General features: G+C 62.2%; 34 protein-coding genes and 1 pseudogene (1 of these 35 running past the window's edge). 5 read left to right on the plus strand and 30 right to left on the minus strand.

All coding sequences use genetic code 11. The features are described 5' to 3' along the window. Positions 1-343: 343 nt before the first annotated feature. From AAA138_RS04510 to AAA138_RS04560, 11 genes are all read right to left on the minus strand, one after another. Positions 344-2,011 carry a formate--tetrahydrofolate ligase gene (locus AAA138_RS04510; protein WP_349089706.1) on the minus strand — a complete coding sequence of 556 codons (1,668 nt, stop codon included), beginning with the start codon at positions 2,009-2,011 and terminating at the stop codon, positions 344-346. 146 nt (positions 2,012-2,157) lie between these two features. After that, a complete protein-coding gene (gene ruvB, locus AAA138_RS04515; protein ID WP_152073622.1) occupies positions 2,158-3,225 on the minus strand; it encodes a Holliday junction branch migration DNA helicase RuvB in 1,068 nt (355 codons plus the stop codon). Further along, positions 3,225-3,845 carry a Holliday junction branch migration protein RuvA gene (gene ruvA, locus AAA138_RS04520; protein WP_117735947.1) on the minus strand — a complete coding sequence of 207 codons (621 nt, stop codon included), beginning with the start codon at positions 3,843-3,845 and terminating at the stop codon, positions 3,225-3,227. The genes ruvB and ruvA overlap by 1 nt, the downstream gene beginning before the upstream one ends. Continuing rightward, positions 3,845-4,366, minus strand: coding sequence for a crossover junction endodeoxyribonuclease RuvC (ruvC, locus tag AAA138_RS04525; protein WP_035137351.1), 522 nt, complete (start codon positions 4,364-4,366; stop codon positions 3,845-3,847). Before ruvC ends, ruvA begins: the two co-directional genes overlap by 1 nt. A gap of 137 nt (positions 4,367-4,503) precedes the next feature. Then, positions 4,504-6,489 carry a hypothetical protein gene (locus tag AAA138_RS04530; RefSeq protein WP_349089707.1) on the minus strand — a complete coding sequence of 662 codons (1,986 nt, stop codon included), beginning with the start codon at positions 6,487-6,489 and terminating at the stop codon, positions 4,504-4,506. 117 nt (positions 6,490-6,606) lie between these two features. Next, positions 6,607-6,969: a desulfoferrodoxin family protein gene (locus AAA138_RS04535; protein ID WP_349089708.1), complete on the minus strand. Its 363-nt coding sequence runs from the start codon at positions 6,967-6,969 to the stop codon at positions 6,607-6,609. Between the two features lie 150 nt (positions 6,970-7,119). Continuing rightward, on the minus strand, positions 7,120-10,584 hold the full coding sequence (locus AAA138_RS04540) for a DEAD/DEAH box helicase (RefSeq protein ID WP_349089709.1): 3,465 nt from the start codon (positions 10,582-10,584) through the stop codon (positions 7,120-7,122). A gap of 135 nt (positions 10,585-10,719) precedes the next feature. Next, positions 10,720-14,523 carry a DNA polymerase III subunit alpha gene (dnaE, locus tag AAA138_RS04545; protein WP_349089710.1) on the minus strand — a complete coding sequence of 1,268 codons (3,804 nt, stop codon included), beginning with the start codon at positions 14,521-14,523 and terminating at the stop codon, positions 10,720-10,722. Positions 14,524-14,699: 176 nt separating this feature from the next. After that, the gene (locus tag AAA138_RS04550; protein WP_349089712.1) at positions 14,700-18,332 is read right to left on the minus strand and encodes a UvrD-helicase domain-containing protein; all 3,633 of its coding nucleotides are present in this window, start codon (positions 18,330-18,332) and stop codon (positions 14,700-14,702) included. A gap of 3 nt (positions 18,333-18,335) precedes the next feature. Continuing rightward, the gene (locus tag AAA138_RS04555; protein WP_349089714.1) at positions 18,336-21,434 is read right to left on the minus strand and encodes a PD-(D/E)XK nuclease family protein; all 3,099 of its coding nucleotides are present in this window, start codon (positions 21,432-21,434) and stop codon (positions 18,336-18,338) included. 184 nt (positions 21,435-21,618) lie between these two features. Further along, complete coding sequence (locus AAA138_RS04560) at positions 21,619-21,918, minus strand: YerC/YecD family TrpR-related protein (RefSeq protein ID WP_006235366.1); 300 nt, start codon at positions 21,916-21,918, stop codon at positions 21,619-21,621. A gap of 324 nt (positions 21,919-22,242) precedes the next feature. On the opposite strand from AAA138_RS04560, the gene AAA138_RS04565 reads away from it, so the two are divergent. Continuing rightward, positions 22,243-22,608, plus strand: a complete 366-nt coding sequence (locus tag AAA138_RS04565) for a phage holin family protein (RefSeq protein ID WP_022094856.1) — start codon at positions 22,243-22,245, stop codon at positions 22,606-22,608. Between the two features lie 137 nt (positions 22,609-22,745). Here AAA138_RS04565 and AAA138_RS04570 read toward each other — a convergent pair whose 3' ends face one another. Beyond that, positions 22,746-23,174: an Rrf2 family transcriptional regulator gene (locus AAA138_RS04570; protein WP_022094857.1), complete on the minus strand. Its 429-nt coding sequence runs from the start codon at positions 23,172-23,174 to the stop codon at positions 22,746-22,748. 253 nt (positions 23,175-23,427) lie between these two features. Between AAA138_RS04570 and cysK the strand changes: the two genes are divergently transcribed. Together cysK and mnmA are read left to right on the plus strand one after the other, a co-directional pair. After that, positions 23,428-24,366 (plus strand): cysteine synthase A, encoded by a 939-nt coding sequence (cysK, locus tag AAA138_RS04575; protein WP_138340435.1) that lies wholly within the window; start codon positions 23,428-23,430, stop codon positions 24,364-24,366. A 178-nt stretch (positions 24,367-24,544) separates the two neighbouring features. Further along, positions 24,545-25,648: pseudogene (gene mnmA / locus AAA138_RS04580) on the plus strand (tRNA 2-thiouridine(34) synthase MnmA); the annotation flags it as partial. Between the two features lie 8 nt (positions 25,649-25,656). Here mnmA and AAA138_RS04585 read toward each other — a convergent pair. From AAA138_RS04585 to AAA138_RS04600, 4 genes are all read right to left on the minus strand, one after another. Continuing rightward, entirely contained in the window at positions 25,657-27,030 is a 1,374-nt protein-coding gene (locus AAA138_RS04585; RefSeq protein ID WP_349089716.1) for a hypothetical protein, read from the minus strand. Positions 27,031-27,168: 138 nt separating this feature from the next. Then, positions 27,169-28,188: a M42 family metallopeptidase gene (locus tag AAA138_RS04590; RefSeq protein WP_349089771.1), complete on the minus strand. Its 1,020-nt coding sequence runs from the start codon at positions 28,186-28,188 to the stop codon at positions 27,169-27,171. 266 nt (positions 28,189-28,454) lie between these two features. Then, the gene (fucO, locus tag AAA138_RS04595; protein WP_195502787.1) at positions 28,455-29,621 is read right to left on the minus strand and encodes a lactaldehyde reductase; all 1,167 of its coding nucleotides are present in this window, start codon (positions 29,619-29,621) and stop codon (positions 28,455-28,457) included. A gap of 165 nt (positions 29,622-29,786) precedes the next feature. Beyond that, positions 29,787-30,503: a YoaK family protein gene (locus AAA138_RS04600; RefSeq protein WP_118377270.1), complete on the minus strand. Its 717-nt coding sequence runs from the start codon at positions 30,501-30,503 to the stop codon at positions 29,787-29,789. Positions 30,504-30,753: 250 nt separating this feature from the next. Between AAA138_RS04600 and AAA138_RS04605 the strand changes: the two genes are divergently transcribed. Continuing rightward, entirely contained in the window at positions 30,754-32,886 is a 2,133-nt protein-coding gene (locus AAA138_RS04605; protein ID WP_349089717.1) for a YgiQ family radical SAM protein, read from the plus strand. Here the strand turns inward: AAA138_RS04605 and AAA138_RS04610 are convergent. From AAA138_RS04610 to AAA138_RS04645, 8 genes are all read right to left on the minus strand, one after another. Continuing rightward, complete coding sequence (locus tag AAA138_RS04610; RefSeq protein WP_349089719.1) at positions 32,883-33,794, minus strand: type II CAAX endopeptidase family protein; 912 nt, start codon at positions 33,792-33,794, stop codon at positions 32,883-32,885. The genes AAA138_RS04605 and AAA138_RS04610 overlap by 4 nt on opposite strands. 83 nt (positions 33,795-33,877) lie before the next feature. Next, complete coding sequence (locus tag AAA138_RS04615; protein ID WP_117583961.1) at positions 33,878-34,078, minus strand: hypothetical protein; 201 nt, start codon at positions 34,076-34,078, stop codon at positions 33,878-33,880. Positions 34,079-34,293: 215 nt separating this feature from the next. Beyond that, on the minus strand, positions 34,294-35,664 hold the full coding sequence (locus tag AAA138_RS04620) for an ATP-binding cassette domain-containing protein (protein ID WP_349089721.1): 1,371 nt from the start codon (positions 35,662-35,664) through the stop codon (positions 34,294-34,296). A 9-nt stretch (positions 35,665-35,673) separates the two neighbouring features. After that, the gene (locus tag AAA138_RS04625; protein WP_349089723.1) at positions 35,674-36,732 is read right to left on the minus strand and encodes an ABC transporter substrate-binding protein; all 1,059 of its coding nucleotides are present in this window, start codon (positions 36,730-36,732) and stop codon (positions 35,674-35,676) included. Between the two features lie 2 nt (positions 36,733-36,734). Next, positions 36,735-38,489 carry an NADH-dependent [FeFe] hydrogenase, group A6 gene (locus AAA138_RS04630; protein ID WP_349089772.1) on the minus strand — a complete coding sequence of 585 codons (1,755 nt, stop codon included), beginning with the start codon at positions 38,487-38,489 and terminating at the stop codon, positions 36,735-36,737. Between the two features lie 50 nt (positions 38,490-38,539). After that, a complete protein-coding gene (locus AAA138_RS04635; RefSeq protein ID WP_349089724.1) occupies positions 38,540-40,372 on the minus strand; it encodes an NAD(P)-binding protein in 1,833 nt (610 codons plus the stop codon). Between the two features lie 505 nt (positions 40,373-40,877). Further along, positions 40,878-43,127 carry a DEAD/DEAH box helicase gene (locus tag AAA138_RS04640; RefSeq protein WP_349089725.1) on the minus strand — a complete coding sequence of 750 codons (2,250 nt, stop codon included), beginning with the start codon at positions 43,125-43,127 and terminating at the stop codon, positions 40,878-40,880. A gap of 391 nt (positions 43,128-43,518) precedes the next feature. Next, the gene (locus AAA138_RS04645; protein WP_349089726.1) at positions 43,519-44,877 is read right to left on the minus strand and encodes a zinc ribbon domain-containing protein; all 1,359 of its coding nucleotides are present in this window, start codon (positions 44,875-44,877) and stop codon (positions 43,519-43,521) included. Positions 44,878-45,542: 665 nt separating this feature from the next. Here AAA138_RS04645 and AAA138_RS04650 point away from each other — a divergent pair. After that, on the plus strand, positions 45,543-47,912 hold the full coding sequence (locus AAA138_RS04650) for a zinc-ribbon domain-containing protein (protein ID WP_349089727.1): 2,370 nt from the start codon (positions 45,543-45,545) through the stop codon (positions 47,910-47,912). Between the two features lie 91 nt (positions 47,913-48,003). On the opposite strand, the gene AAA138_RS04655 is transcribed toward AAA138_RS04650, so the two are convergent. From AAA138_RS04655 to AAA138_RS04680, 6 genes are all read right to left on the minus strand, one after another. Next, positions 48,004-49,218, minus strand: a complete 1,215-nt coding sequence (locus AAA138_RS04655) for a zinc ribbon domain-containing protein (protein WP_349089728.1) — start codon at positions 49,216-49,218, stop codon at positions 48,004-48,006. A 174-nt stretch (positions 49,219-49,392) separates the two neighbouring features. Beyond that, the gene (locus AAA138_RS04660; RefSeq protein WP_349089729.1) at positions 49,393-50,295 is read right to left on the minus strand and encodes a zinc ribbon domain-containing protein; all 903 of its coding nucleotides are present in this window, start codon (positions 50,293-50,295) and stop codon (positions 49,393-49,395) included. Between the two features lie 180 nt (positions 50,296-50,475). Further along, entirely contained in the window at positions 50,476-51,378 is a 903-nt protein-coding gene (locus AAA138_RS04665) for an FHA domain-containing protein (protein WP_349089731.1), read from the minus strand. A 27-nt stretch (positions 51,379-51,405) separates the two neighbouring features. Further along, positions 51,406-52,986 carry a zinc ribbon domain-containing protein gene (locus AAA138_RS04670; RefSeq protein WP_349089733.1) on the minus strand — a complete coding sequence of 527 codons (1,581 nt, stop codon included), beginning with the start codon at positions 52,984-52,986 and terminating at the stop codon, positions 51,406-51,408. 93 nt (positions 52,987-53,079) lie between these two features. Then, positions 53,080-57,093: a hypothetical protein gene (locus AAA138_RS04675; protein ID WP_349089734.1), complete on the minus strand. Its 4,014-nt coding sequence runs from the start codon at positions 57,091-57,093 to the stop codon at positions 53,080-53,082. 17 nt (positions 57,094-57,110) lie between these two features. Then, a protein-coding gene (locus AAA138_RS04680) for a hypothetical protein (protein WP_349089735.1) crosses the window boundary here: on the minus strand, positions 57,111-57,671 show its 3' portion. 345 nt of this gene lie beyond the right edge of the window; the window shows 561 of its 906 coding nt (coding positions 346-906); its start codon lies beyond the right edge, outside the window; its stop codon occupies positions 57,111-57,113.

A 57,671-nucleotide genomic window follows, 5' to 3' on the forward strand; every position in this document is an offset into this window, starting at 1 on the left:
CAGCAGGTCAGTGGGTCATCGTCCCGGCGTTCAGCATCAGGGTAGCGCTGCGACGCGGAAATCGCGCGCTGTTGACGCGCCCCCGCAGTGCCCGCTTCCCCCAAGGACAATTATCAGTGCAGGTAGACGAATCGGTCATGATCGGAAAATCCAGATATGGTCGAGGTATACCGATTCATCGTAGTAAACCGGCATAGTTTTGGACGAACGACCCCACACGGATAGCCTCATTGACCCAACAGCCGCAAAATGATCCGTAATCCTTCCGTCCCCTTGGGATCAAAAAGCCCCGCCGGGCCTTGGTAGGCGCGGCGGGGCGGGCAAGCGGCTATGGGCAGCAGGCTTAGAACAAACCGGTGATGTTGCCGTCGTTGTCGACGTCGATGTTCTCGGCCGCGGGAACCTTGGGCAGGCCCGGCATGGTCAGAACGCTGCCGGTCAGCGCGACCACAAAGTGGGCACCGGCGGAAACCTTGAGCTCGCGCACGGTGATGCGGAAGCCCTCGGGAGCGCCCAGCGCCTTGGCGTTGTCGCTAAAGCTGTACTGCGTCTTGGCGACACACACCGGCAGGTTGCCAAAGCCGTTCTCGCGCAGCTCGGCGAGCTGGCGCTTGGCAGCCGGCGTAAAGTCGACGCCGTCGGCGCGGTAAACCTTGGTGGCAACGGCCTCGAGGGCGTCGGCCACATCGGCACCGTCCTCGTAGGCAAACTTGAGCTCACTCGGCTGCTCGATCAGGCGCATGACCTCGTCGGCCAAGTCGAGCGCGCCCTCGCCGCCCTTAGCCCAAACCTCGGACAGTTTAACGTTGACACCGAGCTTCTGGCACTCGGACTCGATGAGCTCGAGCTCGGCCTCGGTGTCCGTCGGGAAGCGGTTGATGGCGACCACGCAGGGCAGACCGTAGACGTTCTGGATGTTGTCGACATGGCGCAGCAGGTTGGGCATGCCGGCCTTGAGGGCCTCGAGGTTCTCCTCGTTGAGGTCGGCCTTGACAACACCGCCGTTGTACTTAAGCGCGCGGGCAGTGGCGACGACCACGACAGCGCTGGGGCGAACGCCCGTCATGCGGCACTTGATGTCGAGGAACTTCTCGGCGCCCAGGTCGGCGCCGAAACCGGCCTCGGTAATCGCAACGTCACCAAAACGCATGGCCATGCGGGTGGCCATGATGGAGTTGCAGCCATGGGCAATATTAGCGAAGGGACCGCCGTGGACAAACGCAGGCGTGCCCTCGAGCGTCTGAACCAGGTTGGGTTTGAGCGCGTCCTTGAGCAGGGCCGCCATGGCACCCTGGGCCTTAAGGTCGCAGGCGCGGACGGGCTCGCCGGCAAAACTGTAGCCGACAACAATCTCGCCCAGGCGCTCCTTGAGGTCATTGATACTCGTGGACAGGCACAGGATTGCCATGACCTCGGAGGCAACAGTGATGTCGAAGCCATCCTCGCGCGGCACTCCCTGGGCCTTGCCGCCAATGCCGTCGATAACATGGCGCAGCTGACGGTCGTTCATGTCGACAACGCGCTTCCAGGTGATGCGCTTAACGTCGATGCCGAGCTGGTTGCCCTGCTGAATATGGTTGTCGAGCATGGCTGCCAGCAGGTTGTTGGCGGCACCGATGGCATGGAAGTCACCGGTAAAGTGCAGGTTGATGTCCTCCATGGGGATGACCTGGGCCCAACCGCCGCCGGCGGCACCGCCCTTCACGCCAAACACGGGGCCGAGCGAAGGCTCGCGCAGGGCCACGGCGCTCTTGACGCCGCGACGACGCAGGCCATCGGCCAGGCCGATGGTCGTGGTAGTCTTGCCCTCGCCTGCGGGCGTGGGATTGATAGCGGTCACGAGGACAAGCTTGGCCTGGTGGTCGGTCGGCTCGTTGAGCAGGGAATAGTCGACCTTTGCCTTGTCGAAGCCATACGGAATCAGATGCTTAACGTCGACGCCGGCGTTCTTGGCCACCTCGGTAATAGGCAGCGGCGTAACAGAACGTGCGATTTCGATGTCAGTAGGCATGGGCGGTCCTTTCGTTACCGGATGAGAAAAAGACCAATCCAGCATAGCACGCGCGCGCAATAGTAAAACGCCCGTAACCGACGAACGGCGATATGTTTACCCGATGCCCAGCGATAGCCTACAGATGCGCTAAAACAAGCCCATTCCTACAGGGTCGGTTCAATACCCAAATGCTCAAAGGTGCGAAGCGTTGCCTGGCGACCCTGCGGTGTGCGAATCATCAAGCCGCACTGCAGCAGATAGGGCTCATAGACATCCTCGAGCGTACCCGGGTCCTCGCCCACCGCACTGGCAAGCGTCGTCAGGCCCACGGCACGGCCGGAAAACGTCTTGGCAAGCGTCTCCAAGATGCGAATGTCCATCCAGTCCAAGCCAAGCTCGTCGATCTCGAAAAACTCGAGCGCCTGACGGCAGATATCGAGCTCGATGGGGCCGTTGCCGCGCACCTGCGCGTAGTCGCGCACGCGCTTAAGCAGACGGTTGGCAAGACGCGGCGTACCGCGCGAGCGCGAGCCGATCTCGAGCGCGCTGGGATGGTCGATCGTCACACCCAGAATGGTCGCCGAGCGTGTCACAATCTGGGCGAGTTCCTCAACGGTGTAGTAGTCCAGGCGATACGAGATGCCAAAACGGTCGCGTAGCGGGCCGGTCAACATGCCCGAGCGAGTCGTTGCCGCCACCAGTGTGAACTTGGGTATATCCAGGCGAATCGAGCGCGCAGCCGGACCCTTGCCGATCACGATATCGAGCGCAAAGTCCTCCATCGCGGGATACAGCACTTCCTCGACCGAGCGGTTGAGGCGGTGGATCTCGTCAATAAACAGCACGTCACCCGGTTGCAGGTTGGTAAGGATGGCCGCCAGGTCACCGGTGCGCGCAATGGCCGGACCGCTCGTCGTCTTGATCTGAGCGCCCAGCTCGTTGGCGATAACCGTAGCCAGCGTAGTCTTGCCCAGACCCGGAGGGCCCGAGAAAATCACGTGGTCGAGCGTCTCGCCGCGGCTCTGCGCCGCCTCGATGAGCACGCGCAGGCTCTGCTTGATGTGCTCCTGACCGCAGTAGTCGTCCAGGCGCTGGGGTCGCAGGGTACGGTCGACATCGAGGTCCTCGGGCGTCAGCTCCGAGCCCACCATGCGCTCACCGTGTGCCATGGATGCCGCCGGCGAGTTACCAGGCGTCGCCCACAGGTCCTGAGAGTCATCGGCTTCCCACATCACGCATCCATTCCGAGTCGCTTAAGCGCCGCGCCGAGCAGATCCTCGACACGCATATTCTGCCCATCATACCCGCTCAGGGCAACATCGGTCTCCTGCGGGCTAAAGCCCATGGAAAGGAGCGCCGCACGGGCGTCATCGATCGCCGAGGGAGCGGCGGCGGGGACCGGCATCGCAACCTGGCCGGGAATCACGTCAACCGGCACAAAGCCCTTGTCCTTGGCAAAGGTGCTCTTGAGCTCCAGAATCAGACGCTGCGCTGTCTTTTTGCCCACACCGGGAACCTTGGCCATACCCTTGTCGTCCTCGGCCATTACCAGGGAATACAGCTGTCCCACGGTATAGGTGGAGAGCACGGCGAGCGCCAGGCGCGGACCAACGCCCGACACGGACACGAGCCGATCGAACATCGTGCGCTCGTCCTTGGAGGCAAAACCGAAGAGCGTCATGGCGTCCTCGCGCACCTGCATACGGGTATACAGGCGAACCTCACCGCCGGGCGTCGGCAACGTGGCCGCAGTGCTACCCGAGATGCCGAGCTCAAAGCCCACGCCCGATACATCGACAACGGCCGAGCTCATCGTTGCCTCGACAAGCGTTCCATGGAGCTGGGAGATCATCAGTATCCGGTTCCTCTCTGTTGATAGAACTCGCCACCGGTAAGCGCCCGGGTGCGGCTGAGGTTTACGTGGCAGATGGCGCAAGCCAGGGCATCGGCGGCATGGTCGGGATGCGGGTCGTGATCGAGCTGCGTGAGCGTACGAACCATATACGCGACCTGCCGTTTGTCCGCGGCGCCGGTACCCACAACAGCCTGCTTAATCTGCATGGGCGTGTACTCGCCAATCTCGAGCGCGCATTCCGAAAGCGCCACGAGCGCGGCGCCGCGGGCATGCGCCGTGGGGATGGCCGAGCGGACGTTGGCGCCAAAGTAGATGCTCTCGATAGCAGCGGTATCGGGTCGATAACGCTCCACGACGCCCTTGAGGTCGCGGGCGATATGCGACAGGCGCACCGCGAGCGGGCTGCCCGCGCTGGTCTCAATACAGCCGTAGGCACGACAGCGAACCTCTCCGCGCCGTTCCTCGATAATCCCCCAACCCGTATGGGCCAAACCGGGGTCGATACCCAAAATGACCAAGCCAACCTCCCCTCGCCACAAGCACAACGCAAGGCAAAGCCCCGCACATCATTCACGAACGTCTGTTCTAGAATAACACAACGGGGCAAAGATGCTTAGTTGAAGTGTCAGGGTTGGGAGCGAATCCCACCCCATAGTTAGTTCTGCGAGAAGAACGGAAACTGTCGGGGATCCATCGGCGGTTGCGGCATCGGCGTGCCCTGGGACCCGCCTTGCGGTCCACCCTGGCCGCCCATCATCTTATCGATGGCGTCCTGGACCTCACCCTCAAACTTTTTCATGCCCTCATGCAAGCGACGCTGGCCGTCCTCGGAGCGCAGCTCCTCCATCTGCTCGGGCGAAATACCCAACAGGTCACCCAGTATGCCCATCATCTCGCCACGCATGCGCTCGCTTGTATCCTCGTCGGCAAAGCGGTTCACCTCGGCGCGCGCCAGCGCATCGACCGTCATGCGTTCCTTGCCGTCGAGCCCCAGGTCGGACCACGCGAGCATATACGGCCAGGCACGCTCGGCAAACGACCGGGCCGAGACGATCGGCGCCGTCGGCAGCTGGCGGCGAGCCGCCTCTCCCTGGCGCACGAGCATCAGCAGCAGCGAGCAAGCCTCGGGCTTGCCGGCAGCCATCGGAATGTCGTCGAAGGGACGGTTGCGGTCGACGTGCGACTCGAGCGTGCCATCGACCTCACCCGGCTCAAGCCCGCCGAGCAGCTGCGCCGCGCGGTCGAGCATGTCGACCGGACCGTCAAGCGTCGAGAGCGCCCGCGCCAGCACGCGCTCCATGCAATCTTCCACCGCGTTGAGCGTCACAAGCTCCTGCGGCACCACGGCAGACGTGCGGTTGCGCACGCGCGCCACAAACTCGAGGGTCGACAGATACACATCACCAAAGGGCGCGTAATCGCCCTGGTAGCCACCGCAAAGCGCGGGCGCCGCCAGCGCGTACTCAGTTTTGGACAGCGGGCTCAACGCCATCGCACCCAGCTCGAGCGCCGTATCCTCCAGCATGAGGCCCAGCGTGCGAGAGCGCAGACGCTCGGCGTCGCCCGCCGACACATCGCGGTCGAGCACACGCGCGGCATCCGGCGCATCGCGCTCAACCGTGCGAATATGCAGGCGCTCGGCAATGGCACGAACGGCGGCACAACGGGCGGCCTCGGCCTCTTCCTGCGCCGGCGTAAAGATGCGGTTGCGTCCCAGCACCAGGCCGACCACATTGCGCGGACCCAGGGCGTCGACGGCAAGCGCCGCAAGCAGGGACGACGGCAAGTCTCCCTCGAGCGCCACCACGGCGCGCGATGTACCGCGGGCGCGGGCGTTATCGCGCACGGCGAGCACCAGCGCCTGCCACAGCCATTCCTCGGAGCGAAACTCGGGCAGCTCGTGGTCCTCCAAGGCATCGAGCATCACACCGCGCTGGATCTCCTGAACCAGTAGGCTCTCCTCAAAACACGGCGCTTGGGCCACCACGCGGCCGCAGTCGTCGAGTACAAACGACCCGCCGGTATACACCGACTCGTCGTACGCACCGACCGGCGCCATGCAGGCAAACCACACGCTGCGCTTAGATGCAATCTTGCGGTAGGCTCCGCTGCGCACGGCTGCGATCGCAGCGGTCTCGCGGTCGGTCATATCAAACGCGTTGAACTGAAAATAGGCGATGAGGTCGACGCCGGTCGGCAGCATCTCGAGCTCGCGGTCCAAGTCGAAGATCACGGCGATACGCACGCCGTCCACATCGAAGACTGGCGGCGCCCAACGGGCATCGCCGTTCCCACCGCGCTGTAGGGCAATGCTCGAACGGGCCGGCACCACACGACCGTCCTTGAGCATCATATAGTCGAGCAGGGGCTGGCCCTCAAACGAAACCGCTGCGGGCACGATGCAGATCATATCGAGCTCTTGGATACGCTCGGCGACGCCGGTCAAGCCGGCAAGCATGTCGTGCTCAAAGTCGGCAGCGCCCACCAGGCCGCCGGGCAGGGCCCCCATAAAGAGCGGAGCCGGCACGCACAGCGCGCGCGCACCGCGCTCGTGGGCCAGGCGCGCCTGGTCCTCGATGCGGCCGCAGATACCCTCAATATCACCCAGGCGCATATCGATCTGTGCAAGTGCGAGCTTCATGGCTCAGCCCTTTCCGTCGTAAACCGTCGCTATCGCAGTAAAAGCGCCGGCCGCATGATGCAGTCGGCGCTCGCATGTGCATATGCTAGCTATGATACCCCGAGCGGGGGCGCGCTCCTAGAACGTCGCGGACCACAGCCCGTGCAGGTTGCAATAGGCATAGACGGTACCGGTCTTGGAGCCGCCGGCAAAAAACGTCGCGGGCTTCATGCCGGGCTGGAGGTAATGAACCTCCAGACGGCCCTCGGCCTCAAGGGCAATCCACTCGATGTAGTGCTCGGGCACCATAGGATGCTCGACCGAGCCCACACGTGCACGAATCACGTGACCGTCGCGCTCGCTCTCGACGACGGGCACGTGCTTCTCGTGCGCCGCGTCCTCGGTGTTCGCGGTCAGCTCCGTGCAGCCGGTAGGGGTTGCAACGTCGTTGCCAAGGGCGGCAATGAGCTTGCCGTCGGGGTCCTTAAAGAATTTCGCCATGATGCTCTCCTTTGCTGATGTGCCGATGTTCTCGATGTTTCTTATGCCCAAAGGCAAGCGAACCATCCACGGCATCGCAAATGAACACATAACGAGCGGGGACGACGGGGCAACGTGCGCTATCCGCCCTGGCGGCCCCACCCGAGCGGGTTAGCGCCCGTCGCCGCCGAGCAGCGCCAGAACATCCTCGCGGGTAAACAGCGCCGAGGAGATGCCGTCGCCGCCGAGCACACTGTTGACCAGGTCGCGTTTGGACTCCTGCATCCGCATGATGCGCTCCTCGATCGTGTCCTTGGCGATGAGCTTGTACACGGTCACGGTATGTTGCTGGCCAATACGGTGCGCGCGGTCGGTCGCCTGGTCCTGCGCGGCCACGTTCCACCACGGGTCGTAGTGAATGACCACGTCGGCCGCCGTCAGGTTAAGGCCCACGCCGCCCGCCTTGAGCGAGATCAGAAAGACCGGAACCTCGCCCGCCTGGAACTGCGCGACCATCTTGGCGCGGCTCTCCTTGGACGAAGCGCCCGTGAGCTTAAGAAAGCCGATGTCCTCCTTGGCCAGGCGCTTGCCAATGATATCGAGCATGCCCGTGAACTGGCTGAACAGCAGAATGTGGTGCCCGCCGTCGAGCGCACCGTGCACGAGCTCCATGCAAGCGTCGAGCTTGGCGCTCCCCGCCTTGTAGTCCTCGTAGTGTAGATGCGGGTCGCAGCAGATCTGGCGCAGCTTGGTGAGCTCGGCGAGCACCTTGAGCTTGTCTTTCTTAAACTCGGATGCCTCGCGATGCTGCACCTGCTGGGCGATGCGGTCCTGGTTGGCCAGGTAGAGCTTGCGCTGCTCGCCGGTGAGCTGTGCCATGACGGTGTCTTCGATCTTCTCGGGCAGGTCGGCCACCACGTCTTCCTTAACACGGCGCAGCACAAACGGCGACACGAGCGTCTGCAGGCGAGCGGCGCTATCGCCCTCGGCATGCTCGACCGGGTTTTCGAAGCGCTTGGCAAACGACTCGCGCGAGCCAAGAAGGCCCGGCATCAAAAAGTCGAAGATGCTCCAGAGCTCGGACAAGCGGTTTTCGATGGGCGTGCCCGTCAGGGCAAAGCGCACGCCGGCAGGCAGACGCTTGGCGGCGTGCGCCACCTGCGTGAGCGGGTTTTTAATGTACTGGGCCTCGTCGAGCACCACACGGGCAAAGTCCTGCTCGGCATACTCGTCGATATCGCGCCGCATGAGGTCATACGACGTTACAACCACGTTATGCTCGTCAGCGCCGGCTATCTGCACGCGGCGCTGCGCCTTGGCGCCCACGATAGCGCACACGTCGAGCGAAGGCGCAAAGCGCTCCAGCTCGGCGGTCCAGTTATACACGAGCGACGCAGGGCACACCACGAGCGTGGGCTTGGCATCCCCCGCCTCCACGCGCGCCAGGATATGCGCGATCATCTGCAGTGTTTTGCCCAAGCCCATATCGTCGGCCAAGATACCGCCGAGGCCCAGGTGCTCGAGCGAGCCGAGCCACTGGTAGCCGTCGACCTGATAGCCGCGCAGTGTGGCCTTGAGCGAGACCGGCACCGTAAAGTCCATCTTGCCGAGCGTATCCAAGCGCTCGACGGTGCGACGGAATGCGGCATCGCGATCGGCCTCGAGCGCCGGCGTGCGTGCAAGCATGCTATCGACAAACAGGGTGCTCGACGCGGGAAGCGACACGCCGTCGAGCAGGTCGACAGCATCGACCCCCAGGTCCTCGGCAAGGCCAAACGCAGCACGCGCTCCCTCGTCCAGGCGAATGATGTCGCCCGACGTGAGACGCGCAAACGTCTGGTGGCGCTTGTAGGAGTCCAGATAGATGGCAAGATCTGCCGCTGAAAGACCGCTCGCGCCCAGTTCGACATCGAGCAGGTTGCTCTTGACGGTCGCGCGCACCGAAAGCTTGGGCGCAGGGCGGACCGAGATCTGGCGTAGGCGGTCGCTGAGCATGACCTCGCCCAGCTCGGACAGGGCAGACAGGCCCTCGGTGAGCAGGCAGAACAGGCTCTCGTCGTCGCGCTCCTCAAACGCCAGGCCGCCCTCGTAAAAGTCGAAATACAGGGCCGCCGTGTCCATAACGCGAAACTCTGCTATCTCGTCGCGCGGCGGCACGCCCGGGCGCTGTTCTTCGAAGGGGCTGCCCGGGGCACCCAGGCTAAAGAGATCTGCCGACCAATCGCCGTAGCTAACCGTAATCTTGCAGGTCACAAGCCCATCGTCGACACCGATTGCCATGGCAAAGCTCGGCTCGGGCGCCACGGTGTCGAGCACGGCGGGAGCGGTGAGGTCAGTGTATTCGCGCAGCACGGGCAGCGCCATGCGGCAGAATTCGCCCACCTGTTCGGCGGCGATATGGACCGGCGTGCGACAGGGCAGCAGACGCGACAGAAACGGTGCGGCATGCTGGGCAAACGCCGCATCGGCGCGGCGCGCGCGGTGCGTGTCGACCAGATAGGCAACGTCGCCCGAGACAAAGCAGTACATATCGGCGGGCAGACGCAGGTCGTAGCTGCCACCGGCCGCCGGCGCGATCTTGGCGGCAAGGAGCGGCGGCTGTTTTGCCGAGGCCTCGTCCTCCCCCACCGGCGACAACTCAACCGCTACCTCGTAGGAACGATGCGTCGTCGTTCCCCGCGACCAGGCGGGCTCAAAGGAAATGGTCCGGCCACGCAGCAAGTCCAGCATGTATACGATGTCATGCTCGGACAGCGGCAGTTGACGCTCGGCGACAAAGCCGCTGCGTGCAAAATCGTACGACGCCGAACGCGAACTCGTGATGTCGCTCAGATACACAACCGTTGCCACAACAAGGTCGAGCAGACGCACCGAAACCTCGTCAAAGGCCTCGGGCGTATGGAGGAATGTGAGCTTCTTGCCGTACGAGAACGTGCCGCCGCGCACGTAGGCGGCGGCCATGCCGTCGATGTCCTTGACCACGTAGGACACCGAGCCGCATCGGATGCGAAGCTCGAGCGCCCAGCTAAAGCGGTCGGCGAACAGCGGATTGTAGTACGGCACCAGCGAGGGCTCCAACACCGCCTTGGGGGCATCGGGGTCGACAGTGCCGGCGAGCTTGCGGCGCATGCCCGCCAACTCATCCATGCGCGCGTCCGAAAGATCGGAGAGCGCCTTCATGAGGCTCGGGCTCGTGGGGACGGGCGCCGGGAAGGGAAAGTTAGGGTTGACCGCCGGTGCGGCAGACGCAGGACGCGCGGCTTGCTTGGGCGCCGCCGTAAACGTGCAGACCGGCGTGCGCAGCCCCTCAACAGGCTCAATGCCGCTGGCGTCCAGGTACGCTAGCGCCGTGGCGATGGCGTGCTTGCACATGCCGGGGTAGCGATAGGCAGCGGGGCAATCGCAGTCGTAGTCGATCACCTCGTGCTCGTCCATGTCGAGCGCCACGTGCGTCTTGTACAGGTCACCGCGCGAGCCGCGCACTGAGCCCTCAACCGTCACGTTTTTGGAGAAGCGCGAGCCGCTGTCCTCGATCGACAGCACGGCGCCGTTGAGCATGAGCGAGCGGCCCTTCATAAAGGTGCCGCTCAGCGCCGCCTCTTTCCGGAGCGCCTGCACAAACGTCCCCTGCGCCATCACTTCCTCCAATCTCGCACGCTAAATGATTTTTCTGGGACGGGGATGAAAAAATCATTCCCGTCCCAGAAAAACCGGTCTACCGCCACACGTCACCCAAAATGATTTTTTAATCCCCGTCCCAGAAAAATCATCTTAGATCACCGTCACCCGGCCTTGGTTACCCACGATGGCCTTTGCCTCTGCCAACAGCGGAATCGAGCGCGCGTTGACCTTGGCAGGCACCTCGGCGCGCAGCACGCGTCCGTCCACCTGCTCGATAAAGATCTCCACACGGTCGCCGCCCGGGTTAGCGGTGAGCACCGTGGCAAGACGCGCCATGTTGCCCTGGCTAAAGCGGCTGTTGGGCACCATGACCTCAAACACCTTGGGCTTGTTGTTCTCCTCGTTGAGCTCCAGCGGCACGATCTCCTGCGCGATGATCTGGTCGCCGCGGTCCGAGCGCTCGAGTTTGCCCTTAATACGAACAAACGCATCGGACAGCTGTGCGCCGGTCTCGGGATCGACCTCGCCGTACAGGTACCCCTCGGCCTCCTTGTAGGTCTTGGGGAACACCACGACGGTGGCCTCGCCTTCCATGTCCTCGAGCTGAACGATGCCCATGGGGTCGCCGTTTTTGGTCACGCGCTTGGACACGCTCGAGACCATGCCGGCCCACCACAGTGCCTTGCCCTCGGGGATCTCCTGGTTGATGGTGCCGCCCGTGGGGTTTTGCACTTCGTAGCCGGTATCGATCTGCGAGAACGAGAAGTCGCGCGCTTTGCTGAGCGCGTACTCAAACGGGCGCAGCGGGTGGTCCGAAACATAGATGCCCAGGACCTCCTTCTCCTGGCTCAGCTTGAGGTGGCGGTCCCATTCCTGGCCGTCCGGATCGGGCACGCTGACCTCGAAGCCCGAGCCCTCAACGTCGCCAAACATATCGAAGAACGAGGTCTGGCCGCTCGCGCGGTCCTTCTGGCGCTTTATCGCGGCGTCAATGATGTTCTCGGGGTTGTTCTTGTCCACAAAGTGCATCATCTGGCGACGCGGATACCCCGTGGAGTCAAAGGCGCCTGCCTTGATGAGCGATTCGATCACGCGACGGTTGGCCTGGCTCGAGTCCACGCGCTCGACAAAGTCGTGCAGCGTCTTAAACGGACCGCCCGCCTCGCGCTCGGCGATAATCGCCTGCGCCACGCCGGTACCCACGCCGCGGATGCCGGCCAGACCAAAGCGCACGCCTTCCTTGGTAGCCGTGAACTCGGTGCCGGACTCGTTGACATCTGGCGACAGCACGGGGATGCCGTCGTGACGGCATGCCGAGACATAGTGCACGATCTTGTCGGTCTTGCCCGTATAGGACGTCAGAACGGCCGCCATGTACTCGTGCGGATAATGCGCCTTGAGCCACGCCGTCTGCATAACCAGGATGGCGTAGCCGGCGGAGTGCGACTTGTTAAAGGCGTAGGATGCGAACTCGAGAACATCGTCCCAAATCTTCTGGGCAACCTCGCGCGTGTAGTTGTTCTTGATAGCGCCGTTCATCCAGTGGTCGTAGGTGGTCTCGTCCGAGCCATCCTCCCAGTGGAGCACCGTCGACGTGAGCAGCTTGATCTTCTTCTTAGCCACGGGCTTACGGATACGCGAGTCCGATTCGCCCTTGGAGAAGCCGCACATCTCGACGGAGATGAGCATAACCTGCTCCTGGTAGACCATGGTGCCGTAGGTTTCGCCCAGGATGTCGTCCAGACGGTCGTCGTAGGATACGGCCGGCTCCTTGCCGTTCATACGGTTGATGTAGGACGAGACCATGCCGGCGCCCAGCGGGCCCGGGCGGTACAGAGCGATCAATGCCACGACGTGCTTGTACTCGGTGGGCTTCATGTTCTTGATCGTGGCCGTCATGCCGGCGGACTCGACCTGGAAGACGCCGGCGGTGTGGCCGGAACCCATGAGCTTAAAGATCTCGGGATCGTCAAAGGGAATCTCTTCCTCTTTGATGTCGATACCGAAGTTCTTCTTGATGTTTGCCTTGGCCTTGGAGATAACCGTCAGCGTACGCAGGCCCAAGAAGTCCATCTTGAGCAAGCCCATGTCGGCAACGGTATGGCCCTCGTACTGGGTAATCTCGACGCCGCCCTTGGTGTCGAGCTTGGTGGGCACGTGCTCGTTGACGGGGTCGCGGCAAATCAGAACGGCGCACGCGTGCACGCCCTCGCCACGGGTGAGGCCCTCAATCGAGAGCGCCGTGTCGATGATGCGGCGGGCGTCGTCGTCCTTTTTATAGGCCTCGGCAAAGTCGGGGTTAAACAGATCCTCTTTGCCGGGTTGTTTTTCGAGTACCTGCTTGAGCTTGACCTTGGGGTCGCTCGAGACCATCTTGGACAGGCGCTGGCCCATGTAGACCGGGTAGTCCAGAACGCGCGCGGCATCGTTGATGGCCTGCTTGGCCTTGATGGTCGAGTAGGTGATAACGTGGGTGACCTTCTCGGGGCCGTAGAGCTGCCGAACGTGCTCCACAACCTCGAGGCGACGCTCATCGTCGAAGTCCATATCGATATCGGGCATCTCGGTACGCTGCGGGGACAGGAACCTCTCGAACATCAGGCCGTTCTCGAGCGGGTCGAACGCGGTGATGTTCATGGCGTAGGCGACGATAGCGCCTGCAGCGGAACCGCGGCCGGGGCCGACACCGATGCCGTTGTCCTTTGCCCATTGGACGTACTCCGCGACGATCAGGAAGTACGCGGCAAAGCCCTTGTCGCAGATTACCTTGTATTCGTATTCGAAACGGTCCTTGATGTTGACGCCGTTGATCTCGCGCGTCGCCCAATCCTCGCCGTAGTGCTGGCGCAGGCCCTTCTCGCACTCGCGACGGAACTGGCTCTCGTGCGTCTCGCCGGGGTCGAGCAGCGGGAAGCGCGGCAGGATGATGGAGTCCCAGTCCAGCTCAACGTAGCACTTGTCGGCGATCTCGAGCGTGTTGTCGCAGGCCTCGGGGCAATACGGGAACATTGCCCGCATCTCCTCCTCGGTCTTCATGTAGAACTCCGAGCCGGTCATGCGCATGCGGTTGGGGTCGTCGACCTTGGCGTTCATGCCGATGCACATGATGACGTCCTGCACCGGCGCGTCCTCGCGGCGCAGATAGTGGAAGTCGTTAGTGGCGATGACCTTGACGCCCACCTGTTTGGCGATGTCGATGAGCGTGCGATCCATCTGCTCGTCGGTCAGGCCGTTATCGGTGGTAATGCCGTGTTCCTGGATCTCGATATAGAAGTCGCCGGGGTCGAAGGTGTCGCGGAAGGTCTCGGCCCATTTGATGGCGCCTTCCATGTCGCCGCGGTCGATGTATTTGGGGATGATGCCCGCAATGCAGGCGCTCGTGCAGATCATACCCTTGGCATGGCGGCGCAGGTTGTCGAGCGTCACGCGCGGCTTGTAGTAAAAGCCCTGCACGGCGGCCTCGGAGACCGTCTGCATCAGGTTGACGTAGCCCTCCTGGTCCTTGGCCAGAAGGATCATGTGGTAGAGCTCGGGCTTATGGTCGCGGGCGAGCGTCTCGTCCGGCGTAAAGTAAACCTCGCAGCCAAAGATGGGCTTGATGACCAGAGGCGGCTTGAGCTCGTCGATGTTGCCCTTCTCATCCCACATGGCCATGTCCTTCACATACTGGGCATGCTCGCGCGGGTTTGCCTCGGGATCGGGCTCCACCAGCTCGTCGCGGCGATCCTTTTCCAAGAAGGCCTTGTCGTGGCTCCAGGTTTTGTACTCGGGCGTGTTGTGGTTGACGGCGTCGCAGGCCAGCGCCAAGTCGGGCACGCCGTACATGTAGCCGTGGTCGGTAATGGCCACGGCGGGCATGCCCAGCTCAACGGCACGGTTGACCATATCCTGGATACGGGTTGCGCCGTCGAGCATGGAAAAGACAGTGTGGTTGTGCAGATGGACGAATGCCATGTGATGAGCTCCGATGCGGGTTCGTGTTCTGACTGAACGATTTTACCGCACGGCGCGGACGGCACCCGAACCTAGCCAAACCCACACGGCTCCTCTTGCAGTTGCGGTGGAATAGTTCCCGCTTGGGCCACCTGGGCCGCAATACAGGAACTATTCCACCGCAAGTTATCTGAGGGCTAGAGATTGTAGGTGACTACTTGAGGTTCGGCGGGTTCGACGAAGATGGTTGGATTCGCCTGCTCCACGCGGACGAACTTGACCGTCACCGTCTCAACGCCCGCTTTGTGCAACACGTCGGCGTAGACGCGCGCCTGCAGGGCGTGCTTCTCGAGCAGCTGGTCCGGCGTCTCATCCGGCGTGCCACCCGTCTTGTAGTCGATGACCAGTGCGCGCGACGGATCGGCCGGGTCGGTGGCCAGTGCATCGATGGCGCCCTCGGCATATGCACCGTAGCGGGCAATGTCCTTGTCCTCGCAGCCCAGCGAGAAGAACGGTACCTCGGCACGAACGCACGGCCACGCGAGCAGGTCGGCACGAACAGCCGACTTGAGCCAGCGGTCCAGGGCAACGTCGAAGCGTTCGCGCTGCTCCGGCGTCAGGCGCCACAGGCGAGCCAGGGCGTCGGCACGCTCAGCGGGCAACGCATCGGCACCCATCTCGATGAGCCACTGGCAGGCAGCGTGGAAGGCCGAGCCCAGCGCCATGGGGTTGCCGGTAGGCTCAACGGCGGCCACGTCTGCATCCGTCATCTCCGAGCCATCCGACTCTGCATCATCGCCGGACTCGTCCATGGGCACGCGCGCCTCGGCAGCACGGTCCTCGGACTCGGCATGTAGCGCCGCGGCAATTGACGAGTAGCTGTACGAATCGCGCTCCGGATACGGGCAGGTGCCCATGCGCACGCCCGCCGCCTGGGGATACACGAGCTCAAACGCATCGGGATCGGGGTCGGCAGGACCGGGGACGATTGTACTGGCCGAATCGTCGGCAGTATCTGTATCGACATCGCCGCGAACAAGCCTGCCCTCGGCATCCAGCGAAGCGTTGGCCTCAAACGCCTGCTCGCCAAAGATAAAGTTCGCAAGCGAAATGAGCTCGTAGTCGCCCGGCTTGGAGTTGTCGAACGTCAAACGATCACTATCGAGCTGTGGCATGTCCAGAGCGTCGGTCGGCAAAATACGGCGCAGCACGTCGTAGGTCAGATCGGTCTCGACGTCGAAGGTCGGCGCCGTCACCTTGCCACGGCTCACGCCGGCATCCATCGCCAAGATCACCAGCTCGCGCGCACGCGTCATGGCGACATAGAGCAAACGAGCCCGCTCTTCGAGCGAAAGCTGCAGGTCGTCGTTGCGCAGGCGAGCAAATGCCTCAGCGGGAGAACCCGTCGCGCAGACGTCCTCCATGAGCTCCGGCGGCAGCCATAGCGACGTGCCCTTGCCCTTAAACGCATGCTCAAACTGCTTTTTAACGTCGTCGCCCTTCACAAAGGTTCCGTCGGCGAGCTTAACGCCGTCGAAGCGTGCAGGCAGTGCCACAACCTGCGCCCCGCCCTCGACACGCCCCATCTGAGCCGCACCGGACGATTTGCGCACGCCAAAGCACTCGGCGACCGCCACGACCGGATATTCCAGGCCCTTGGATGCGTGCACCGTCATGATGCGCACTGCGCCGTCGCCCTCCTCGTTGAGGGCACCCGGGGCTTCCTTGCCCGCTAGGAAGCGATCGAAGGCAAGCGCGATGGAACGCGGCGAGTTGCCGAACTCGGCCTCCACCTCGGCCACAGCGTCGAGCGCCTTGAGCACGTTGGCGGCAATGGCCTTGCCCTCGGGACCACGCTGTGCCAGACGCACAAACCAGCCGGAGGCGTTGACCACGTCGCGCGCGATGGCTGCGAACGAATCGCGGCCCACGCGACGAAGCGCATACCGCAGTACCTCGCGGGCGCGCGTCACGAGCGGCAGGTCTTGCAGGCCCGGCACATCGGAATCGCTCATGATGCCCACGTCGATATTCCTGCGCGAGGTCTCCCCCGTCTGCTCGTCGAGCTTGGTCGCCAGCGCTAGGAACTCCTGGGCGCCGAGCGCAAACATCGGCGAGGCCAGCAGCGGCATAAGGCCCTGCGCCGTATCGGCCGGATTGGCGAGCGCACAAACCAGGGCGCGCACCGTCTGCACCTCGGCGGCTTGGGCAAAGACCGAGCCGCCCGCGATGACGCAGTCGAGCCCCTGGTCGCGGAAGGCCTGTGCGTAGACGTCTGCGTTGGTCATGCGACCCAGCAGCAGCACCATGCCGCCCTGGGGCTGGCCGGCATCGGCAAGCGTGCGGAATCGCTCCGCGATTGCACGGGCCTTGGCCTGTGTGCGCTCCTGCGTGCTGCCGCCGGCAACAAAGAGGGCCTGGCGACGCGAGGCATCTGCCACCAGCGTGTCCTTGCGGCCGTCGCTCGCCTCAAGATCCAAAAAGCCCTGCATCAGGCCGCCGTCATCGCCGTCGAAAACGCGTGCCACGTAACGCAGTACCTCGTCGTGACTGCGGAAGTTGCGCACGAGCTTGACGAGCTCGCCGGTGGGGACATCCGGCGTGGCAACCGTCTCGGACGCCGCCGTCGATCCCACTTTGCGCTCCTGGCGACGGAAGACCTCGACCTCGGCGCCGCGGAAGCGATAGATCGACTGCTGCGCATCGCCCACGGTACACAGCGCGCGCTCCCCCGCACCCGTCAGGTAGCGGATCAGATCGACCTGCATCTGGTCGGTATCCTGAAACTCATCGATCATAACCATCTTAAAGCGGCCCTCGTACGCAGCGCGAATGGCCGGGTAATCGCGCAGGGCCTCGTAGGCCATGCGCAGCAGGTCGTTGTTGTCGAGGGCAGACTGGCCGGCCTTCAGCGCGCGATACTCGGCCTCTACAGAGCGGGCCAAGCCCACCAGCGCATCGAGCGCGGGACCACCGCAGGCCAGCGCGATATTGATAAATGCATCGGCAGCCTCGGCCTTGAGCAGCTCGACCTGCTCCTTGGGGAACGCCTTGCTCGCGCGCGGCATGGTGCACGACATCATGAGCCGCGCCGCATCGGCCATGGTCTTGCCGCTCGCCTCGAACGCATCGATGGCGTCGAGTGCAACCTGCGCCTTCTCGGTCGCCGCCTTGCTTGCACCCAGCGCCGCGCGATAGGCATCGGCAAGTGCCGAGGTATCGGCCTGGCCGCGCGCCACGCGCACGTCGTCCATACCGCCCGGCAGCTGGCTCGACAGCTCCAGCAGCTCGCGCACCAGGCCCTTGATGGTGGTGCCGGCGCCAAAGGGGCCGCCCTCGCCCGCCATGGGATACCAGGCGTAGAGGGCCTTGAGCGATGCCGCGAGCTCGGGGGCGGCATCGGGCGCCGTCGCGCGGGCCAGCACATGCTCAACAGCCTGGTCCATAAGCTCGTCGGTATCGGTGAGCACCGTGAACTCGGGGTCGATGCCCAGCTCCAGCGCATGCGCGCGCAGGATGCGCGAACACATGCCGTGAATGGTCGAGATCCACGCATCATCGACGGTCAGGGCCTCCTCGTCCATGCCCTCGTCGATGAGCGCGCGGCGCACGCGGTCACGGATCTCGGCCGCGGCATCTTTGGTAAAGGTAATGGCGAGCACCTGGTCCAGATGCTCAACGAACGGACCAGACTCGGGCGAGAGCGCGTAGACGATGCGGCGCGTGAGGGTAAAGGTCTTGCCCGAACCGGCGCCCGCCGAGACAAACAGCGGACGGTCGAGCGTTTTGACGATCTGCAGCTGTTGCGGCATCAAAGTCGAAAGATCCATGGTCTACACGTCCCTCCTTGCAAACGTTCCTTCGTGGTTATACGAGCAGCGCGCATGCGCGGCCTGAGCCGACGCCGGGTCGACGGCGGCAACGTTGCCCGCCTCGAGCTCGCGCAGGCGCTCGGCGATGCCGGCCTCCACGCGATCGAGCAGGGCGTCGAAGTCCATGTTGCCACCCTCGCCGGGGAAACCTTTCTTAAGGCCCGGGATGCGACCGTCGCCGCGCTCTTCCTCGAGCAGCTCGGCGCTCGCGGCGCCGCGCAGCGCCGGCTTGCCGCCCTTGGTCGAAAAGTAGAGCGCCGCGCGGGTGTCCAAATCCAGCGCCCGGCGCATGGCCTGAGCATAGATGAGCGTTTGGGTATGTGGCGGCAACCAGCGCGGGTCGTCGATGGGCGCCGCGCCCGATTCCTCGTCGCGCACCGTAGGGTCGGCGAGCTTAAACTCCTCAACGCCCGTGCGATGCTTGTAGTCGATCACCACGGCGCGGTTCTCGGCGTCCACGTCCACGCGGTCGATGCGCCCACCGAGCGGCCAACCGGCATACTCAACCTTGAGCTCGTTGAAGGCGAACTCCAGGTAGCGCGGGGCAAAGGGGGCAAGTGCCTCGGACTCGTAGGCAAGCACGCCCTCCAGCTGCGGCAAGATCTCGGCAACCTGGCGCTCCTCCACTGCAGAGAGCGGCACCAGCGGACCCTCCGTGCCGCGCTTGCCGGCGTGCTCGGTCAACGTCTCGTCAAAGACCTCGCGCAGCAGCTCCTGAGCGCGCGGCAGATTCTCGGGCGTCACGCGCTCCATGCCCTCCTGGGGCAGGCGGGCATGCAGGTGCTCCAGCACGTCGTGGACAAAGTTGCCCTTCTCCATGTTGCCAAAGCCCGCATCGATGGACTGGGGCTTCACGCGATACGACACGAACCAGCACAGCGGGCACGTCGAGTACGCCTCAATCTGCGAGGCGGACGTCAGACGCGGCACGAGCGGCGCGTTCTCGCCCTCGCCATCGCGGCGACGCAGGACCAGGTACGGCACAGCCGCCTCACTCAAATGCTGAGGAGCCTCGCACGCGACGCGCTTGCACTCGATGCCCTCGCCGGCCGCTGGATCAAAATCGGCGACGATACCGCCCTCGCCCATGCACGCAACCTTGGCGGCGCCAGCGGCCTCGGCGTGCGCTCGCAGCTCGGTCCACACGGCAGCCGGATAGCACTCGCGCGCCTGGCGATCGTGGGTCACGCGGGCGAGCACAACGGGGCCGCGTGCCGCCTGCATCGCGCGGCCAAAGCGCACGCGCAGCAGGGCCGCGGGCTCAAGCGTCACACCGCTGCGCCCCAGCTCGGCCGTCAACGTGGCCAGCGGGCCCTCCTCATGTGAGAGCGGATAACTGTCCAGGTCGACGTCGGCAAACAGCACGGCATCGTAGCTGGCGGGGCGCAGGGCTGCCGCATCGGCAAGCGACGCAAAGCGCACCTGGGCGCGCGGCGTGCGGTCGACCTCGTAGGTCTCGTAATCGTATGCGGTGCTGCGCTTGTCCACCTTGGTACGAACGCCGTCGAGCACGGGCACGGTCGCCGCCTGCGACACGTCGAGCGCGCGGGCGTCGTTCATAAGAATGTCGATGGTATGTCGCAACAGGGCCGTCTCCGCCTGGCGACGAGCCTGACCGTCAAGGCCTCCAAGGGCGCGATCGGGCAACGCCTCGGCGACGGCGAGCATGGCCTTGAGCGCCGTCACGGGTTTGTCGCGCCACAGCGCTTGGAACACGTCCGAGACCACGCACGGCACGTTCTTAAACCAGTTATCGTCGCTGGCGGCCTTGCGCGTGCCCCTGACCTGGCCCTGCACGCTCTGCAGCAGGCTTTTGACGGCCGTGGTGGTCTTGCCGCGCGACAGGCGCATGTTCTTGTCGAAGGTGCGCGCACTGGCGGCATCGGCACCCGAAAGCGGACTGTAAATCCAGTCGGTAAGCTCCGGCGCGGGCCACCACTCGGTCTTGGAGGCAGTGCCCTCGTCGGCGGCCTTCATGCGTTCAATCAGATTGGCGAGCGCCGTGAACTGCCTGCCCGCGATGGATTGGGAAAACGCCGTGAACTCGGTTGTCTCGGCCGCAATATGACGTGCCGCCAAACAGGCAGCGAGTTCACCGAACAGCTGGGGCGCCCGGACAGACACCACGAGCACGCGCACGGGGTCCGCGGACGCCGCGACACCGCCGTCGACCGCGGCGTCCTCACACGTTTTTACCAGCCCATCGATTGCATCCACATAGGCGTGGGCGCGGGCGTGAGGGCCGGCAACCTCTACAAAGGTAGGCTGAGCGGCGGACTCGGAGGCAGTCTGGGGCGCGGCGGCACCCTCCCCCAGCGGCGCGGCCTCGAACAGCACACCGCGGGCATCAAAGGCGGCAGCAAGTTCCTCGCGCATTGCCGCCTGCTCGCGGGCAAGCAGCACAACGACCTCTCCCCCATTGTTCGCCACGGCCGACAGCAGCTCGAGCAGGCCGTGCGTATACGATGTGATACCGCGCACACATACCGCGCGGGCGCACGCCGGAAGGTTGTCGGCCAGCACCTCGGCCATAAGGTCAGCCGCCTCGCAGGGCTCGATCATGTCTCGACGGTCCAAGCCGCTCGCATAGGCACTCAACAGCTCGAACACGCGAGCCTCGGCGTCGCTCTTGGGATCGGGCTGGCAAACGTCGCCGCAGCAGCGCTCGGCACCCGTCCCCGCTACGCCCGGCAGCACATCGCGGGCCATGCGCGCGAGCATGCGCACCGTGCCCTGACTGCGCGAAAGCGGCTGCAGGTCGGCATCGTCGCGACGGGCGATCATGTCCGAGAACAGCATCTGGCGCTGCATGTTGTCGACGAAGCCGCGCCCATCGCCCATAAGCTCCCACAGCGAACGAAGCCACGACGTTGGGGTTTTGTAGTCGATACCCAGCGAGGCGCCAGCAACCGCGGCATCGTGACGGCACAGGTCAAGCTCGGCAAACGAGGGCGCCAGCAAAACGGCACGCCCGTGGCGGGCAACCAGGTCGGCGAGCAGCGCCGCCTCGGCATCGCTCAAGTCCGTACCGGTATTGGTGGTATAGATTCGAACAGGCATGGTCCTCCACTCAAACTGTTCGCAATAATCAATGCATCCATCCTACCCGCCCACGCGGACACATTGCCACCACAGCTCCATCTTTTGGTACAAAGCAACCTGACCCCAACGAACCAGCCGATTGCGGGCATATAAAAACCGCCCCCGGAGGAGCGGTTTTGCACAATTCGTTTTTGTCGCCGGCCTACTCGCCATCCTCCAACTTAATGAGGATCTTGCGGTAGCCACCGTACTCGCCGTTCAGCGCCTTTGAAACGCGGCTCACCGTGGTGGACGAAGCGCCGGTACGGGCCTGAACCTCAACATAAGGCTCGCCCTCGTCCAAATAGCGCGCAACCTGCAAACGCTGAGAAAGGTCGCAAATCTCGCGCGGCGTGCAGATATCGGTCAAAAACGCTTGGATATCGTTCTCGTCATCCAAAAGGCTAAATGCGTGGACCAGCTGCTTGACATCAGGCTTGTCAAACATGTTCTCGATATTCATCGATCACCGCCAAACCCGCCATAAGGCATCGAAGTTGATACTGACATCGGGCATCGTTCGCCCGTAATATGCAATAAAACTATGCATGGGCTATTTGCCCGTAGCAGTGTAGCACACCACCAAACTAAAGCGACAAGACTCTCTGCCAGCGGCACGTTTTTCAGGACGAACGCCGTTTAGAAACCGAATGCGCACGTAAGCTCCACGAATATTTGAGACAATGGGCGCCCAAACACCGCGGCGCGCCCGCGCAACCATCCAAGTCGCCGCCGCAAGCCGCTTCACGCGACGCCAGCAACCCCGGCGCAAGAAAGGATTCACGCCATGCGCTTTATGCTTAACTGGCTCTTCACCTCGATCGCCATCGCGATCGCCACGTTCCTCGTCCCCGGTATCCAACCCTTCGGCTTTGCCGAGGCCTGGGTCTGCTTTGCCTTTGTGGGACTGTTCCTCAACATCGTAGATTCGTTCGTCAAGCCGTTCCTGACGGTCATCTCGCTGCCGCTCACGATCATTACGCTCGGCATTTTCCAGCTCGTGCTCAACAGCTTTATGCTGGAGCTCGCCAGCTACCTGTCGGTCAACCTGTTGGGCGTCGGTATCTCCATCGCCGGCTTTGGCTCGGCCTTTATGGGCAGCATCCTAGTGTCCATCATGCGCAGCATCCTCGATAGTATTGCCGAAGAGTAGAACGCCCCCGACACGCAAACGCATCGGACCAAATCAAAGGCCGCCCATCGCAAAAATGGGCGGCCTTCTTATTTGCCAAGTCTCAGAGGGCAAGAAAATCTACCATTTCCACCCCGTCCCCACATGGCAGGCGTGGGTTAGATGACATAGTCGTAGCCATGGTTGGGAGCGACAAGTTGATCGAGCGTCACGCCGTCGAGGTAATCGTTGATGAGCTTGTCCAGGTTCTTCCACACGTCGAGCGTGGGGCACTCATCAGATCGCGAGCAGCCCTTGCAGTCGCCATCCAGGCAGGCGACCGGCGCCAGACTACCCTCGGTCAGGCGCAGGATCTCGCCCACCGTGTACTGCTCGGGCGGACGCGTGAGCACATAGCCGCCGCCCTTGCCACGCATGCCCGAAAGCATGTTGGCGCGCACGAGCGTAGCCAAGATGTTCTCGAGATATTTCTCGGAAATCCCCTGTCGCGCCGCGATCTCTTTGAGCGGGATGCGACCGGCCGCCTGGTGCTCGGCCAGATCGACCATAACGCGCAGGGCGTACCTGCCCTTAGTAGAAACCAACATATATATTGCTGCCTTTCGGTCTTTTAGTCCGTTGAAATTCTAGCCGAAAAAATGGGTTTGAAAATACCCGTTCCGGTCAAGATGGTTAATCGACTCGTAATAATCTTCTATTTCCTATTGCATTACTAGGCTTTAGTGTCTACTATGCTTGCCAACAGCTAAACGAACAACCTATAAGGTTTATGGGTTTGGCTGCTAGACACGCCGTAAAACCATACGGCAACCAGCAACTTGAACACTTTGGAGGTTCACCATGAGCAAGGTTTACACGTCCATCGATCAGCTTATCGGCCACACCCCGCTTCTGGAGCTCACCCACTTTGAGGCCGACGAGGACCTCAAGGCTCGCGTGCTCGTCAAACTGGAATACTTCAACCCCGCCGGATCCGTTAAAGACCGCGTCGCCAAGAACATGATTGACGAGGCCGAGAAGGCCGGCAAGCTCGTGCGCGGCGGCGACTACACCATCATCGAGCCCACGAGCGGCAACACCGGCGTCGGCATCGCCTCGGTAGCGGCCGCCCGCGGCTACAAGGTGATCATCACCATGCCCGAGACCATGTCCGTCGAGCGCCGCAAGCTGATGCAGGCATACGGTGCGCAGCTCGTGCTCACCGACGGTTCCAAGGGCATGAAAGGCGCTATCGCCAAGGCCGAGGAGCTGCAGAAGGAGACTCCCAACAGCATCATCGCCGGCCAGTTTGTGAACCCCGCGAACCCGGCCATTCACAAGGCCACGACCGGCCCCGAGATCTGGGACGACACCGACGGCCAGGTCGACATCTTCGTCGCCGGCGTTGGCACCGGTGGTACCGTGACCGGCGTGGGCGAGTTCCTCAAGGAGCAGAACCCCGAGATTAAGGTCGTCGCCGTCGAGCCCGCCACCTCCCCGGTGCTCTCCAAGGGCCAGGCCGGCCCGCACAAGATTCAGGGCATCGGCGCCGGCTTTGTGCCCGACGTCCTCGACACCCAGGTCTACGACGAGATCATCCCCGTCGAGAACGACGACGCCTTTGCCACCGGCCGCGCCGTGGGCCACAAGGAGGGTGTGCTCGTGGGCATTTCGTCCGGTGCCGCCGTGTGGGCCGCACTGCAACTGGCCAAGCGCCCCGAGAACGAGGGCAAGACCATCGTGGCCCTGCTTGCCGACACCGGCGAGCGCTACCTGTCCACGGCACTGTTCCAGGACTAAGGGCCCGTCACTTGTCGATAGGCCCAAGGCACGCCGGTCTACCCTCTCTTCTGGCTGCCTGAGCCCATCTCGTTAGGGTGTCCCACGAGACGTCCGAACTTGCTACAATGTCTGCGGCGCGGAACCAGCCTCCCGCGCCGCTTTTCTTTTTTGGCCACATGCCACCAAGGAGAACCTCCCCATGCACAACAAGCGCGTGCTCGTCGCCATGAGCGGCGGCGTCGATTCCAGCGTGACCGCGTACCTGCTCAAAAGCCAGGGCTACGAATGCGTCGGCGCCACCATGCGCCTCACCTGCCCCGCGCCCGATCCCACCACGGGTATGAGTAAGGTCGACCGCGACATCGCCGATGCAAAGGCCGTCGCCGAGCGTCTGGGGATCCCCCATCATGTGCTCGACCTGCAGCAGACGTTCGACCGCAACGTTATCGAGCGCTTTGTGAACGCCTACCAGGAGGGGCTGACGCCCAATCCGTGCATTATCTGCAACCGCCACATAAAGTTTGGCGCGCTGCTCGATGCGGCGCTGGACATGGGCTGTGACTACATCGCCACGGGACATTACGCAAAGACGAACCAGGCGCCCGATGGCACCTGGCAGCTCCATCGCGGCGAGGACCCCAAAAAGGACCAAAGCTACTTTTTGTATTCGCTCACGCAGGAGCGCCTGGCGCACACGATCTTTCCGCTGGCAGGCCTGGATAAAGAGCGCGACGTGCGCCGCATAGCCGCCGAACAGGGCTTCATAAACGCCAAGAAGGCCGAAAGCGAGGACATCTGCTTTATTCCAGACGGTGACTACGCGGGCTATATCGAGCGTCGCTGCGGACATCCCGCTGCACCGGGCGACATTGTGTGGCGCGACGGCAGCGTGGTCGGGCGCCACAACGGCGCGCTGCGCTACACCATCGGCCAGCGCAAGGGTCTGGGCGTCGCGATGGCGCATCCCGTGTATGTGACGGGCGTCGACGCCGCCAACAACACCGTGCATCTGGGCGAGGCAGAGGACCTGACCGCCGCTGCCCTCACGGCCGATGAGTGGATATGGAGCGCGCCGGACGCACGCATGGAGGCGGAGCTCGACGCCGGCGGCATTCGCGTAGGTGCCAAATACCGCTACCGTCAGAAAGACCAGGCAGCGACCCTTACGCGTGACGAAGACAGGCAAATGCTGCTGACCTTTGACGAGCCGCAGCGAGCCATCGCCCCCGGCCAAGCCGTCGTCGTCTATCGCGGCGACATCGTCCTGGGTGGCGGTACGGTGACCGGCGCGCTTAAGTAGCCGCAGGTTTATCGCTGCACGTGTCGAAGCACCTCAACAGCGGCACTAACCTCGATTACGCGACGCTCGAGGCCGCGGCAAATGGCCTCGAGTCGACCCCCCGCCGTGGCCCATTCGCTCTGCGAAAGAATCTCGATCGCCTCATCAACAAATCCGTTGAGCCGCGACGAATTGAACCAATCGAGTGAGTCCGCAAGCGCCAGCTGGACGGAAGGGTCGGGCCCAAACGGCTTAGCGGAAAACCCAAACTCCCCAGCTGCGAGCACGGCAGTTGGTACGTTGTACCACAGGCAGTTGCCGCTATCGAACAGCAGAGCAGGCCTTATCTCCAGGGTGTCGACATTGCGGATGATGCCGAAGTTCCGCCAATGGCGGTCGCTGTTGGCCAAAAGGGCATCGCAGACAATCATCTGCGACATAGACCTTCTCACGGCAGCCTCGTCTGCTCCATGCTTACCAAGGAAGCGGCAGTACCGGTCGTACGTCGAGTTTCCCCGCTGGCTACCAAGTGCGCCCTTAACGGAAACAGCCGGAACGTATTCCTCACGGCCGTCAAGAAAGTCGTCGCACAGGCACACAGGGCCATCGAACATCCGCTCAACCGTATAAGGAACAAACTCGCCCTCCGACAGCAAGCGACGATGCAGAGCCGTTGCAACCGCCTCGTTAAAGGGCCGTTGGTCATCCATGCCGCACCCCTTGACCAGAACGCGAACACCGTTGCGAATCATCCACGATTTAGGAAGCTCGCCCTCGGATGTGTTGTCGGGATTTTTAAGACCGATGCCTTCCAGCCAACCCGAGCGCTCTTCGGGCGCCGATCGCTCAAAATCGTTCTCGAAGTAATTGAGGTTTCGCCATTCGAGCCCGTCGCATTCTGCCGGCCGCAGCCAATAACAATCCGAAAGTGATAGACCCAGGCACTGAACCGGCACCTCAACGCCGTTAGCAATCCCCAGCTCGCGGTAGCGCGAAATAAGCCCAGGGCGGACGTCAGGCACCGACCGATGGCTCCACCACACGTTGAGCTCCCGTTTATTCACCGTAGGAGAAGAGCTCGAGCACGTGCCAAACGGCATTCGTTGCGCATCGAGGACCTCGGCGATTTCGAAGGGAAACTCACGCGTCGGATCAAATGAGACACGAGCGACCTCGTAATCGGCGGACATCAGCGTAAACTTGCGCCCCACATCGGCCGCAGGACGACGTCCACGTTTGCGGACCTTTTGATAAGCGACCGCGGAATTGTACTCGACCATCTTCCGTCCGCCCACAATATCGCACGCGAGCGTTCCCGATGAGGCAAGTTGAGATATGCGGGCTTTCGTAACGCCCAGCAGGCGGGCAGCATCACCCATAGACAAGTACTCAGACGTATCCATACACCGCATCACCTCGTTAAGTAATTTAAACGTTTAGTTAATAGATTACATACATCATAATACTAAACAACCAAAAGCGAAAAAAGGCCCGAGAAATCGGGCCTTAGCGATTGGTCAGCCGAGTCGCAAGCTACTCCCCTAGCGCTGAACGTAGGCGCGAACCAACTCGTAGGTATTGCGCACGCCGTCGATGTGGCTGCGCTCGTAGTTGTGGCTCGCGTACACGCCGGGGCCGATCAGACCATGGCGAATGTCGTAGCCGGCCGAGAGCGTGGCCTCGACGTCGGAGCCATAGTGCGGGTACACATCGATGGCGTAATCGAGCTCCAGCTCGCGCGCGATGTTGGACAGCGTGGTTACCAGGTCGTAGTTGTACGGACCGCCCGAATCCTTGGCGCAAATCGAAACCATGCGCTCGGTGCAGCCCAGGTCGTCGCCCACGCAGCCCATGTCCACGCTGATCATCTCGCGCGTGTCGGCCGGCACAAAGGCGCCGCCGTGACCGACCTCCTCGTACACCGTAAAGAGCAGCGACACCTTGCGCGAAAGCGACACCTCGCCGTCAGCAACGGCGCGGGCCAGACCCAGCAGAATCGACGCGGACAGCTTGTCGTCCAGGAAGCGGCTCTTAATGTATCCGCTCTCCGTCACCGTGGTGCGCGGATCCATAGCGATGATGTCGCCGGTCTGAATACCCAGCTCGAGCACATCGTCCTTGCTGTCGACGTTCTCGTCGAGCAAGATCTCCATGTTCTTCTCGATGGTTTTGACCGGCTCATCGGCCACGTGCGCCGAAGGCTCGGTATTGAGGACCACACCCGTGTACACATTGCCGTCACGCGTGTAGACGGTGCAGTTCTCGCCATCGGCCGTAGACCACTGGTGTCCACCAAGCGTCGTGGGACGCAGGCGGCCATTGTCCTTAATGGAGCGCACCATGGCGCCCAGGGTATCGACATGGCTCGCCAACACGAGCGGCTCACCCTCACCACCAAGCCCAACGAGCACATTGCCCTTATTGGAGCGCTCGGGCCCAAAGCCCATATCGCGCAACGTCTCCATCAGATAATCAGTCGCCGCACGGGTATAGCCTGTAGGCGAAGCAATAGAAGTCAGCGCCTTCAACTGGTCAGTAATATAGGAGAGCGTAGAATCCATCTTGGACACCAAAGTCACCCTTTCATATCGAATTAAACCCACAGCAACGATACCACCGCGAACCATCTTTTTACCTAGCGAGATGACCCATCGAGCTCTTCAGAACTGCGCCCGCCACGATAACGAGCCGTCGGGCCCCTGCCCGTTAGCCCCACAATCTTTCCGCAGGACGGAGGAAGCCCCCGCCGCACGAAGTGCGCAGCGGGGGCTTCCGACATGTCCGAGGACGATTGTGGGGCTAACGGGCAGGGGCCCGCCGAACCAAGTTAGGCAGCCGGGCAGATCTTCTTGAAGAGCTCGATGACGTCGTCGAGCGTCGCCTCGCGCGGGTTGCCCGGGAAGCAGGCGTCGGCCATGGCGTCCTTGGCCAGGACCTCGATTTCGTCAGCCTTCATGGCCTCGCAGACGTGCGGGATGTTCACGTCGGCGGAAAGCTGCTTGACGGCGGCGATGGCAGCATCGGCGGCCTCGTCGGTGCTCATGCCCGTGGTGTCAACGCCCATGGCGACGGCGACCTTGGCCAGGCGCTCGGCGCAAACCGGCTTGTTGAACTCCATGGCGATCGGCAGCAGCATGGCGCAGGCGACGCCGTGCGGGGTGTCGTAGTGAGCGGACAGGGTGTGAGCCATGGCGTGGTCGATGCCCAGGCCGACATTGGAGAAGCCCATGCCAGCGACATACTGGCCAAGAGCCATGCCCTCGCGGCCGGAGCCGGGCTTGCCGGACTTGGCCTCGGCAACGGAGTCGCGCAGGTTCTCGCTGATCAGCTTGATAGCCTCAAAGTGGAACATGTCGGAGAGCTCCCAAGCGCCCTTGGTGGTGTAGCCCTCGATGGCGTGGGTCAGTGCGTCCATGCCAGTGGAAGCGGTCAGGCCGGCGGGCATGGAAGCCATCATGTCGGGATCGACGACAGCAACCTCGGGGGCATCGTTGGTGTCGACGCACACGAACTTGCGGACCTTCTCGGGGTCGGTGATGACGTAGTTGATGGTCACCTCAGCGGCGGTACCGGCGGTCGTCGGCACGGCGATGGTGAACACGGCGTGGTTCTTAGTGGGAGCAACGCCCTCGAGGCTGCGGACATCGGCAAACTCGGGGTTGTTGATGATGATGCCGATGGCCTTGGCAGTATCCATGGAGGAGCCGCCACCGATGGTCACGATAGCGTCAGCCTCGGCGGCCTTGAAAGCCTCGACGCCGTCCTTGACGTTCTGGATGGTGGGGTTGGGCTTAATCTCGGAGTAGAGGCTCCAAGCGATGCCAGCGGCGTCGAGCTCGTCGGTCACCTTAGCGGTAACGCCAAACTTGACCAGATCGGGGTCGGAGCAGACGAAGATCTTCTTGTAGCCGCGACGCTGGAGCTCGCCGGGGATCTCCTTGATGGCGCCAGAACCATGATAAGAAATGGTGTTGAGAACGAAACGATTAGCCATTGATAGCCTCCCATCGTGTGCGGGGCACCCATTACGCCCCGCGCTATAAGTCCCATCCTAACGCTTTTGAAACAAAAAACACGTGAGAACATCAAAAGTGTTAAAGCGTTTCAACAGATGATGAAAAATAATGCGGCAAAGGGACAGCCCCTTTGCCGCATTCGGTTACTTTCGGCAGCCCTCTTTCCAAGCCTCGGCCGCAACCTTCCAGCGTAAGCGCAAGTCGCGCTCGCGGTCGATGAACATGATGGCAAACGCGACAAACAGCAGCAAGCTCGCTACGACGATGGCGTGCAGGCCCATGCGCTCAATACACCAGTTGCCCAACACGGCGCCAAACACAAAGGTAAAGATCACGCCAAAGTACAGCAGGCCGTTTTCCAAAAAGCCGCGCCTGTGGGTGATGATGTAATCGTCCACGTTTTGCAGCGCGTTGCGCAAGTTGCCGATGCACATGGTCGTAGCGATGCCGTGACCGTGGATCTTGCGGAAGCTCTCGACCTGCATACCGCAGGCAAACGAGGTGAGGCAGTTGGCGAGCAGGTTGTAACCGCCACCGGGAATAAAACTCACGCCCAGCAAGATGACGGCTTCAAAGAACACCGTCACCTGACGCCAGTGGATCACGCTGCCAAACCGCTCGTGTACCAGATCGGCAAGCATAATACCCACGGCAAACGACACCACAGGGAAGAAGTAGCGCCCCGCAAGTGCCCAGTTGCCCTCCGAGATGCTCACGCCCACGAGCAGGATGTTGCCCGTCTGCGCGTTAGCGAAAACATGGTCGCGCCCAATATACGAATACACGTCCATAAAGCCACCGGCGAGCGCCAAGATGATGCCCAGCTCAATAGACTCCGATATCTGTTTGGCACGCTGCATCGTCGTGCATCCTCCTTGTTGACGACTCTCTCGTGCGTTGGCGGAAACATAGCCGCCGTTCATACTGTAACCCATTGACAACATGGCGTGCGCGCGAGACGGCTTCCCCAGCGCGCAGATACACAGTCTGGAAACAAACGGCGGGCTCGGCGCCGACGCCCGACGCCTCGTGTACTCCACCAGTCTTTTTAGCCCCGTCCCAAAAAGACTGGTTACAATTACGTGCAGCATACTAACAACGGGAGGAATCGTGGCAAAAAAGCCCCAGGACGCTCAGCACAACCAGCATGGCAAGCATGCCCAGCGCGGCCAGCAGCAAAAGCGTGGCGGCAAGGCCCAAGATTCGCGCCCCACGCATACCCCGGCTGCGCCCGTCCGCCCCTGGCGCCCGGGCCGCGATAAGTTTCTCCCCGTCAGCCGGGCCGACATGGATGCGCGCGGCTGGGACCAGTGCGACTTTGTCTACGTCTGCGGCGATGCTTACGTGGACCATCCCAGCTTTGGCATGGCCATCATCAGCCGTGTCCTCGACGCGCACGGCTACAAGGTGGGCATCATCTGTCAACCCGACTGGACTGACCCCGCCAGCATCACGGTGCTCGGCGAGCCGCGCCTGGGCTTTCTCGTCAGCGCCGGCAACATGGACTCCATGGTCAACCACTATTCGGTGACCAAGCACCGCCGCCACACCGACGCCTATACCCCCGGCGGCGAGGAAGGTCACCGCCCCAACCGTGCCGTCACGGTCTACGGCAACCTCATCCGTCAGACGTTCAAGGACGCCCCCATCATTATCGGCGGCATCGAGGCGAGCCTGCGCCGCCTGGCCCACTACGACTACTGGCAGGACAAGCTCAAGCGTTCGGTACTGCTCGACTCGGGCGCCGACATCCTCATCTACGGCATGGGCGAGCACGCGATCGTCGAGATCGCCGACGCGCTCGACGCGGGACTGCCCGTCGATCAGATCACCTATATCAACGGCACCGTTTACCGCACAGGCTCGCTCGACGAGGTCTACGACTACGACCTGCTGCCCAGCTGGGACGACCTTACCGCCGACAAGCTCAACTACGCGCGCAGCTTTAACGTGCAGCAGCAAAACATGGACCCCATCACCGGACATCGCCTGGTAGAGCCTTACCCCAACAGCGTCTATGTGGTGCAGAACCCGCCGTCGGCGACGCTCACCACCGATGAGATGGACGAGGTGGCCGAGCTCCCCTACGCACGCGATTGGCATCCCGACTACGACGCGGCGGGCGGCGTGCCGGCCTTTGCCGAGATCAAGTTTTCCATTAGCTCCAACCGCGGGTGCTTTGGTGAGTGCTCGTTTTGCGCGCTCACCTTCCACCAGGGCCGCGTGCTGCAGATGCGCAGCCACGACTCGATCATGCGCGAGGCCGAGCTGCTCACGCGCGACCCGGAGTTTAAGGGCTATATCAACGATGTGGGCGGACCGACGGCAAACTTTAGCCGCCCTGCCTGCGACAAACAGCTCAAGCACGGCGTGTGCAAGAACAAGCGCTGCTTGTGGCCGAGTGTGTGCAAGAACATGGTGGTCGACGAGAGCGGCTACACACAGCTGCTGCGCGACCTGCGTCAGCTGCCGGGCGTCAAAAAGGTCTTTGTGCGCAGCGGCATCCGCTTTGACTACACCATGGCCGACGCCTCGGACGAGTTTTTGCGCGAGCTGCTGGAGCACCATGTCTCGGGCCAGCTGCGCGTGGCACCCGAGCACGTGAGCGACGCGGTGTTGTCCGTGATGGGCAAGCCGAGCCGCGCCGTCTACGACGCGTTCTGCCGTAAATTTGAACGCCTGAACCGCGAATACGGACTCAAACAGTACGTAGTGCCGTACCTAATCTCGAGCCATCCCGGCTCAACGATGAAGGAAGCCGTGGACCTTGCCGAGGCCGTACGCGACATGGGCTATATGCCCGAGCAGGTGCAGGACTTCTACCCCACGCCGTCCACCATGTCGACGTGCATGTACTACACCGGCGTGGACCCGCGCACCATGGAGCCGATCTATGTGGCGCGCGACCCGCACGAAAAGGCCATGCAGCGCGCGCTCATCCAATATCGCAAGCCCGAGAACTACAAGCTTGTGCGCGAAGCACTGGAAAAGGCCGGCCGTCGCGATCTGATCGGCTACACCAAGCATTGCCTGATTCGCCCCGTGCCGCCACGCCCGGGCGAGACGTCTGCTGGCGGCGGGCATGGCACCGGCAAGAAGGGCGGCAAACCGCATGGCGGCGCCGGCAAGGGACCCAAAGGCAGCAAGGGCCACGGCGGCATGTCGCGCGCACAGAACACCGCCGGTCGCAATCGCGCGGCCCAGGGGCGTCAGGGCGCCAACGGAGGCGGGCGTCGCAACTAGGGCAGCGGTGCGCTCGCTGCGTCCACCCCACACGCGTGGCGCAGCGAGCGCATTGCCTCAACGAGGATGACGCCGGCAATAGCGACCGTAATTGCCACATCGAGCGGCGTGTTCACAAACCAGAGCAACGTCATGAGATACGACCCAGCATTAAAGGCAAAGTGCAGCAGGATCGTGTAGCGGAGCTTTCCGGTCGTCACGAGCACCCAACCAAAGATGAGGCCAGCGGCACCCGCGTAGCAACCCTGCACCCAATTCATGTGCATAAAACCGAAGATTGCCGCCTGCAGTACAATCGCCGCTGCGATACCCCACGTGCTTGGGGCCGCCCAGGGCACCATGGCGCCGTCCTGCGCGCTCGCACGACGCCGGCGCTTCCAAAGTGGGCGGCACTGCGGATTAAACGCTCGGAGCGAAAACTCAAAAATAATGCCGCGCACCAGCAGCTCTTCACAAAATGGGGCACCGAGCACCGTAGTCAGGACGGCGAGATAGCTGGTGTCGCCCATGCCTGTTTCCTCGACAAGCTCGCTGTAGTCGGCCGCGGCCTCGGGCAACAGCGACAGCACGGCGTCGGTCACGTAGCCAACAACCACCTGCAGGGCCAGGCCAATCACGATAACGCAGGCGATGCGCTTCCACGCCCCACGCGCTCCCCCGCCGAGCGGATGCTCGCTTTGCCGGCGTGCCATAAACGAACGCGGCCACAGATAACGCCACCACAGTAGCGCCATCAAAAACGATGCCGTCTGCGCGACGGCCTGAAGCAATTGGATGTCGAGACCATCGATCGAAAAACCCATGAACACCGATGCGGCGCCAAGGGCGGAGAACAAAACGACGCTCAGGGCAATATCGGCAGCGACGACGCCAAAACAGGCAAGCGCCCAAATCATCGCATTGAGCATGCCAACCTCCTCAAAACCGTTCCCTAGTTCTACCACAACTCGGCAGAGAGCCGATCCCATGGGGACGGAGGAAAACGGATCACTTATTGATGAGAATCGGGCGCAGTGCCAAAAGCCCCGTTGGGCGAGATGTCGAACGGGAAGGTGCCGCAGCGATTGAACGCGGCGATAAACATGCGGATGGCGTTGGACGGCGTGGTGCCCACGAGCTGAGTTGCCGCCGCGAAGGCTGCCTTCTCCTCGGGCAAGACCTTCGCGACTACGGGGGTCATGTGTTCTGCCATGGCGCTTCCTTTTTGAAACGACGGTAGTGCGGATAGATGCGGGCCACGCGGCTGGGCGACGGGCTGTGAAGGCAACCCGATTGGCCCGCATCCGGAGTTTGTTTCTGCGGCGTTGGTATTACTTGGTATTCCTAAGTATTACCCCGCAGATAGAATACCACACCCGACCCCATGGGGACGGAGGAAAACGAATCATTTTGTTGCTCAGTTAGTATTTAGAGCGTGATGATGTCCGAGATATCGAGGGCCTGAACGTCGACGACATCGTGCGTGGCGAGCAAGAGCGTGCGACCGTCGAGCAGGTCTAGCACGGCCTCGGCCGTCGCATCGCGCGCGGCGGCGTCCAGGCCGGTAAAGGGCTCATCCAGAATGACGGCACAGCCGCCACACAGCAGGGCGCGGGCGATCTCGACGCGACGGCGCTGCCCGCCCGAAAGCTCGGCCACGCGAGCATGCACGTCGATCCCTGGCACCAGCAGGCGCAGTAATGCCGCGGCGCTCGAAGCATCCACGCGCGCATCGGCGCACACCAACACGTTATCCAGCGCCGAGGCGGATTCGACCAAGCGTGCATCCTGAAACACCATCGAGCACGGCGCGGACTCCCCCGCCGCTAGCGCAAGCAGCGTCGACTTGCCCGCACCCGAAGCACCCATCACACAGATACGCCCGCCCGCGGGCACGTTGAGCACCAGACCATCCAGCGCCGGAGCCCAGGGCGCGCGATCGCCCACGGCAAGCGCAAGCTCCGCCGCAGCGCTATCGCTCGCAGCCCCCGCACGCCCGCGCAGTCCATGCCCATGCGCCCGCACGGCCGCGCGCCACGCCACGGGTCCCGAAACCCGCAGAAGCCACACCAGCACGCGCTCACACGCCCACGAGGCGGCAACGACCAGCACGGTCCACGCCAGCAGATCAGCCGTCTCAATCAAAAGCTTTGCCTGATAGATGCGCTCGCCCACGGTGCCCACCGCCATGCCGATCAGCTCGGCTGCCACGCCGGCCTTCCAGCTCATGCCGATCACGGCCCGGGCGCACGAAAGCGCAAACGGCAGGACTTCGCGCCAGGTGTGGGCGCAAAACAGGCGCCAGCCGCGCACGCCATGCAGACGGAACATCTGCTCCAGCGGTTTATTCACCTGAGCCAGCCCCTCGGCCAGCGAAAAATACACGCCCGGCAGCGCCATCAAAAAGACCGCGGCGATGCTCACGCGCGCCGATCCCAGCCAAATGAGCAGCAGGACCACCACGCAGGCAACCGGCGTCGCCTTGACAAACGACAGCGCCGGCGCCACCAGGCGGGCAAACGCACGCGAACGTGACGAAATCCCGGCCAGCACGCCACCACACACCGCGGCAAGCGCCAGCCCGCCCAATATCCGCGCGCCCGAGCCCGCCAAAATCGCCCAGGTACCGCCATCGCACACCAGGCGCAGCAGCGCCAAGGCAACAGCACCCGGCCCCGGCAAGATCAGTGGCTGCGCCACCAGCGCCGCCGCGAAGACCCACACGGCAAGCCAAAAGGCGGCGACGGCACCTGCTGCCGCCACCGCCTTCATACGCTCTGTCATTTGTCGAGCAAACACACGCACGGGCTACTCCATGTAGTAGAAATCGTCAGCCGGAAGTTTACCACCCACGGCGCTCGCGTCCGCGTCGGCCAGCACCTGCAGATACCCACTAAGTGCCGCCTTCATATCCTTGCCCGTCTGGCACACAAGCATGCACCCGGGAATCGCCTTCTCGGCAATCTTGGCGTTGTCCACGATGCCGGCATCGACCACGGCCTGCGCCCAGTCTGCCGGCGCCGCATTGACGGCCTTAACGCTCGCCGCATGGCAGTTCAAGAACTCCGCCACGGCCTCGGGATGTTCCTCGGCAAACGCGCGGCGCACCACGGTCACGCCCGTCAGCAGGCGCGAACCCGTGTCACCTGCCAACTCGTCCCACACATCGGTCAGGCTTACCGGAGCCGACAGCCTGCCTTCGCTCTTGGCGATGGCAGCGGTCTTGAACGGCTCCGGCAGCACGCCCACGGCGGACGGGTCGGCAAGCAGGGCCGACAGCACCTCGGTGGGCTCGCTCTTAAACTCGAGCGTCACCTGGCCGGTCAGGCCTGCGCGCTCCAGCAGGTAGTTCATGACGTACTCCGGCGTGGTGCCCTTGCCCGTCATATAGACGGTATGGCCCGCCAGATCGCCAAACGAGGCCACACTCGCGTCGCCCGTCACAACGTTCAGCACGCCCAGCGTGTTGATGTCGATGACCTGCACCGCACCCTCGGTCTTGTTGTAGAGCACGCTCGCCACGTTGGCAGGCACCAGGGCGATATCGACATCGCCCTGAATCACCTTGGGCACGATCTCATCGGCTGCAGTGCTGATCGCAAAGTCGAACTCGTTGTCCGTCTCACCATCGGCCGCCCGGTCCATAAACTGCACCAGACCCATCGACGTCGGACCCTTGAGCGAGGCGACGTGCACCTCAACCGGCTCGGCAGCGGCACCGTCAGCAGCAGACCCGGCAGCCGAGCCCGCGGCGGACCCGGTACCGGCAGCCCCGCCGCCACAGCCCGCGAGCGCAAGCGACAGGGCGCCCGCGGCGAGCGCCGAGGCAAACCCCCGGCGCGACATCTCAAAATCAAACGCGCGCATCGCTAGCACGTCCCCTCGTTAGGCATCGTCCATGCGTGATGGTCGGTATGCAGCAGCTCCTCGGCCAGCGGCGAGAGCGGCTCGCCCAAGAACTCGCGGTAGCACGCCTGGACATCGGGATTCTCGTGCGAGAAGCGAATGTCCGCAGCGGCATCCAGACCCCACAGCACCTGACCGCGCTCGGCTGCCAGCTCGCAGCCGTCGTGGATGGGCTGACCGCCGCCACCGACGCAGCCGCCCGGGCATGCCATGACCTCAACGAAGTCATAGCTCACGCGGCCGTCGCGAATCGCGTCGAGCAGACGGGCGGCGTTGCCCAGCCCGTGTGCCACGGCGACGCGCACCTTGGTGCCATCGATACCGGCCACGGCCTCCTTCCAGCCGTCCAGGCCGCGCACATCGGTAAAGAAGTCGGCGTCGGGGTTCTTGCCCGTCACCAGGTAATAGGCCGAGCGCACGGCAGCCTCCATCACGCCGCCCGTGGCGCCAAAGATCACACCCGCGCCCGTGCCAAAGCCCAGCGGCGTGTCGAGCGGCTCCTCAACCAGCGTGTCGACGCTCACGTGGCTCGCGCGGATCATGCGCACCGTCTCGCGCACCGTCAGCGCAACGTCCACATCGGGCGTGCCGTCCTCGCCCACCATGCTCGGCAGCGCGCACTCGGCCTTCTTGGCCGTGCACGGCATCACGGACACCACAAACAGACGCTCGGGCTCCACGCCCAGCACCTTGGCGTAGTAGGTCTTGGCGATGGCGCCAAACATCTGCTGCGGCGACTTGGACGTGGACAGGCTGTCGACAAACTCCGGGTAGCGCGCCTTCACAAAGCGTACCCAGCCCGGGCAGCAGCTCGTGAACATGGGCCAGCTGCGGCTGTCGCCCTCGCCCTTGGCGGCCTTACCCAGGCGCTCGAGCAGCTCGGAGCCCTCCTCCATAATGGTGAGGTCGGCCGAGAAGTCGGTATCGAACACGTACTCAAAGCCCACGCGGCGCAGCGCACAAGCCAGGCGCTCGACAGTAGCCTCCTCGCGCGGAATGCCGAGCTCCTCGCCCCAGGCGCTACGCACGGCCGGCGCAATCTGCACCAGCACGATCTTGTCGGGATCGGCGATGGCATCGAACACGGTCTCGGTATCGTCACGCTCGCGCAGGGCGCCCGTCGGGCAATGCGTGATGCACTGGCCGCACGCGACGCAATCGGTCTTGCCGATCGGCGCACGCCCGCGGGTGCCCACGGCGGTATGCGTGGCGCGGTTGGTCAGATCCCAAATCCCTAAGCCCTGCACGCTCTCGCACACCTTGATGCAGCGCATGCATTTGATGCACTTGTCGTTATCGCGGATGATGGGGAAATCGAAATCCCAGCCCTCGCGCGCCAGGTGCTGCTCGTACGGCAGATAGAAGATGCCCAGGTCGTTGGCGATGGTCTGCAGGTTGCAGTTACCACTGCGCACGCAGCTCGTACAGCGCGAGTCGTGCTGGGACAGCAGCAGCTGCACGTTGGTGCGACGCGCCTCGCGGGCCTTGGGGCTGTTAGTGTGGACCACCATGCCGTCGAGCACGTAGTTGTTGCAGGCGGCAACCAGCTGGTCGCAGCCCTCAACCTCGACCACGCACACGCGGCAACCGCCGATCTCGTTTAGATCGCGCAGGTAGCACAGGGTGGGAATCTGGATGCCGGCGGACTTGGCCGCGTCCAGGATCGTGGTGTGCTCGGGTACCATGACCTCGCAATTATCGATCGTGAGCTTGACCATATTGAGTGCTCCGCTTTCGGTGTTGTCGCTGACAGTGGGGTTGTTGGGCTCTACCATTCCAGGTTCCTCCCTCCGCGGAACGCGCCAAAGCCAAAGTGGTCGCAACGCAGGCAGCGGCTTGCCTCCTGGCGTGCCTCCTCCTCGGTAAGGCCCTGCTCGACCAGATTCCAATCGTGGATGCGCTCGCCGGCCTCGCGCTCGCCCAGCTCGCAGCGGCCGCACTCGTGCTTGCCCTTAAACTGCACGGTCGGCAGCTCAACGTCGAGCTTGATCTTGTGGTCAAAGCCCAGGTAGCGGTCGATATTTGCCGAAGCAACGCGGCCGGCGTTGATGGCCCGGATGACGGTGGCGGGACCGGTCTGGCAGTCACCGCCGCTAAAGAGGCCGTCGAAGTTAGGCACGGCGCCGTCCGAATCGGTGACGACGCAGCCCCACTTGCAGGCGATGCCCATCTCCTCAAACGGCTTGGAATCGATGTCCTGACCAATGGCAACAAACACGCGCTCGCAGGGAATGACGCGCTCGGGCGTCGCGGCGGCACGCGGGGCCGGGCGCCCACGACGGGGCTCGCCGATAATCTGCGGCTGCACGCGCAGACCACTCACGCGACCATCTTCGCCCGTCTCAATAGCGAGCGGTGCGGTGAGCTCAAGAACCTCGCAGCCCTCGGCCTGGGCGCCGGCAATCTCGGCATCCTGGGCCGTCATGTCGCAGATGCGACGGCGGTAGACGATGCTCACCTTTTCGGCACCGCAGCGCACGGCAGAGCGTGCCACGTCCATGGCCACATTGCCGCCGCCGATGACGCACACGCGCTGGCCGCTCAGGTCGGGCAGTTCGTCGTCGCCGATGGCACGCAGCATCTTGACGGCCGACTCCACGCCGGGCGCCTCTTCGCCCGGAAGGCCGAGCTTCTTATCGCTGTGGGCGCCAATGGCCAGGTAGACGGCATCGAACTCGTCGCGCAGGCGGGCAAGCTCCTCGCCGTTGACGGAGTGGTCGAGTTCCACGTCGATGCCGGCGCTCAAGATCCAGTCGATCTCGGCCTGCAGGCGCTCGCGCGGCAGGCGGTAGCTGGGGATGCCGTAGCGCAACATGCCGCCCAAGTGATGACGCTGCTCAAAGATCGTCACCTTATGGCCCATCACGGCCAGGTAGTAGGCGCAGGAAAGGCCGGCCGGACCGCCGCCAATCACGGCGATGCGCTTGCCGGTGTTGTCGACCACGCTGGGCTTGTAATCGTTGAGGTCGCTGTGCTCAACGGCAAAACGCTTGAGGGCAAGGATGTTCATGGGATCGTCGACCATGCCGCGACGGCAGTGCATCTCACAGGGATGCTCGCACACCAGGCCGCAAACGAGCGGCAGCGGGTTGTTCTTGCGGATGACCTTGACGGCATCGGCATAGCGGCCGGCCTCGACCAGCGAAATGTAACCAGGAATGTCGACGTGCGCCGGGCAGCCCGAGACGCACGGGACGCGGGCCTCGCGGTCAAAGCCACAGGAGTGCTCGCGGATATGGTGCTCAAAGTCGTCGCGGAAACCGCGGATAGCCGTAAGCGCCATGGCGCCGGCCTCGTAACCGATGGCGCAGTCGCTCGAAAGATAGATGGTGCGGGCGGTGCGCTCGATCAAGTTGAGCGTGGACTCGTCGGCGCGGCCCTCGAGCACATCGGCGAGCAGGTCGCTCAGCGCGCTCAGGCCCACGCGGCAGGGCGTGCACTTGCCGCAGCTCTGGGTGGAGCACAGGTTGACGAGCGCCGCCGTAAACTCGACGGGGCACGGGGCGAGCGAACTCACCGCCAGACGACGTCCGAGTGCATCGTGCAGGTCGTCCATGACGGCCTGAGCGTGGCTGCGTTCCATTACGTGCAGTCGAGCCATAAGATCCCCTCTCACATGGCAGCCCGGAGGCGAGGCCGGGCGAAGTTGCTACACGCACAACACTGACCTAAAAAGTTGTTAGGTCTCCACGCAGTTCGGCAGGCGGTATGAAATGTCACCATCAGCGGTGAAAATGAACATTACCGCAGATAAATGCCATATTTGATAAAACGCGTTACCAAATAGCAATATCCAATGTGGAAAGGAACGCCTTACTTTTTTCCTTTTGATCCGTTTTCCTCCGTCCTCTTCGGATCACATGATCCCTTGGGGACGGAGGAAAACGGATCATTTTTGGAACAAAGGAGTCAGGCCACCATGCACCAATCATGAGTTGCGGTGAAATAGGGACTGAAAAGCCGCTCAAAAGGCCAAAACAGTCCGTATTCCACCGCAACTTAAGGACATTGGTGCAAAGTAACCTGACCCCTTTACACCAAAAAGGGCCCCGAGCGTAGTTGCTCGGGGCCCTTAGTTCGCCTCGCTCTAGCGTGCGACGCGTATGTTACTTGCGCTTGCCGCCGCCGTCACCGGGGCGACGGGAGCTACCGCCGCGCTTGCCGCCACGATTGTTACCATAGCTGCCACGGTTATCGCGACCGCCGGCACGACCGCCGCGGGAGCCGGCCTGGTTGCCGCCACGCCCGCCGCGATAGCCGCCACGGCGCTCCTCGCGGGTGTCGTCGTAGTTGCGCCAGTCATCGCGACGATCGCGGCTGGCACGCGGGTCGCGACGATCGCGCGACTCGTTAGAACGACCAGCGCCGCCGCGGCCACCGTTGCCACGAGCGCCCTCGCGACGCTCACCACCGCGGCCGCCATCGTGACCTCCGCGCTCGTCAAAGCGCTTGCCGCCGCGGGTACCACGCTCGTCACGCGAACCACGGCCTTCGCCGCCGCGGCGCTCATCGCGCCCGCCGCGTTCGCCATCACGACCGGAGCGACGACGGTCGCCCGAGCCACGCTTGCCGCCACGCGAGCCACGGCCCTCGTCCTCGCGCTCAACACGGCGACGACCACCGCGGTCCTCGTCCTCGCGGCGACGACGATGCGCCTCGCCCTGGAACTGCTTGGCGCGGCGCTCGGCACGGTTGCCACGCGGGGCCTGCTCAACAGCAGCAGCACGCTCCTCGGCAGCCACCTCACGAGCCACGCTCTCCACGGCCTCGTCCACGCGAGCCTGAACGCCCTCGCGCACGCGGGTCTTGCCGCCGCGCTTGGGACGGCTCGGGCGCTCGCCGTCGCTGCGGCGCTCGTCGCGACCGCGGTTGGAACGACCGGCCACATCGCCGTAATCGTCGCCGTTGCGCTTGCCGTCGCGACGTGCCTGCTCAAGCTTCTTCTTGCTCTTGGACTTGCCGCGCTTGGTCTTCTTCTTCACCTTAAAGGCCGAAGGATCGCGCTCGGGGTCAATCGCGGGCGGATTGGGGCCCACATGCAGGTCGCCGGCGTCATAAATGTCGGCCGTCTTGTCCATGAGCTTCTCGATCTCGTAGAACTCATCGACGTCCTGCTCGGTCACAAACGTAATGGCCCAGCCCAGCTCGCCGGCGCGGCCCGTGCGGCCGATGCGGTGGATGTAGTCGGTCGGCTCGGCCGGCACGTCAAAGTTCACGACATAGCGCACATCGCTAATGTCGATGCCGCGGGCGAGGACATCGGTTGCCACCAGCACGTCGACGGTGCCGTCGCGGAAGGCCGAAAGCGCGCGCTCGCGCTGGGCCTGGCTGCGGTTGCCGTGGATCGCGGCGGCCTTGATGCCCTTGCGCTCCAGACGACGGCAGCAGCTGTCGGCGCGGTGCTTGGTGCGCATAAAGACGATAGTGCGCTCCGGTCCCTCTTTCTTGAGGAACTCGGGCAGCAGGTTGTTCTTGGCCTCGATGGACACCGGGAACACAAACTGGTCGACGGTGTCGGCGGTCGACGTGGCAGGCGCGATCTCCACGCGAGCCGGGTCGCTCACCAGGTCGGTGATCTCGCCCACAGCCTCCTCGTCGAGCGTGGCCGAGAACAGCAGCGTCTGGCGCTCGGCCGGCGTCTCGCGCACAATACGGCGGACAGCGGGCAAAAAGCCCATGTCGAGCATGCGGTCGGCCTCGTCGAGCACCAGCACCTTGACTTCGTCCAGGTGGCAGGCGCCCTGCTCGATCAGATCGACCAGACGGCCCGGCGTGGCGACCAGGATGTCGCAGCCGTACTTGAGCGCCGCGGTCTGGGGCTTGTAGCTCACGCCGCCCACGACGGTTACGGCGACATGGCCGGTGACGTCGGCGATCTTGCCGGCGACCTCGTCGATCTGCTGTGCGAGCTCGCGCGTGGGGGTGATGACGAGCATCACGGGGCCGCGGCCGTTGCCCTCGGGTTTCTTGGAGCCGCGACGGCGGTTGCGGCCTCCGCGCTCGCGCACGGACTTGGGCGGAGCGATGTGCTCCAGGTTGTTCATGGTCGGCAGCAAGAAGGCGGCCGTCTTGCCGGTGCCGGTCTGAGCGGCGGCAAGCAGGTCGCGGCCCTCGAGCACCACGGGGATCGAGCCAGCCTGGACAGGCGTGGGCGCCGTGTAGCCCAGGTTCTCGATGGCACGAAGCATCTCGTCCGAAAGTCCCAGCTCGTCAAAGGCAGGCAGGTTCTCGGTCGCGGACTCGACGGTCTCGGCGGCGCTGGCCTCGTCGGCAGCATCGAAGGCAGCCTGGGTCATGGCCTCGCGGGCCTCGTCCAGAATCTCGGCGTCCGTGACGTCGGATACAGAATTACGCATATGTTGTTGTTCCTTATCTGCACGCGTTATGGGCACGGCATGCGGCCGCGCGAGCGTGCTTGGTAGTGCGCTAATACATACAAAAACGGGTGCGCACAGAGAGGACGTTGCTCAGCACGCTGGCGATCGCTTTGGCAACCCTATCACGCGCCGTCCAGACGCAGCAGCTCTAAGCGATGGAGCAGATTCGCCGCCGGTTAGTATACCCGCGCTTCGCATGCCCCCACGTAAACCACAGATGACGGGACGGACGGAGCCGAGCAGAGACCCCCGCCGGACAACATCTCAATCTGTAACAGTTATCGAGCAAATTGAGCTGTAGATGTTACAGATCGAGATTATTGACCGGCGGGGCGGCACTGGCTCCAACGCCGACAGCGGGACCGACCCCCTATTCCTTCACGAACTGCGGCGCAGGCGCGTTGTTCTCGAACGACCACGCACTAAACTCCGAAAGCCCGCTCATCATGCCGCCCGTAACCCCAGTCATAACAGGAAGGGTGTAGCGCCCCGCTTTGCCGTAGCCCGTCTGTACCGAAAGACCCTGGTCGTCTCCCCTATACACATTAATCCCGCCAGGCGACGAAGGATTCAGCACGAACACCAGAGCCGCGTCGCCCGCCTCTGCACCGGTAATCTCTTCGGCGCTGGTCACCAGGCCGCCGCCTCCACCAATCCTAAATCCCTTATAGCCACTGTCGTCGATGTCCTCGAGCTCAATATCGTCTTTTCTAAAGAACATGCGACCGCTCAGCTTCTTCCTCGAAAGCGAATAGTCCGTCGACAACTCGACGGAAATCGTCCCCTCATCCTCGTCATAGTTCGAAATCTTGAGGTAGATGTCCGGCGTTGCGGCGCCGCCGGAGTCCTCATAGGTACCCGAGATGTCGAGCATGGGGTCGGAATCGCCGTCATCGTCGTAGCGACCGGAATCCGAGAGGCTCCATCCTTCGTCGTCTTCGAAATAGTACGAGTACTCCTGATGGTACGACGGGTCGTAGTACCAGGGCGCACCTCCGGGGATCTCCTGCTTAACCGTGCACGACGAGCCATCGAGCTCAGGGTCCAGGTCCGTCAACCCGTTTTCCTCGTCAAAGTCGATGCCCCTCTTGGGTTCGGTCGACTTATCGTTGAGCTTCAAGGTCACGTTTGAAACCGCGTCGCCCGAACCTTTGACGCCGGTGAACGTAAAGTCCATCGTCGAGCGAAAGCTGCGGTTCGCCGTGACGGCTTCGGCCGAGCCGCTCACCAAACCATTGTTCACCGTCACGTTGCTCACCTTGACGGACTTGACTTTATACGCCGAAGAATTGACGTAGTCGCTGGAAACAAAGCCGCCAAAACTCTCGCCATACTGCTCGTCCACCGTCTTTTTGACAGCCGCCGTCGTCTGGTCGACCATCTTTTGGTGCTGAGCCTTCTGCCAGAACGAGAATCCCACAAAGCCGCCGACGCCTATAACAATAACGACAACGGCGATGGCCAGTCCTGCAGCGACCCTCTTTCCTCGGCGGGGCTTCTTAGCAGGAGCCATCGACATGGGGGCCGGAGCAGAGTCCGGCTGGAACTGCTGAGGTTGAGCCCAGTACTGCTGCTCCGGCTGAGCCTGCGACTGATCCCAATACTGCTGAGCATAATCGGCAGTATTCGCCATCGGCTCGTCAAAACCCTGGTCCATGACCCGGGCGCCGCAAATGGGACAAAACGTCGTGCCCGGCACCAGCTCGCTTCCACAACTTGAGCACCTCATGGTATCTCCCCTCAACACTGCAGAGCCATCCACGCGAGCGAACGCGCTGGTAAGCTCCTCAACCTCTTCTTGGCGCAAGCATATGAGAGGTTTTGTCCAAGACGTTGCGCAACATTGTCGAGCAGCAGGTTTCGCGCCGCCAGTAGCAGGTTTGTCTCGATCCGTAACAGTTACGGGTCAAAACTGAGTCTTAGTGTTACAGATCGAGACATACGATCAGCCCCTTAGACAACATCTCGATCTGTAACATCTGCAGGCTGAATCTTCGTCCAGATGTTACAGATTGAGACATACTGTCTGCTCCATCCAAAACATCTAAATCTGTAACAAGTAGAGGTCGATTCCTGGCCTAGATGTTACAGATCGAGACCGAAGAATCCCCCCCCTGGACAACATCTCGATCTGTAACATCTACTGAGCAAAACAGGTCCTTACTGTTACAGATTGAGATGTTTGATGTGTTGGGTGGAGAACTATCTTGATCTGTAACAGGTAGAGGCTGAAATCCCGCCCAGTTGTTACAGATTGAGACGAAATCTGTACACATGAACACCACTATTGGCGCCGTCGCAAGGTTTTTCGCAGTGTTGCGCAACAACTTTGTCCTATACCGCAGGTACCATAGATTCGAACGCAAGAACCATCAAAAGAAGGGAGCTCACCTTATGTTTTGCACGCAATGCGGAACGAAGTTGCCTGACGACGCGCGCTTTTGCACCAATTGCGGAGCGTCCGTAGCGCCCAAGGCAGCGACCCAGGCTCCGGCGCCCGCCGAGACACAGACTGCTGAGCCCGCACCCGCCGAGGCGCCCACCGTTGATCCGGGCGAGACCGTCGTTACGCTCGATGCCGTTGAGCCGACGTCCGAGCCCGCACCTGCACCCGAGACCGTCACCGACCCCGGCGAGACGGTCGTCACGCTGGACGCTGTCGATGCGGATCCCGGTGAGACCGTGGTGACCCTCGACGCCGCAGACCCGGAGTCGGACGCCCCGACAGACACCGCCGAGCCACAAGCTGATCAGACCGACCCCGGTGAGACGGTCGTCACGCTCGACGCCGTTGAGCCCACGACTGAGCCCGCGGCCGAGCAAACCACCGAGCCGCAGCCCGCAACCGACCCCGAGCCGGCCGCCGAGCCCGTCGTCATCGACGACGCCGCGCCCGTTGACGCCGCCGAGGCCAACGAGATCTTCGAGACCGACGACAACGCAGCCATCGCCGTCGCCTTCCCCGGCGACGATGCAGCCGAGCCCGCGGGCGTCGCCGACGACCCCACCACGCTCGTCAACGTCAATGACGACCCCACCACCATCGCCAAGTTCGACGAGGATGCCCAGGCGACCGCCGAGGCCATGGAGTCGCTCGGCGTGGCACACCCCACGGCTGGCGCCACCGTCGTCGACCTGCCCCAGCAGCAGATGACCGACACCACCATGCAGGCGGCGCCTATTCCGCAGCCGCAGCCGCAGCCACAACCGCAGATGCCCATGCCCCAGCAGCCGCAGCAAAAGAAGCGCCGCTGGCCGGTCTTCGCGGGCCTTGGTCTGGTCGCCGCCGGTGCCGCCGTGGCAGCCATCCTGCTACTCACGCCCAACGCCAACGCCGTCGAGATCACCTCGGGCAGTCAGGACGCCGTCGTGTGCACCGTCGATACCAAGGTCCTGCCCAAAAAGAAGGACCGCGTGATCCACAGCTACACCGCGACCCTTACGCCCAAGAACGGCGGCAAGAGCTACAAGATTAAGGTCAAGGGCGACGACGGCTTTACCATCGGCGACTTTGGCAAGGTCAAGCCCGGCGACTACAGCTGCAAAATCGAGGACACCAAGGGCAATACAGTCCAAAACTTCAACACCACCGTGGTCAAGAGGGACGACGCCAGCGCCGAGAAGCCTGCCGAGAGCGTGACCGTCAACACCCCCAAGAAGGACGACGACGCCTCTACCAGCACGGACAACGGCAGCTCCTCGGACACGACCTCCAAGGACGACGCCAGCAGCGACAACACCAGCAAGGACGACTCCACGACCGAGGACGATTCGAGCACGTCGAGCGACAGCACGAGCAGCTCCAAGCCCAGCAAGTCCGACAAGAAGACCGACACGTCCAAGGACACCACGAACACCACCGCGCCCGCCACGATTGACGACGCGACGTACAAGGCGGCCTGCACCGCCTACAAGAGCAAGCTCAACAGCCTGATCAAGAAGTATGGCGAGCCCGAGCTTGTCTCGACCGGCGCGAGCGACTACCAGATCAGCGGCGTCCAATTTGCCCAGCTCGTCGACTTTAACGGCGACGGCCTCGAGGAGCTCGTGACCGTTCACTCCAAGACCAAGGCAAAGTCCTTCAACAAGAAGACGCGCCTTTCGAACGGCGACTACGTCCTCGACGTGTGGGGCTACAACGGCAAGAAGGTCGTCAATCTCTACAGCGGTTCCCCGGAGGCGTCCAACGGCGGCTATGTCTTTGTAACCTTTAAGACCATGATCGGCGACTCGAGCAATCACGTCTATCTGACCCAGCTCATGTCCGACGACACGGCTGTGCTCGTTGACGACGATGCCGAGTACAAGTATTTCACCTACGACGGCACTGAGTTTAAGGCCGCCGAGGGCGAGCTCCACGGCGACAACTTCAACTACCAGAGCGCCTTCCTCATCAAGGGCTACAGCGACAACCTGGAGGACCAGGACGCCTCTGCCCCGGAGGGCGCCATCGACACCTCCAAGCTCAACCTCAACAACACGGTCGATACCGTCGAGCAAACGCTTATGGCGCTCACCACCAAGATCAGCGGTACCGATACCGATGCCGATGCGAGCAGCAAGTCGAGCGACTCGTCCAGCAGCAAGTCGAGCTCCAGCAAAAAGTCGAGTAAGTCGAGCAGCTCCAGCAAGTCGAGCAGCAGCGACGACTCCGACGATGAGAGCTACGACTCGGACTACGACGACAGCTACGACGATTCCGGCGACTACGACGACTCCACGGACTCCGTTCCGCCCACCGAGTTCACCGACGTCGACGAGTAGCGCCTAGCACCCCAGTCTCAGCGCACAAAGAAGCGCCCCGTTTCCGCCAGAGAAACGGGCGCTTTCTTGTAAGCAGAGTTACTGAACAGAACTATTTAATGTAGACCGAATCGATGATGTACTCCCAATCCGAATCGCCCGAAAGCGAATCGTACGATCCGAGCCACAGATTGGTCGATTTACCCACGTTGTTCGTCTTCCCGATCGTGTTAAACCCCGAGCTGAAGTGGTTGGAGATCATCAGCGTTCCCACCGTGTAGCCATCGTGGACAATCGTGTAATCGACCCACAAGCCGTTCTTGACGCCACTGTACGTGCCCTGTGAGGTCTTGACGTCCCAGTCGCTCCCCCAGTCCTCAGGAACTTCGAACGTAAACACGTCGCCGTCGTAGGTGCGGCTCTTGCGGCTCGCCTCCGAGACGGCCGCGTTATAGCTCGCGACCGCACCGTTACGCGCCGAAGAAGCCAAGCCTGCCAGACGGTCGGCCTCGTCCTTGTCGTCGCAGCCACCCTGGCGCGCGTAATTCTGCGCCATGGTGATCTCGCCAGCCTCAACATCCACGGCATTAATCGGATCGCCGAGCTCAAACTTGGCATTCTCGCGCAGATCGAGCTTCTCGCCCTTCTTGAGTGCGTCGCCCAGCTTAATGCTCACCGAAACGTTGGGTACGTCCCAAATCTCGCCATCGGCACCCAAGGGCGACGCGGCCACTGCAAGGCTGTAGCTGCCCTGCATGAGCTTGATACCGTTGCCCTCGCTGTCGACATAAAAGACCGTATCCACGTCCTTGCCGTCGACGTCGGTTCCCGTCACGTGCACCGGCAGCTTGGTGGCGCCGGTATCGGTATCCCACTGCATGCCGGTCGCCGTGATGCGCACCGGGTGTTTGGAGTGCTTGACGGCCTCTTCTTCCTTCTTCTTTTCGATACGCTCAATCTCGGCCTGCTGTGGGCGATACACGCCAAAGTAATAGCCGGCGCCGCCACCCGCAAGGATAGCCACCAGCACGCCAACCGTAATCAGTGCAGCCTTCTTGCCGCTCTTCTTGGGCCGCTGCGGACCAGGACCGCCTGCACCCATGTCGCAGACACCCGGCACGTCGACCGGCGGCATATAGGGCGGCAAGTCGCTGGCGCCCGTTACAGAAGCAGGCTGCCCATAGCCCCGCTGCGTCTGGCCAGGCTGCTGGTACGTCGGCTGTGCCGGAGCAGCATCGACAGGCCCAAACTCCTCCATAGGGGCACCGCAGCTGGTGCAGAAGTGCTGGCCGTCGGGCACGTACGAACCGCATTTAGTGCAAAACATAAGGTTCTCCCTTACTACAAATCCTTATCTCAGAGTGTAACCCGCGCCCCGGCAGCAACGTTGCGCAACAATTGCCACCTCATAGCAAAAGGCCCCGCGGAAGATCCGCGGGGCCTACGATAGTCTCCCGTAAGCGGGGCCGAGTCTAGCCCGCCAGCAGGCGTATCGACGAAATTAGTCCTCCTTGAGGACAAAGGAGCACACCAGGCCGGCAGCCGAGAAGATGAGCGTGAGGATGGCGCCGAATGCAGGCTGGACAAACGGTTTGATGGATGCGATGATTCCGGCCGTGCTGCTGCTACCCATCGAGGTAAAAGCCGAAACCAGGTTGCCCTCGATCTGACCGTTAACGACAAAGGACGCGATCACGCAGACCAGCGAAATGGCGGCAGTGGCGCCAAAAGCGGCAATCAGAACGACATCGTTCTTCTTGACAAACTTGAGGACGACGCCGGCAATCAGTGCAGCCAGGCAGGCAACCCACAGCACAAAGAAGATGGTAAGGACGTTGGCCGCCAGATTAATGGAGCCCACGGCGCTCTGGGCCTGCTGCAGTGCCGGAAGATCGGCATAGCTCGACATCTGCGTAATATAGGTATTGGCCGCCGATGCGATACCACGCAGGCTACCGGAAAGGCTAAAGACGTGCGGCATATCGAACGAGGTGTTGATGAATGCCTTGAAGGCGCCGCCCAGCTGCTGCTCGATCATAGCGGTGCTCGAGCCGCTCGCAGCCTGCTGCAGGGCATAGTCGAGGCCCTTGTCGGCAAACGGAAGCGAGACCCACGGCTGGAACATGCAGACGAACGATGCCACGGCGCCGCCAAGCATGGCGAGGGAACGCTTGCCAAAGCCCGTCGCCGCCGACAGCGTACCCTGGAAGTTGGAACCGGAGCCGCCAAACCCATGATGCGCGGCGGGTGCAGGTGCGGGCGCGGCAAAAGGCTGCTGCGGAGCCGGAGCCTGACGGGTAGGAGCTGCCTGCGGCGCAGAAGAAGCACCGACCATAGACTGACCGCAGTTACCGCAGAAGACGGCGCCATCGGGCTGCTGGGCTCCACAATGAGGACAGAACATTTCATTCCCCTTTCTTAAGGGAGCGGCCGGGCTCGATACCGCGTCCGCTCGTTCACCTTTGACAGTTAGAATCATCCGTCCAAAAATTCGAAAGTTGTTGCGCAACATGGAAAGCGACGGCAAGTTTTTTACCTGCCGTCGCTCGTCTACAACGTTTTGCCTGGTACAGACCGTTATCTGTTAACGAATCTCGACCGTAAAGACCTCATTGCCCATCTTGAGCTTATCGCCGTTCTTGAGCTTGACGAGCTCGCCGGGCTCCAGACGGTTGCCGTTGATGCACGTGCCGTTGGTAGAGTTCTTGTCCTCCACGGCAAAGCATTGGCCCGTGTAGCGCACCAGCAAGTGCACGCGCGAAATAGCCGTGTTGCCCTCGATGCGGACATTTGCCGCCGAGCCCTTGCCCACCGTGGCGGGGAACTCGGTAATGTCATAGCGGGTTCCGCGCTCGCGGATCAGTGCCATACGCGGACCATAGGCAGAACGCGGCACATCGGAGGCGATGCGGGGCAGCTCCGAGGACGACGGATGATCCGAGGACGCCATGAGATCGTCGAGCACCGTCACGCCCGTGCTGGGACGGTTGTAGACCGCATTGGGCTGGTTGTAGCCGGCAGCCGGCTGGTTAGCGCCAGCCGCGGGGCCACGAGGGATCACCACGTTACCGTTGGCGCCGGCGGGAGCGGCCGTAGGGGCAGCAGGATGCGAGCCGGGACGCACGGCAGGACCGGCGTCCGGGATGTTGGACGGACGGTTGTGCGAAGTACGCGCGGGACGCTGCACCGGCTGCTGAGGAGCCATACCGGCAGCAGGACGACCAGACTGCGGCATCTGGGGCTGCGCCATGGGCGCCACGCCAGGACGAGCCGTCTGCGGCATCGGAGCCGCAGCGGGGCGCTGAGCGCCCAGGCCCGTCTGCGCACCAGGCGCCTGCACGGGGCGCTGCTGCTGAGCAGGGGTACGAAGCGTGGCCGCGGCGGCGGCAGAGGCGCCACCGGGCATGTACTTGGCAAGCTCAGAGCCGCACTTTAAGCAAAACTTGCTGGTATTGGGGTTGTTGTATCCGCAGTGACCACAAAACATGATGGGTCCTTTCCGGCGCCGGGCGCCTTATTGTGCGATCTTGACGAGCTTGGGGTTCTCGGCCGAGGTGTCGAGCGCCCAAAGCGTAGAAGACTTGCCACTATTATCTGCCACAAAGAGCGTCGTGCCGTTGAGCCACAACGCCGAGGTTGAAGGATCGAAGTCGAGTCCGGCCTTGTCGGCAACCTTGTCGTAGTCACTCGAAAGGCCCGAGCTCGCATCGATCCAACCGAGCTCGCCCCCCGAGAGCACGAGCGCGCAACCGTGGCTATTGGCCCACAGGCGGCCCGCATCGGCATAAGCGTCAAACGAGCTAAACGTACCGCCCTGGGTGCAGCGCGAAAGCGTGGTGTGCCCATCGGTTCCCGTCAGCACGGCATAGAGCGTACCCTCGCCAAAGAAGGCATTCTTGAGCTGCTCGGAGCCAGCAACGTACGAACCAAAGGGGCCGTGCGTCTCTTGCGGATGCTCTGCCTCAGCCTCGGCATTCTCCTGCTCAAGCGTAATCTCAGCAGCAGACGAAACGTCGGCAAGCGTCGCCTCGCACACGGTCCAACCCGTATCGGTGGCAACCACCACATCGCAATGGGCGTCATCGGCAAACAGCCAGGCGCTCGATGCCGGCCGGGCGGCCACCAGGTGCGCCGCGTCCTTGTCGAGACGCCACACACAGGCCTTGCCGTCCTTGAGCGTCATGGCAACGGCGGTGCCATCGCGCACGACAAGCCCCTCAACATCGCCCTCGAGTGTCGCCACCGTCTTGACCTTGACCTTGGACTTGTCCTTGCCGCCCGCCCGCTTGGCGCACTCGGCAACGTCCTCAATCTTCATAATGCTGGCGCCGTCCGCATAATACAGATCGCCGTCGCAAACGTTCAGGTACTTTGCGGTGGTCTTGGTGAGCACGGTCGAATCCACGGTTTTGGTGCCCGAAGCCTTGCGTGCCAGGACATGCGAGCCATCCGCCCAATACAGATACGAGCCGTCGCACACCATCGCGTCGCCGCCCAGGCCCGCCTTGGCTTGCGCCTTAATCTTGCGGTCGCCGCCCATAAGGTCGAGCTTGCTTTCGGACTTCTTCTTTTGGGCCGAGACCTGCTGCGCCTCGCGCTTAAGATCCTGATCGCCCTTCCAAGCCACGCCAACGCCCACGACCACCGCAACAACCAGCACGGCAGCCACGGCAATCGCGATCTTTTTCGCCAGCGGCTTGCGGACCGCGGCGCGCGCGTTATCCAGATGGGGCGTCATGCGCGGGATCGAAGCGCCCTTACCAGCAGAGGCATTGGGGTTGACCCCCGCATCGCCATCCAGGTTATCGAGCGAGAACAGCGCGTCCTCCCCCGTCGGAGCCTGTTCGGCAGGCTTTGCGGCCGGCGCGGAAGTCTTCGCAAACCGACGGCCAGGCTTCTTCGCGGCCGGTTCGGCGACCGGCTCAGCAGCATGCGTGGCAACATCGGCAGCCTCGCCAGTGCCGACAGCGTGCGACCCAACACCCACCGCAGCGTCCTCGCCCGCACTCAGCGGTGCCCCGCAAAACGGGCAGCAACGCATTCCCTCATCGACCGGCTGTCCGCAAAACGGGCACAGTGCCTGTTTGGAACTCATCGATCAATCCTTTCCTAACAAAAATGGCGCCCCGCCCAGCAGTGGGGCAAGGCGCCGTAAAGCTCACAGATGCACAAGCGTCTTGCGAAGAGCTTACTTCTCCTCGTTCTCCTTGCGCTTCTTGGCGACGACCATGTAGATACCGCCAGCGACGACAACGATCGCGACGATGGTGCCAACCATAAGCGGCAGGTTGTTCATCCACAGAACGAAGGAGTCGTTGGTGACGAGCACGCCCGTAGCCTTAAGCTCCTTGGACTTGTTGCCCGCGGCATCCCAAGCGACAACGGTGACGTCCTGCTTAGAGGAGCTGCCGTCGAGCGTGAACTCGCGGATCGGGCTCTTCTCGAGCTGGTCGGCCGTAAAGGTGGCCACGGTCTTGCCGTTCACCTTGATCTGAGCCTTCGAGAGCTTGAGGTTGTCCTCGAAGCTCACCTTGGCCTTGTGCGAGGACTCCTCGTACTTACCGTTGGAGGCAAGGTCGACGAAGGAAGCAATGGGCGCGGTGTCGTCAACGGCAAAGTTGATCTCGGCCGCAGCGCCGGACTTCTTGGCGTTCTTGCCCTCCATGGTGTTCTCGGAGGAGTTGCCAGCGGCGTCCTCGCTGTGGAACAGCACGCGGTACGCGCCGTCCTTGTCGTAGTTGGACTTGCTGACGGTGTAGTTGTACTCGCTCCAACCGCTCGACGTGTCGGAATCGGTGGTGTAGTTGTCACCGCTCTTGAGCGTGGTGTTCTTGGTGTCGCGGGTCAGCTCGACGGAGGTCTTGTTGTCATCAAGGCCGGACGGGTTGATCTCGGTCACCTTAACATCGGTGGTCTTGGAGCTCTTGAGGTACTGGTCGAGCATCTTGCCGGTGTTATCGGAGATGACGTAGGTCGAACCAAAGCGGTTGACCGACCAGGTGACAGCCTCGGACTCGGTGTTACCGGCCAGGTCGATAGCCTGAACGGTCAGGGTGTAGACGCCGTCGTTGCCCTTGGTCTTGGCCGGGTTGAGGTAGCTCACGGACTTGTCGGTAGCCGAGGTGTTGATCGCGGCGCCCGCGTAGGGGTTCGGATCGTCCTTGGACAGCGGGTAGCTAATCTTGGAGACCTCGATGGAGGTGCCATCGGCAAGGTTGGTGTCGTGGACAGCGGCGCTCGGAGCGACCTCGCCAGCATAAGCCGTGCGGTTGACAACATTCTGGATGTCGATCTTGGGCTTGATGGTGTCGATCACGAACTCAGGCGAGGTGTAGGACTCGGACTTGTTGGTAGCCAGGTCCTCACCCGAGACGGAGAGCGTGTAGACGCCCTGGCCCGGGAACGTCACCGTAGCGGTGTGGGTATCGCCGTTGCTGGACCAGCCACCGATCTGGGCAGGAGTAGCCTCGTCACCGTTGCCGGCAGAGACCGGAGCCTCGATCTTGAACAGGTTCGGATCGAAGTTGTGCTCCTCAACCGTAATGGTAGCCGTACGAGCAGCGTTGTAATACTTACCGTTCTGAGCAGCCTCAGTGTTCCAAGACACATTCAGCTTAGGAGCGGTCTGGTCGATGACGAACTCCTCGCCATCAGCAGAAGAAGTATGCCCATCGCCACCAATGGCGTCATACACGTTAGCCTTGCCGACGACATAATCACCGTCTGCCGTCACCGGAATGTCAACATACCACTCGTCAGAGCTGCCGACCTGATGCCAATTGTCTCCCGTGGAGACCGTCGCGAAATTGGAACCGTCGCGAGTGACCTCGCAAATCGTCTGCGGGGCATATTCACGGGTGTACTTAAAGAAGGGGTCCGTGACCGTAATCCTAATCGTACGGCTATGGTTGTAGTAATCCTTGCCATTGGCGGTGCGCTGGGGGTTCGTATCGCTATAGCTAATAGCGACCTTGGGCCCAGAGCTCTCGGCAATAAGCTTAGCTACATCTTTTGAAATTTGATCCTTGCCCTTTATTTGCGATGCAGTGGTATCCAAAGCCATTCCAGAATTAGACACCGCATGGATTTTAATCTTATCGGTATCCAGCTCGCGGTCGCCACTGACCTCAAAGCTATAAAGCAAGCCGTCGTTCGTAGAAGGCTTCAATCCCTTCACATCAGAATTCGACTTGTTGTCGTGATAGTTGACATCAGTAGAATTGATTCCCGAAGCTCCAGCTTTAAGCTGGTAATCAACATTAAATGATTTGTCGGAGAACACAATGTTATCGTGACGCTTCTGGCGCGCTCCACCATATTTGATAGAAGTCGCCTCCACGGGAGTCGTATCCAGTTTATATGCAACCGAAACCTTTACGACGACACCGGACTCATTATCAAGAGCGAAAATAGTCTGCGTCTGCTCTCCGTTAGTCTCGGGAGCAGTCCAGCCCTTGAAGCCGTCTGCAGTTTCCGGAACAACCGTTGCAGCCGTAAGAGAATGGTTCTCCCAGTCTGCGGTCGGAGCCTGCTTTACCCAAGTGCCATGGTCAGAGGCCTTGAGATCGATTTTTTGGTTGTCCTCATTATGAATTGAATGAAGAACGATGTTGTCGTCCGCCCAGCCAATCTCTTCAAGAGCCTTCACGTGGACCGAATCCGGATTGCCAATCTCATAGTTTTTGTAGACGCCAGAGTTATCGGTCTCGTAAGAGACTTCAAGGTCCTGAGCCGCGCCCTGAGTGTCATAAGTCTTGAAAGAGGCATTGGTGAAGTACTTTTCATCCTTCACCTTATCGCCGTCTTCCTTGTTGAACTTCGCAATCTCCCCATTAAGGGCAGCGTTGGCCAGATTCTTGACGTTCTCTTCCTGCTTAGACTGAATACGGAAATCCTGAGAAGCAATCGAAATCTTGTCCTTTTCGATTTTCATCTTAGCAGCGGCAGGAATGGTCACAGTGCTCGTGCCGGCAGGATTGCCGTCAGGGTAGCTCCACTGAATCTTAAACGTCTTAGCGGAGTCGAAAGCCTGGTTCGCATAGACATTGACTGTCTTTACAGACGCAGAATCGTCTGACGTCACCTTAGCGGTGAAGAACTCCTCATTCTCATTGTCCTTAGGATAGACAACCTTATCCGCCTTAAGACCTTGTTTCGAAAGATCGAACAGCGTGTAGTCATCATGCTTGGTCTTATAGGTCAGAGTGGTAGCGTCCTGAACGGTTACACTCTCGGGAATCGACAGGCCATCGTAATAGTCGGCGGCAGAAACAGTAGAGGCGGCCAGAGTCGAACCGGCGACAAGGTCCGGCTTATCCTTACCAGCGGTGACGGTAGCGACCGCATCCTTATCACCGTATTTAACTTTATAGTCAACAACCGGATCGGCAATGGCCTCCTTGTCAACTTTTTCGTCCGCAGGCGATGCAGCGTCATCCTTGGAATCAGCTTTAGATTCATCCTTGCTCTCCGCAACAGGGGGAACCTCGACTTCAGTAGTCGACTGCGCAATTGAATCGTATTGATAGGCAAACGAAAGGTCGACCGAGATGTCCGTGATCTTAAGCGACAGAGCGCCACTCTTTACAGCTTGATCTGCGGTGAGATTAAAACCACCTTTGCCGTCGGCCTCAATCGTTAACCCTTCAGGACCAGACGCCTCAACAGCGCAGGTCTTTACCTGACGAGAGATCTTGGTGCCCTCTTTAACGGCAACGTTCTGATATTGAACCGTCTGCTTATCGTTTTTCTTATTCTCCGCATCGGCCTTAGCTGCAAGATCTTTCTCAATCGAAGCAAGCTTTGCGTCAACGGCCGCAGCAACAGGACTTGACTGATCGCCCTTCACATACTTGAAGGTATCGTCGTACTTGGAATCCTGCAAAACGCTATTCACGTAAGCAACAATTGCCTCATTGGAAATATGAGCCGTAGCCTTACCGTTTGTAATGTGAGTCGAAAACGTCAGGTCCAAAGGCTTGGACAAATCGGTCCAGGACTTATTCTTATCGACCAAAGTAGTCGCGTCGAAAGCGCTCTTCTCAGTACCCTCCGTCTGGCCCTGAGTCGTGCTCTCCGCATACGCGGCGGTCACGGCCTGGGCGATCGGGGTGGTGGGGATGGTCGAGGTAGCCATCACGGTGGCGAGAATCACGGCTGCAGGCTTACGTGAATACGCCTTGAGTTTATCAAACACAGACATCGTTCGATTTTCCTTCCCTAGTTGCAGACCCGATCGAGAGACTCGTCGGTATGAACTACGATCACATTCTGTTTGAGTATGAAGCGGAATCCGTCATCCTCGTGTTGAGCAACACCATCGGCACCGATGTTTTCATAAACATCGCCGCTGCTGAGTACGTCAGTCTCGGATTCGGACGCCTCGGCGCCCTCGTCAAGCAGACCGGTCTCCTGCTCGGAGTCCTCGTCGGTCTCGTCGAGCAGGCCCGTCTCGCGCTCGGACTCCTCGTCCTCCTCCACGAGCAGGCCCGTAGAACGCTCGGACTCTTCATCGTCCTCGACCAGGACACCCGTCGGACGCTCGGAATCCTCTTCGTCCTCGGTAAGGACGCCGGTCGGACGCTCGGAATCTTCTTCGTCCTCAACCAAAACGCCAGTCGGGCGCTCGGAATCTTCCTCGTCCTCCACGAGCACGCCGGTCGGACGTTCGGTGTCAAGATCGTCCTCGGTCAGCACCTCGGTCGGGGTCTCGCTGCCGGCAAAGCCCTCGTCGTCGCTCTCATCGCGGACGGGCCTCTCCGCCGTGGCGGCGTGTGCCTT

Origin of the sequence: Collinsella sp. CLA-JM-H32B, from assembly GCF_040098065.1 — a bacterium.
Taxonomy (GTDB): Bacteria; Actinomycetota; Coriobacteriia; order Coriobacteriales; family Coriobacteriaceae; genus Collinsella.

Coding starts and splice junctions, on each gene's coding strand:
- ruvB (WP_152073622.1), bottom strand. CDS start 3,225: ATGTGGGAAGCCGATGACTCTCAGGACCTGTGGGCGACGCCTGGTAAC.
- fucO (WP_195502787.1), bottom strand. CDS start 29,621: ATGGCTAATCGTTTCGTTCTCAACACCATTTCTTATCATGGTTCTGGC.
- ruvA (WP_117735947.1), bottom strand. CDS start 3,845: ATGATCTCCCAGCTCCATGGAACGCTTGTCGAGGCAACGATGAGCTCG.
- AAA138_RS04650 (WP_349089727.1), top strand. CDS start 45,543: ATGTTTTGCACGCAATGCGGAACGAAGTTGCCTGACGACGCGCGCTTT.
- AAA138_RS04645 (WP_349089726.1), bottom strand. CDS start 44,877: ATGAGGTGCTCAAGTTGTGGAAGCGAGCTGGTGCCGGGCACGACGTTT.
- AAA138_RS04585 (WP_349089716.1), bottom strand. CDS start 27,030: ATGGATACGTCTGAGTACTTGTCTATGGGTGATGCTGCCCGCCTGCTG.
- AAA138_RS04555 (WP_349089714.1), bottom strand. CDS start 21,434: ATGCCTGTTCGAATCTATACCACCAATACCGGTACGGACTTGAGCGAT.
- AAA138_RS04590 (WP_349089771.1), bottom strand. CDS start 28,188: ATGGATTCTACGCTCTCCTATATTACTGACCAGTTGAAGGCGCTGACT.
- cysK (WP_138340435.1), top strand. CDS start 23,428: ATGAGCAAGGTTTACACGTCCATCGATCAGCTTATCGGCCACACCCCG.
- AAA138_RS04615 (WP_117583961.1), bottom strand. CDS start 34,078: ATGGCAGAACACATGACCCCCGTAGTCGCGAAGGTCTTGCCCGAGGAG.
- AAA138_RS04610 (WP_349089719.1), bottom strand. CDS start 33,794: ATGCTCAATGCGATGATTTGGGCGCTTGCCTGTTTTGGCGTCGTCGCT.
- AAA138_RS04550 (WP_349089712.1), bottom strand. CDS start 18,332: ATGGATCTTTCGACTTTGATGCCGCAACAGCTGCAGATCGTCAAAACG.
- AAA138_RS04510 (WP_349089706.1), bottom strand. CDS start 2,011: ATGCCTACTGACATCGAAATCGCACGTTCTGTTACGCCGCTGCCTATT.
- AAA138_RS04540 (WP_349089709.1), bottom strand. CDS start 10,584: ATGGCGCAGGGGACGTTTGTGCAGGCGCTCCGGAAAGAGGCGGCGCTG.
- AAA138_RS04560 (WP_006235366.1), bottom strand. CDS start 21,918: ATGAATATCGAGAACATGTTTGACAAGCCTGATGTCAAGCAGCTGGTC.
- AAA138_RS04535 (WP_349089708.1), bottom strand. CDS start 6,969: ATGGCGAAATTCTTTAAGGACCCCGACGGCAAGCTCATTGCCGCCCTT.
- AAA138_RS04635 (WP_349089724.1), bottom strand. CDS start 40,372: ATGGCTCGACTGCACGTAATGGAACGCAGCCACGCTCAGGCCGTCATG.
- AAA138_RS04600 (WP_118377270.1), bottom strand. CDS start 30,503: ATGCAGCGTGCCAAACAGATATCGGAGTCTATTGAGCTGGGCATCATC.
- AAA138_RS04530 (WP_349089707.1), bottom strand. CDS start 6,489: ATGAAGCTCGCACTTGCACAGATCGATATGCGCCTGGGTGATATTGAG.
- AAA138_RS04630 (WP_349089772.1), bottom strand. CDS start 38,489: ATGGTCAAGCTCACGATCGATAATTGCGAGGTCATGGTACCCGAGCAC.
- AAA138_RS04625 (WP_349089723.1), bottom strand. CDS start 36,732: ATGCGCGCGTTTGATTTTGAGATGTCGCGCCGGGGGTTTGCCTCGGCG.
- AAA138_RS04565 (WP_022094856.1), top strand. CDS start 22,243: ATGCGCTTTATGCTTAACTGGCTCTTCACCTCGATCGCCATCGCGATC.
- AAA138_RS04665 (WP_349089731.1), bottom strand. CDS start 51,378: ATGTTTTGTGGTCACTGCGGATACAACAACCCCAATACCAGCAAGTTT.
- AAA138_RS04670 (WP_349089733.1), bottom strand. CDS start 52,986: ATGAGTTCCAAACAGGCACTGTGCCCGTTTTGCGGACAGCCGGTCGAT.
- AAA138_RS04570 (WP_022094857.1), bottom strand. CDS start 23,174: ATGTTGGTTTCTACTAAGGGCAGGTACGCCCTGCGCGTTATGGTCGAT.
- AAA138_RS04660 (WP_349089729.1), bottom strand. CDS start 50,295: ATGTTCTGTCCTCATTGTGGAGCCCAGCAGCCCGATGGCGCCGTCTTC.
- AAA138_RS04640 (WP_349089725.1), bottom strand. CDS start 43,127: ATGCGTAATTCTGTATCCGACGTCACGGACGCCGAGATTCTGGACGAG.
- AAA138_RS04655 (WP_349089728.1), bottom strand. CDS start 49,218: ATGTTTTGCACTAAATGCGGTTCGTACGTGCCCGACGGCCAGCACTTC.
- dnaE (WP_349089710.1), bottom strand. CDS start 14,523: ATGGCATTCGTCCATCTGCACAACCACACTGTCTTTTCCATGCTCGAC.
- AAA138_RS04675 (WP_349089734.1), bottom strand. CDS start 57,093: ATGTCTGTGTTTGATAAACTCAAGGCGTATTCACGTAAGCCTGCAGCC.